At 67.2% G+C, this 56538-nt stretch carries 48 protein-coding genes; 29 read left to right on the forward strand and 19 right to left on the reverse strand.

Annotated features, from left to right (window positions below; all coding sequences use genetic code 11):
• Positions 1 to 169 precede the first annotated feature (169 nt).
• From baeS to G5A07_RS13275, 9 genes are all read left to right on the forward strand, one after another.
• A complete protein-coding gene (gene baeS / locus G5A07_RS13235) occupies positions 170 to 1573 on the forward strand; it encodes a sensor histidine kinase efflux regulator BaeS (protein ID WP_191863423.1) in 1404 nt (467 codons plus the stop codon).
• Positions 1570 to 2259 (forward strand): response regulator, encoded by a 690-nt coding sequence (locus G5A07_RS13240; RefSeq protein WP_191863424.1) that lies wholly within the window; start codon positions 1570 to 1572, stop codon positions 2257 to 2259. The genes baeS and G5A07_RS13240 overlap by 4 nt, the downstream gene beginning before the upstream one ends.
• A 116-nt stretch (positions 2260 to 2375) precedes the next feature.
• On the forward strand, positions 2376 to 2906 hold the full coding sequence (locus tag G5A07_RS13245) for a gamma carbonic anhydrase family protein (protein WP_019337016.1): 531 nt from the start codon (positions 2376 to 2378) through the stop codon (positions 2904 to 2906).
• A 123-nt stretch (positions 2907 to 3029) separates the two neighbouring features.
• Positions 3030 to 3719, forward strand: a complete 690-nt coding sequence (locus G5A07_RS13250; protein ID WP_010482196.1) for an RDD family protein — start codon at positions 3030 to 3032, stop codon at positions 3717 to 3719.
• Positions 3716 to 4708, forward strand: coding sequence for a stage II sporulation protein M (locus tag G5A07_RS13255; protein WP_191863425.1), 993 nt, complete (start codon positions 3716 to 3718; stop codon positions 4706 to 4708). The genes G5A07_RS13250 and G5A07_RS13255 overlap by 4 nt, the downstream gene beginning before the upstream one ends.
• On the forward strand, positions 4698 to 6320 hold the full coding sequence (locus G5A07_RS13260) for a DUF4129 domain-containing protein (RefSeq protein ID WP_191863426.1): 1623 nt from the start codon (positions 4698 to 4700) through the stop codon (positions 6318 to 6320). Before G5A07_RS13255 ends, G5A07_RS13260 begins: the two co-directional genes overlap by 11 nt.
• Positions 6317 to 7501: a DUF4350 domain-containing protein gene (locus G5A07_RS13265; protein ID WP_191863427.1), complete on the forward strand. Its 1185-nt coding sequence runs from the start codon at positions 6317 to 6319 to the stop codon at positions 7499 to 7501. Before G5A07_RS13260 ends, G5A07_RS13265 begins: the two co-directional genes overlap by 4 nt.
• The gene (locus G5A07_RS13270) at positions 7498 to 8484 is read left to right on the forward strand and encodes a MoxR family ATPase (RefSeq protein ID WP_126560495.1); all 987 of its coding nucleotides are present in this window, start codon (positions 7498 to 7500) and stop codon (positions 8482 to 8484) included. The genes G5A07_RS13265 and G5A07_RS13270 overlap by 4 nt, the downstream gene beginning before the upstream one ends.
• Positions 8481 to 9779: a DUF58 domain-containing protein gene (locus G5A07_RS13275; protein WP_191863428.1), complete on the forward strand. Its 1299-nt coding sequence runs from the start codon at positions 8481 to 8483 to the stop codon at positions 9777 to 9779. The genes G5A07_RS13270 and G5A07_RS13275 overlap by 4 nt, the downstream gene beginning before the upstream one ends.
• 82 nt (positions 9780 to 9861) lie before the next feature.
• Here the strand turns inward: G5A07_RS13275 and G5A07_RS22595 are convergent, their stop codons facing one another.
• The 4 genes from G5A07_RS22595 to G5A07_RS13295 form a co-directional block, all read right to left on the reverse strand.
• Entirely contained in the window at positions 9862 to 10185 is a 324-nt protein-coding gene (locus tag G5A07_RS22595) for a hypothetical protein (protein ID WP_308822326.1), read from the reverse strand.
• A gap of 299 nt (positions 10186 to 10484) precedes the next feature.
• Positions 10485 to 11663, reverse strand: a complete 1179-nt coding sequence (locus G5A07_RS13285; RefSeq protein ID WP_191863430.1) for a glutathionylspermidine synthase family protein — start codon at positions 11661 to 11663, stop codon at positions 10485 to 10487.
• A gap of 7 nt (positions 11664 to 11670) precedes the next feature.
• Positions 11671 to 12243 carry a DUF1190 domain-containing protein gene (locus G5A07_RS13290; protein WP_005420172.1) on the reverse strand — a complete coding sequence of 191 codons (573 nt, stop codon included), beginning with the start codon at positions 12241 to 12243 and terminating at the stop codon, positions 11671 to 11673.
• Between the two features lie 404 nt (positions 12244 to 12647).
• A complete protein-coding gene (locus G5A07_RS13295; protein ID WP_191850022.1) occupies positions 12648 to 13691 on the reverse strand; it encodes an oxidoreductase in 1044 nt (347 codons plus the stop codon).
• 170 nt (positions 13692 to 13861) lie between these two features.
• On the opposite strand from G5A07_RS13295, the gene G5A07_RS13300 reads away from it, so the two are divergent.
• The 4 genes from G5A07_RS13300 to G5A07_RS13315 all read left to right on the forward strand — a co-directional run bounded on the left by G5A07_RS13300 (position 13862) and on the right by G5A07_RS13315 (position 18250).
• A complete protein-coding gene (locus G5A07_RS13300; RefSeq protein WP_010480966.1) occupies positions 13862 to 14248 on the forward strand; it encodes a BON domain-containing protein in 387 nt (128 codons plus the stop codon).
• A 231-nt stretch (positions 14249 to 14479) separates the two neighbouring features.
• The gene (locus G5A07_RS13305) at positions 14480 to 16297 is read left to right on the forward strand and encodes an ATP-binding protein (protein ID WP_159360588.1); all 1818 of its coding nucleotides are present in this window, start codon (positions 14480 to 14482) and stop codon (positions 16295 to 16297) included.
• Positions 16294 to 16734, forward strand: coding sequence for a response regulator (locus G5A07_RS13310; protein WP_005411057.1), 441 nt, complete (start codon positions 16294 to 16296; stop codon positions 16732 to 16734). The genes G5A07_RS13305 and G5A07_RS13310 overlap by 4 nt, the downstream gene beginning before the upstream one ends.
• 4 nt (positions 16735 to 16738) lie before the next feature.
• Positions 16739 to 18250 carry a hybrid sensor histidine kinase/response regulator gene (locus tag G5A07_RS13315; RefSeq protein WP_099560000.1) on the forward strand — a complete coding sequence of 504 codons (1512 nt, stop codon included), beginning with the start codon at positions 16739 to 16741 and terminating at the stop codon, positions 18248 to 18250.
• A gap of 80 nt (positions 18251 to 18330) precedes the next feature.
• Here the strand turns inward: G5A07_RS13315 and G5A07_RS13320 are convergent, their stop codons facing one another.
• Entirely contained in the window at positions 18331 to 19071 is a 741-nt protein-coding gene (locus G5A07_RS13320) for a 20S proteasome subunit A/B (protein WP_191863431.1), read from the reverse strand.
• A 92-nt stretch (positions 19072 to 19163) separates the two neighbouring features.
• Between G5A07_RS13320 and folK the strand changes: the two genes are divergently transcribed.
• Positions 19164 to 19649 (forward strand): 2-amino-4-hydroxy-6-hydroxymethyldihydropteridine diphosphokinase, encoded by a 486-nt coding sequence (folK, locus tag G5A07_RS13325; protein WP_019336898.1) that lies wholly within the window; start codon positions 19164 to 19166, stop codon positions 19647 to 19649.
• A gap of 76 nt (positions 19650 to 19725) precedes the next feature.
• Here folK and G5A07_RS13330 read toward each other — a convergent pair whose 3' ends face one another.
• On the reverse strand, positions 19726 to 20463 hold the full coding sequence (locus G5A07_RS13330; RefSeq protein WP_008265570.1) for a pteridine reductase: 738 nt from the start codon (positions 20461 to 20463) through the stop codon (positions 19726 to 19728).
• A gap of 59 nt (positions 20464 to 20522) precedes the next feature.
• Here G5A07_RS13330 and G5A07_RS13335 point away from each other — a divergent pair, with 59 nt between their 5' ends.
• Together G5A07_RS13335 and G5A07_RS13340 are read left to right on the forward strand one after the other, a co-directional pair.
• Positions 20523 to 21707: an SAM-dependent methyltransferase gene (locus tag G5A07_RS13335; protein WP_010480950.1), complete on the forward strand. Its 1185-nt coding sequence runs from the start codon at positions 20523 to 20525 to the stop codon at positions 21705 to 21707.
• On the forward strand, positions 21704 to 22096 hold the full coding sequence (locus G5A07_RS13340; RefSeq protein WP_010480949.1) for a membrane protein: 393 nt from the start codon (positions 21704 to 21706) through the stop codon (positions 22094 to 22096). Before G5A07_RS13335 ends, G5A07_RS13340 begins: the two co-directional genes overlap by 4 nt.
• 124 nt (positions 22097 to 22220) lie before the next feature.
• On the opposite strand, the gene G5A07_RS13345 is transcribed toward G5A07_RS13340, so the two are convergent.
• From G5A07_RS13345 to G5A07_RS13355, 3 genes are all read right to left on the reverse strand, one after another.
• Positions 22221 to 24575 carry a family 20 glycosylhydrolase gene (locus tag G5A07_RS13345; protein WP_191863432.1) on the reverse strand — a complete coding sequence of 785 codons (2355 nt, stop codon included), beginning with the start codon at positions 24573 to 24575 and terminating at the stop codon, positions 22221 to 22223.
• A 111-nt stretch (positions 24576 to 24686) separates the two neighbouring features.
• Positions 24687 to 27395 (reverse strand): TonB-dependent receptor, encoded by a 2709-nt coding sequence (locus G5A07_RS13350; protein ID WP_010480947.1) that lies wholly within the window; start codon positions 27393 to 27395, stop codon positions 24687 to 24689.
• Positions 27396 to 27538: 143 nt separating this feature from the next.
• The gene (locus tag G5A07_RS13355) at positions 27539 to 28558 is read right to left on the reverse strand and encodes a glucokinase family protein (RefSeq protein WP_010480946.1); all 1020 of its coding nucleotides are present in this window, start codon (positions 28556 to 28558) and stop codon (positions 27539 to 27541) included.
• 376 nt (positions 28559 to 28934) lie between these two features.
• Here G5A07_RS13355 and G5A07_RS13360 point away from each other — a divergent pair, with 376 nt between their 5' ends.
• The 6 genes from G5A07_RS13360 (at position 28935) to G5A07_RS13385 (ending at position 37989) form a co-directional block, all read left to right on the forward strand.
• Positions 28935 to 30227: a sugar MFS transporter gene (locus G5A07_RS13360; RefSeq protein ID WP_005419333.1), complete on the forward strand. Its 1293-nt coding sequence runs from the start codon at positions 28935 to 28937 to the stop codon at positions 30225 to 30227.
• Positions 30228 to 30266: 39 nt separating this feature from the next.
• Positions 30267 to 31334 carry a LacI family DNA-binding transcriptional regulator gene (locus G5A07_RS13365; protein WP_006391719.1) on the forward strand — a complete coding sequence of 356 codons (1068 nt, stop codon included), beginning with the start codon at positions 30267 to 30269 and terminating at the stop codon, positions 31332 to 31334.
• Positions 31335 to 31341: 7 nt separating this feature from the next.
• A complete protein-coding gene (locus tag G5A07_RS13370; protein WP_019338836.1) occupies positions 31342 to 32370 on the forward strand; it encodes an SIS domain-containing protein in 1029 nt (342 codons plus the stop codon).
• The gene (nagA, locus tag G5A07_RS13375) at positions 32370 to 33518 is read left to right on the forward strand and encodes an N-acetylglucosamine-6-phosphate deacetylase (RefSeq protein ID WP_191863433.1); all 1149 of its coding nucleotides are present in this window, start codon (positions 32370 to 32372) and stop codon (positions 33516 to 33518) included. Before G5A07_RS13370 ends, nagA begins: the two co-directional genes overlap by 1 nt.
• Positions 33518 to 34585, forward strand: a complete 1068-nt coding sequence (locus tag G5A07_RS13380) for a heparan-alpha-glucosaminide N-acetyltransferase domain-containing protein (RefSeq protein ID WP_191863434.1) — start codon at positions 33518 to 33520, stop codon at positions 34583 to 34585. Before nagA ends, G5A07_RS13380 begins: the two co-directional genes overlap by 1 nt.
• A gap of 284 nt (positions 34586 to 34869) precedes the next feature.
• Complete coding sequence (locus G5A07_RS13385; protein ID WP_191863435.1) at positions 34870 to 37989, forward strand: autotransporter outer membrane beta-barrel domain-containing protein; 3120 nt, start codon at positions 34870 to 34872, stop codon at positions 37987 to 37989.
• A gap of 156 nt (positions 37990 to 38145) precedes the next feature.
• On the opposite strand, the gene G5A07_RS13390 is transcribed toward G5A07_RS13385, so the two are convergent.
• Positions 38146 to 38580 (reverse strand): hypothetical protein, encoded by a 435-nt coding sequence (locus tag G5A07_RS13390; protein WP_049434283.1) that lies wholly within the window; start codon positions 38578 to 38580, stop codon positions 38146 to 38148.
• Between the two features lie 411 nt (positions 38581 to 38991).
• Here G5A07_RS13390 and G5A07_RS13395 point away from each other — a divergent pair, with 411 nt between their 5' ends.
• Genes G5A07_RS13395 through G5A07_RS13405 form a run of 3 tightly spaced genes read left to right on the forward strand, consistent with a single transcriptional unit; the run spans position 38992 to position 40852 of the window.
• Positions 38992 to 40029, forward strand: a complete 1038-nt coding sequence (locus tag G5A07_RS13395) for a S41 family peptidase (protein WP_019338419.1) — start codon at positions 38992 to 38994, stop codon at positions 40027 to 40029.
• Positions 40030 to 40032: 3 nt separating this feature from the next.
• Positions 40033 to 40368 (forward strand): hypothetical protein, encoded by a 336-nt coding sequence (locus G5A07_RS13400; protein WP_049434241.1) that lies wholly within the window; start codon positions 40033 to 40035, stop codon positions 40366 to 40368.
• A 49-nt stretch (positions 40369 to 40417) separates the two neighbouring features.
• Entirely contained in the window at positions 40418 to 40852 is a 435-nt protein-coding gene (locus tag G5A07_RS13405) for an SseB family protein (protein ID WP_049452805.1), read from the forward strand.
• A gap of 342 nt (positions 40853 to 41194) precedes the next feature.
• Here G5A07_RS13405 and G5A07_RS13410 read toward each other — a convergent pair whose 3' ends face one another.
• Positions 41195 to 42415: a multifunctional CCA addition/repair protein gene (locus tag G5A07_RS13410; protein ID WP_191863436.1), complete on the reverse strand. Its 1221-nt coding sequence runs from the start codon at positions 42413 to 42415 to the stop codon at positions 41195 to 41197.
• Positions 42416 to 42508: 93 nt separating this feature from the next.
• Positions 42509 to 44494 carry a transglycosylase SLT domain-containing protein gene (locus G5A07_RS13415; RefSeq protein ID WP_191863437.1) on the reverse strand — a complete coding sequence of 662 codons (1986 nt, stop codon included), beginning with the start codon at positions 44492 to 44494 and terminating at the stop codon, positions 42509 to 42511.
• 151 nt (positions 44495 to 44645) lie between these two features.
• Between G5A07_RS13415 and G5A07_RS13420 the strand changes: the two genes are divergently transcribed.
• The 3 genes from G5A07_RS13420 to G5A07_RS13430 all read left to right on the forward strand — a co-directional run bounded on the left by G5A07_RS13420 (position 44646) and on the right by G5A07_RS13430 (position 48654).
• Positions 44646 to 45053 carry a biopolymer transporter ExbD gene (locus tag G5A07_RS13420; RefSeq protein WP_191863438.1) on the forward strand — a complete coding sequence of 136 codons (408 nt, stop codon included), beginning with the start codon at positions 44646 to 44648 and terminating at the stop codon, positions 45051 to 45053.
• A gap of 57 nt (positions 45054 to 45110) precedes the next feature.
• Positions 45111 to 45518 carry a biopolymer transporter ExbD gene (locus G5A07_RS13425; RefSeq protein WP_054172506.1) on the forward strand — a complete coding sequence of 136 codons (408 nt, stop codon included), beginning with the start codon at positions 45111 to 45113 and terminating at the stop codon, positions 45516 to 45518.
• A gap of 274 nt (positions 45519 to 45792) precedes the next feature.
• A complete protein-coding gene (locus tag G5A07_RS13430) occupies positions 45793 to 48654 on the forward strand; it encodes a TonB-dependent receptor (protein WP_010480916.1) in 2862 nt (953 codons plus the stop codon).
• Positions 48655 to 48786: 132 nt separating this feature from the next.
• On the opposite strand, the gene fhuE is transcribed toward G5A07_RS13430, so the two are convergent.
• The 3 genes from fhuE to G5A07_RS13445 all read right to left on the reverse strand — a co-directional run bounded on the left by fhuE (position 48787) and on the right by G5A07_RS13445 (position 52209).
• Positions 48787 to 50925: a ferric-rhodotorulic acid/ferric-coprogen receptor FhuE gene (gene fhuE, locus G5A07_RS13435; protein ID WP_191863439.1), complete on the reverse strand. Its 2139-nt coding sequence runs from the start codon at positions 50923 to 50925 to the stop codon at positions 48787 to 48789.
• A gap of 172 nt (positions 50926 to 51097) precedes the next feature.
• Positions 51098 to 51649, reverse strand: a complete 552-nt coding sequence (locus tag G5A07_RS13440; RefSeq protein ID WP_191849994.1) for a M23 family metallopeptidase — start codon at positions 51647 to 51649, stop codon at positions 51098 to 51100.
• 77 nt (positions 51650 to 51726) lie between these two features.
• The gene (locus G5A07_RS13445) at positions 51727 to 52209 is read right to left on the reverse strand and encodes an Lrp/AsnC family transcriptional regulator (protein WP_164193352.1); all 483 of its coding nucleotides are present in this window, start codon (positions 52207 to 52209) and stop codon (positions 51727 to 51729) included.
• 72 nt (positions 52210 to 52281) lie between these two features.
• Here G5A07_RS13445 and G5A07_RS13450 point away from each other — a divergent pair, with 72 nt between their 5' ends.
• Entirely contained in the window at positions 52282 to 53157 is an 876-nt protein-coding gene (locus tag G5A07_RS13450) for an EamA family transporter (RefSeq protein WP_191863440.1), read from the forward strand.
• A 78-nt stretch (positions 53158 to 53235) separates the two neighbouring features.
• Here G5A07_RS13450 and G5A07_RS13455 read toward each other — a convergent pair whose 3' ends face one another.
• The 4 genes from G5A07_RS13455 to G5A07_RS13470 form a co-directional block, all read right to left on the reverse strand.
• On the reverse strand, positions 53236 to 53973 hold the full coding sequence (locus tag G5A07_RS13455; RefSeq protein WP_177178893.1) for an endonuclease/exonuclease/phosphatase family protein: 738 nt from the start codon (positions 53971 to 53973) through the stop codon (positions 53236 to 53238).
• Between the two features lie 53 nt (positions 53974 to 54026).
• Positions 54027 to 54857 carry a thiol:disulfide interchange protein DsbA/DsbL gene (locus G5A07_RS13460; RefSeq protein ID WP_010480908.1) on the reverse strand — a complete coding sequence of 277 codons (831 nt, stop codon included), beginning with the start codon at positions 54855 to 54857 and terminating at the stop codon, positions 54027 to 54029.
• Between the two features lie 106 nt (positions 54858 to 54963).
• A complete protein-coding gene (locus tag G5A07_RS13465) occupies positions 54964 to 55614 on the reverse strand; it encodes a thiol:disulfide interchange protein DsbA/DsbL (RefSeq protein ID WP_010480907.1) in 651 nt (216 codons plus the stop codon).
• A 106-nt stretch (positions 55615 to 55720) separates the two neighbouring features.
• Positions 55721 to 56521, reverse strand: a complete 801-nt coding sequence (locus G5A07_RS13470; RefSeq protein ID WP_010480905.1) for a c-type cytochrome — start codon at positions 56519 to 56521, stop codon at positions 55721 to 55723.
• Positions 56522 to 56538 lie beyond the last annotated feature (17 nt).

The following is a 56538-nucleotide window of genomic DNA, read 5'->3' on the forward strand; positions in this document are numbered from 1 at the left end:
GGGGCAGCTGCAGGGGACGCGGGGAAGGGGACAGCGGGCGCTGGAGTGACATGGGGGGCGTGGGGGTCTTGCGTTGACCCGTGCACGCTGCCGTGGAACTGTGCAGAGAATATGGAGATTGTGCGACCGGCTCAGCTGGCGCTTGCTTTCGGCGCCGCATGCGCCGCTAATGGCCTCCGCGATGGCGAAGATTCGACTCAAATTCGGCCTGACCGCGAAGACCTTCCTCGCGATCTTCACCGCCTGCCTGCTGGTGCTGGCAGTGAACGGTATTGCCAGCCGCGTGGCCTTCCAGACCGGATTCCTGGACTACCTCAACGACCAGGGCGACCTGCGCATGCAGCGGCTGATGCCCCACCTGCAGCGCGAGTACCGCGAGCACGGTGGCTGGGGACATCTGCACGGTGATGGTGACCGCTGGGCGCGGTTGCTGCGCCCGGATCTGGCCCATGGGCACGAAGGACCGGTGCCGCCGCTGTCCGACCAGACCGGCGTGCCGTCGCGTCTGGGCCTGTTCGATGCGCAGCACCACTTCGTGGCCGGCAACCCCGACGCCACCAGCGATGACGAGCCGCATGCGGTGCAGGTGGACGGGCAGACCGTAGGTTGGCTGGGCATGGTGCCGTTCCAGACCGTCATCGCCACCAACGACCTGAATTTCTACAACACCCAGGTGCGCGCCTGGTGGGTGATCGGCATCGCCCTACTGCTGGTGACGGTACTGCTGGCCTGGCTGGTATCGCGGGCGCTGCGCCAGCGCCTGGCCAAGCTGGCCGCGGCCACGCACCGGCTGGCGGCCGGTGACTACGCCACCCGCATCGAGCGCACCAGCGACGATGAGCTGGACGCACTGGTCAACGACTTCAACCGGATGGCGCAGGCGCTGGACGATACCGAGCGCAACCGCCGCGCCTTCATCGCCGACATCTCGCATGAGCTGCGCACGCCATTGGCGGTGGTGCGCGCCGAGCTGGAGGCGATCGAAGATGGCATCCGTCCGCTGGACCGCGCCAACCTGGTGGGCCTGCAGGGCGAGATCCGCCAGCTGGGCAAGCTGATCGACGACCTGCACGACTTGTCGATGACCCAGTCTGGCGGCCTGGCGTACCGCTTCGCGCCACTGGACTTGGCGGCACTGCTGCGCAGCGAACTCAACGGCATGCGCATGCGCTTCGCCAATGCAGGCCTGGCGCTGGAGGAAGATCTGCCTGCCATGCCGTTGCAGGTGTGCGGTGACGAACGGCGCCTGCAGCAGGTGCTGGCCAACCTGCTGGAGAATGCACTGCGCTACACCCACGCCGGTGGCCGCGTACTCGTGCAGGCAGCGCACGTGCCTGCCGGCGTGCAGCTGATCGTGGAAGACACCGCGCCGGGCGTGCCGGCCGACAAGTGCGCGCTGTTGTTCGAACGCTTCTACCGCGTGGAGAGTTCGCGCAATCGTGCCAGTGGTGGCAGCGGGCTGGGCCTGGCCATCAGCCACAACATCATCCTCGCCCACCACGGCGTCATCCACGCCGAGCCCTCGCCACTGGGCGGGCTGCGCGTGGTCATCACCCTGCCGGAGCCTGCATGAGCACGTCGCCCGCCACGTCCGCGAAGATCCTGATCGTCGAGGACGAGCCACGCCTGGCCTCGGTACTGCGCGACTACCTGGCCGCTGCCGGCATGGCCAGCGAGTGGGTGGACGACGGTGGCCAGGTGATTGACACGTTCGCGCGCTACCAGCCCGATCTGGTGCTGCTGGACCTGATGCTGCCGCAGCGCGACGGCGTGGACCTGTGCCGCGAACTGCGCGCCAGCAGCGATGTGCCGGTCATCATGGTCACCGCACGGGTGGAAGAGATCGACCGCCTGCTGGGCCTGGAGATCGGTGCCGACGACTACATCTGCAAGCCGTTCAGTCCGCGCGAAGTGGTCGCTCGGGTAATGGCGGTGCTGCGCCGCTACCGCCCAGACCCCGGTGCGCGCGCCAACGGCGGCCTGCACATCGACGAGCCGGCCGCACGCGCCACCTGGAACGGCAAGGGCCTGGACCTGACGCCGGTGGAATACCGCCTGCTGCGCACGCTGCTGGCCACGCCAGGCCGGATCTGGGCGCGCGATGAACTGCTCGACCGGCTGTACCTGGACCATCGCGTGGTGGTCGACCGCACTGTCGACAGCCATGTGCGCAACCTGCGCCGCAAGCTGGCCGACGCCGGCATGGAAGGCGAGCCGATCCGTTCGGTGTACGGCATGGGCTACAGCTACGAACCCTGAGCTCCCTGTAGAGCCGAGCCCATGCTCAGCTGCGTAGGGAGCCGAGCATGGGCTCGGCTCTACAACGCACCACGCAGGTATCATCGTCGCGAACGCCCTGATTTCCGGAGACTTCGATGAACCCGCTGCGCCCCTTCCGCGACAAGATGCCCGTCCTCGGCGAGCGCGTGTACATCGACCCGGCCTGCACCGTCATCGGTGACGTGGAGCTGGCCGACGACGTGTCGGTGTGGCCGGGCACGGTCATCCGCGGCGATGTCAACTACGTGCGCATCGGTGCGCGCACCAACGTGCAGGACGGCACCATCATCCATGTCAGCCACCACAGCCCGTACAACAAGGCCGGCTACCCGACCCTGATCGGCCAAGGCGTGACCGTCGGCCACGGCTGCATCATCCACGCCTGCACGATCGGCGATTACAGCCTGATCGGCATGGGCGCCTGCATCCTCGACGGCGCCCGCGTGGAGCGCCATGGCTTCGTCGGCGCCGGTGCGGTGGTCGGCCCGGGCAAGGTGGTGGGCGAAGGCGAGCTGTGGGTCGGCAACCCGGCCCGGCCGGCGCGCACGCTGAGCGACAAGGAGATCGAGTCGCTGCACTATTCGGCCGACCACTACGTGCGGTTGAAGGACGAATACCGGGGCTGAGCAGCCAACGCCGCCACGCGGCTCTGCTAAAGTCTGGGCCCGACCAGGACCTGTCGAGACCCCCATGCCTGTGGCTGCCTGCCGGAGAGGACTCCGGCGCCCACAACGAAGGCCATCGCGCTGATGGCCGCACCGATGCTCGATACCTACCGCGAGGTGGTGACGCCAGAGGGTGTGCCGCTGCAGTTGCCTGCCGCCGGCCCGGTACCGCGGGCGATGGCCTGGCTGGTCGATCTCGGCGTGCGCATCGCGGCACTGGTGTTGGTGTCCATTCCGCTGGCGCTGCTGGACAAGTTCGGCTCCGGCCTCTACCTGGTGCTGATGTTCCTGGTCTACTGGGCCTACCCGATCGTCTGCGAAGCAGTGTGGGGACGCACCCTGGGCAAGCGTGCGCTGGGGCTGCGCGTGCTGTCCCGCGATGGCGCGCCGGTAGGCTGGATGGCGGCGATCACCCGCAACCTGCTGCGCACGGTGGACATGCTGCCCTTCGGCTATGCGCTGGGCCTGATCAGCAGCCTGTTCGATCCGCATGGCCGCCGCCTGGGCGACCTGGTGGCCGGCACCGTGGTGGTGCATGCACCCGCGCTGTATCTGCCACCGCCGCCGACCATCGACAGCGTGCTGGCCCCGCCGCAGCCCCTGCGACCAGAGGAACAGGCCGCGCTGATGGCCTTCGCCGAGCGCGCGCCACGCTTGTCGGCGGCGCGCCAGCAGGAGCTGGCCGGTATTGCCGAGCCACTGACCGGCACCCACGGCCAGGTCGGCGTTCTGCGCCTGTATGCGATGGCCAACTGGCTGCTGGGGCGGCGATGAAACAGGAGCAGTTCGTCGCCCGCTACCAGCAGGAATGGCAGGACCTGGAGCAGTGGCTGCTGCTGCGTGCCGGCGCCTCACGCCGCACGCGCCGCAAGGCCAGCGGCCTGGCACTGGACGACACTACCTTCCCGCAGCGCTACCGGCGGCTGTGCCAGCAGCTGGCGCTGGCCCGCGAGCGCGGCTACAGCCCGCAGCTGGTGCAGCGCCTGCAGCAGCTGATGCAGCAGGGCCACAGCGTGCTGTACCGCACGCCGCCGACACGTTGGCGGGGTGCCCTGGAGTTCCTGGTGGCCGACTTCCCGCTGCTGGTGCGCAGCCAGGCGCGCAGCATGTGGGTAGCGCTGGCGATGTTCGCGCTGCCGGCGGTGGCCTGCTTCGTGCTGGTGCAGGTCTATCCGGACCTGATCCACATGCTGATGGACAACCGCCAGATCGCAGAGATGGAGCGCATGTACGAGCCCGCCGCCGAGCGCCTGGGGCGTGACAGCGGCACCGACTGGATGATGTTCGGCCACTACATCATGAACAACATCAGCATCGCCCTGCGCACCTTCGCCAGCGGACTGCTGGCCGGGCTGGGCACGCTGCTGGTGCTGCTGTTCAACGGCGTGATCATCGGTTCAGTGGCAGGCCACCTGCAGCACATCGGCCATGGCGACCCGTTCTGGCGCTTCGTGGTCGGCCACGGCGCCTTCGAGCTGACTGCGATCGTGATCGCTGGCGGTGCCGGCCTGCAGCTGGGCATGAAGCTGCTGGCGCCGGGCCGGCGCAGCCGCCTGGATGCACTGGTCGACGGCGGCCGCATCGGCGCGCGGCTGTGCCTCGGCGTCGCCTTCATGCTGTTGGTGGCCGCCTTCATCGAAGCCTTCTGGTCATCGATCGCCGAAGTACCTGCATGGGGCAAGTTCAGCGTGGCCGGTGTGTTGTGGGCCGGCGTGCTGCTGTGGCTGTGGCGCGGCGGACGTGGAGCTGGCCATGCGCATTGACCACCTGGACGTGGCGCTGCGTGCCCGCAGTGGCTGGGAAGCGATGGAGCTGGGCACCGCGCTGTCCCGCCGTCACGCGCGCGCGCTGTGGGGCAGCTGGCTGCTGGCCAGTGCACCGCTGTTCGTGATCTTCAACGCGCTGGGCTGGTGGCTGGATGCCTTCGGCTGGGCCTGGCTGGCGATGTGGTGGTGCAAACCGCTGTTCGAACGTGCGCCGTTGTATGTGCTGTCGCGCGGCATCTTCGGTGAACCAGTCGGCACGCTGGCCGCGCTGCGTGCGCAACGTCACTGGGGCAACAGCGGCTTCTGGGGCTACCTGGGTTGGCGTCGTTTCAGCGTGCTGCGCAGCCTGTGCCTGCCGGTGAACCTGCTGGAAGGCAACACACCGGGCCAGCGCGGCCCACGTCGTCGTGCAGTGGCAGCCGGCGCAGCGGGCGCGGCACTGGTACTGACCGTGACCTGCATGGCGTTCGAAGCCGTGCTGGTGTCCGGCGCGATCGGTGCGGTGTTCATGTTCATGCCACTGGAGCTGATGTCCGAATCCTGGCGCGCCGCATGGGACATGATCGGCCAGGACACACCCGCATGGGCACGGCTGGGCTTCAACCTGGCGTGCTGGCTGGCCTCGGTGCTGATCGGCCCGTTCTTCGTCGGTGCGGGCTTTGGACTGTACTTGAACCGGCGCACGCAGATGGAAGCCTGGGATGTGGAGATCGCCCTGCGCCGCCTGCGCGAGCGGCTGCTGCCGGCGGTATCGACGCTGGCCCTGCTGCTGTGCCTGGCACTGCCGCTGGTCTCCGCACCGGTGCATGCGCAGGACACAGACGCCGAGCCCGAACGCGCCATGGGCAAGCCCAACGACCGTGGCATCGACGCCGAGGAAAGCGACGAAGCACCGACCATCGACCCGGCCAACACCCCGGCAATGATCTTCGGCGGTACGCCGGTGGATACCGCCGGCTTCCGTCAGGCAGTGAACCGCGCCTATGAAGACCCGCTGCAGCGCCCGACCCGCCAGGTCACCCGCTGGAAGCCGATCGAACAGGCCGAGGAAGAGAAGAAGGAAGACAAGCAGCTGCGGCGTGACACCAACAGCAACGGTGAACGCAAAGCGCGCAAGGACGGCATCGCCTGGCTGGCGCGGCTGGCCGAATGGGGCCTGTGGGGGCTGCTCGGCGTCCTGCTGCTGGTGCTGCTGCTGACCGCACGGCTGTGGCTGCCGTGGCTGCGGGGCAGTGGCCGACGCAAGGCCGAGGCCGCACCGCCGGTGGTGGAGGAACAGGTGGAGTTGCCGGTGGTGCTGCCGCCGGACGTGGCCACCCAGGCCGGCCTGCTCTGGGACCAGGGCCGGCCGCGGCAGGCGCTGGCCCTTCTGTACCGCGCCAGCGTGCGCACGGTGGGCGAGCGCAGCGGTATCGCGCTTCCACCCGGTGCCACCGAAGCGCAATGCCTGCGCGCGTCGCGGCGCATGCCCGAGGCCAGCGACCGTGACCTGTTCGCGCGCATCGTGCGCATGTGGCAGTACGCCGCCTACGGTGGCCGCCTGCCCAGCCGCGCCGATTTCGATGCATTGGCCGATACGCTGCGCCAGCAGTACGGATGGCAGGCATGAGCCCGCGCCTGTTCTGGTCGCTGCTGCTCGGTGCATTGGTGCTGTTCGGTGTACCGCTGACGATCCTTTACCTGCGCACGCATGAGCGGGTGACCGAAACGATCCGGCTGCCGCCACAGGGCGAGGCCGCCTACAACCCGCTGTATGTACTCAGCCAGGCCCTGCGCGCCGATGGCATCGAGGTGCACTCACGGCCGCGTCTGGAACTGCGGCAGATGACGCTGGGGCGCCATGACACGGTGGTGCTGCTGCAGGACAGCAGCGAACTGCCGGTGCCGGCGATGAAACAGCTGCTGGACTGGGTGGACCAGGGCGGCCACTTGCTGGTGCGTACGCCGCCACCGGCCGAGGACGATGCCGGCAGCACGCAGGGGCCCCTGCTGGATCAGCTGGGCGTGGACAGCCTGTTCCAGCGCAGCGACTGCCAGCCGTTCCATGTCGACGACGATCCTGGTCACGTTGAGTTCTGTGGAGGCCGCCGCTTCACCCTGGGTTTTGCCGCCAGTGCACAGGCCGAACGTCGCTGGGGCACGGATCGCGACCTGGTGTTTGCGCGCCTGCGCCATGGCCAGGGCAAGGTGAGCGTGCTGGCCGACATGGAGTTCATGCGCAGCGAGGTGGACTCACCGGCAGCGCGCCTGGCATCGGCAGGGGGCAAGGCCAGCGACGGCCTGCACGACGCGTCGCACCGCGACCTGACCCGCTATCTGCTCGATCCGAACTACGGCAAGGGTGCGGTCTGGCTGATCTACGCCAGCCGCCCGCCGTCGCTGTGGTCGCGCATGTTCTACCAGGGCTGGCCACTGTGGGCGCCACTGCTGCTGGCCCTGCTGGGCTGGTTGTGGGGCCGCTCGCAGCGCTTCGGCAGCCTGCTGCCGTCACCGGTACTGGAACGCCGTTCGCTGCTGGAACACGTGCGTGCCAGTGGTGAACTGCTGCTGCGTTTCGGCCACGGTACGCGCCTGTACGAGGCCGTACTCGCCCTGTTCCTGCACCGCCTGCGCCTGCGCGCACCGGTTGCGGCCGCACTGGATGGTGCGCCACGCGATCAGGCCATCGCCGAGCTGCTGAAGTGGCCTCAAGGCCGCGTTGCCAGCGCGCTCACGCCCCCTCCGCCGCACGATTCCTCCGCCCTGCGCGAGCGCATCCGCTTGCTGCTCCAGATGAGATCCCTGCTATGACCGAAGTCCCCGCGCTGCCGGCGGCCGCCAACGCCCGCCTGATCGAACGCGTCGATGCCATCCGCACCGCCGTCGGACACGCCTTCATCGGCCAGGCCGATGTGCTGGACCAGATTCTGGTGGCCCTGCTGGCCGGCGGCCACGTGCTGATCGAAGGCGTGCCCGGGCTGGGCAAGACGCTGCTGGTGCGCGCGCTGGCCCAGGCCCTGGAGCTGGACTACGGTCGCGTGCAGTTCACCCCCGACCTGATGCCCAGCGACGTCAGCGGCCACGCGGTGTACGACCCGAAGAGCGAGAGCTTCAAGATCCGCCGCGGCCCGGTGTTCACCAATCTGCTGCTGGCCGATGAGATCAACCGTGCACCGGCCAAGACCCAGTCGGCGCTGCTGGAAGTGATGCAGGAAGGCCAGGTGACCATCGAAGGCAAGGCCTTCACCCTGGCGCCGCCGTTCATGGCGCTGGCCACGCAGAACCCGCTGGAGCAGGAGGGCACCTACCCGCTGCCGGAAGCGCAGCTGGACCGTTTCCTGCTGAAGGTGCTGATCGACTATCCGCAGCTGGAGGACGAGAAGCGCATGGTGACCGCGATCACCAGTGGTCGTGCTGCCAGCGATTTCGACCTGAGCCAGGTGCCGCGCGTGCTCGGTGCCGGCGAGTTGCTGGAACTGCAGCGTGCCACTGCGGCGATCACCGTCGATGACGAAGTGATCGACTACGCGGTGCGCATCGTTGCCGCCACCCGGCAGTGGCCGGGTATCGCGGTCGGTGCCGGCCCCCGTGGCAGCATCGCGCTGGTGCGTGCTTCGCGCGCGCAGGCGGTGCTGGCCGGCCGTGATTTCGTCACTCCGGATGATGTGCGCGACATCGCACGCCCGGCGCTGCGCCACCGCATCGCGCTGGCCCCGGAACTGCAGATCGAAGGCCAGGACGCCGACGACGTGCTGGGCGCGCTGCTGGCCAAGGTGGAAGCGCCGCGCCGATGAGGCCGGCCCCGCTGCTGCTGGCGCTGCTGCTGGCCTGGGCCGCCTTGGGTGGCCTGGTGCTGGGCGGGTTGCTGCCGCGCTGGAGCTGGGCGCTGGCGGCACTGGCGATTGCCGTGCCGGCGTTGATGGATCTGTGGCGGCAGTCGCGGCGTCCGTCGCCGCAGGTGCAACGCGAACTGCCCGAAGCGCTGGCACTGGGCGTGCGCCGCGAGGCCGCGCTGCGGCTGCAGGCAGACACGTCGATGACGGTGCAGGTGTTCGACCTGGTGCCCGGCGGCTGGCCGCTGGAATCGCTGCCGCAGCGCGTGCGCCTGCAGGCCGGCAGCGCCTCCACCCTGCACTATCACCTGCACCCGCTGCAGCGTGGGCACTTCCGCTTTGAAGGCGTGCACCTGCGCATGCGCTCGCCGTGGCGCCTGTGGTGGCAGCAACGCACCCTGCCACCGGCGCTGGACGTGCGCGTCTACCCGAACTTCGTGCCGCTCACCCGCTTCGCGCTGTTCAGTGCGGACCAGGCCTCACGGCTGGTGGGTGCGCACGTGAAACGCCGGCGTGGCGAAGGCACCGACTTCCACCAGATGCGCGAGTACCGCATCGGCGACAGCCTGCGCCAGCTCGACTGGAAGGCCACGGCACGGGCACGCAAACTGGTCTCGCGTGAGTACCAGGACGAGAAGAACCAGCAGCTGCTGCTGATGCTCGACAGTGGCCGGCGCATGCTGGCCAGCGAAGGCGGGCTCTCGCATTTCGACCACGCCTTGAACGCTTCGCTGGTGGTGGCGTACCTGGCGCTGCGCCAGGGCGACGCCGCCGGCCTGTTTGCTGCCGGTGGTGAACGCCGCTGGGTGGCGCCGCAGCGTGGCATGGGCACGGTCGAGCACCTGTTGCGTGCCAGCTACGACCTGCAGCCGCGCGCGGTGGCCACCGACTACCTGGCCGCCGCCACCGAGGTATCGCTGCGCCAGCGTCGGCGCGCGCTGGTGATGCTGGTCAGCAACGTGCGCGACGAGGACATCGAAGACCTGCTGGCGGCAGTGCGCCTGCTGCAGCGGCGCCACCTGGTATGCGTGGCCAGCCTGCGCGAGCGCGAGCTGGACGGCGTGCTGGACAGCGAAGTGCAGACACTGGAAGACGCCACCCAGGCCGCTGCCGCCGCACTCTACCTGCAGCAGCGCGCGAAGGCGCACGACGCACTGCGCAGCGAGAAGGTGATGGTGCTGGACGTGACCGCCGATGCCCTGCCCGCAGCGCTGGTGGAGCGCTACCTGGCAGTGAAGCGCGAAGGGTTGTTGTAGCCCTGCGCTTGACCGGAGCCGAGCATGGGCTCGGCTCTACACGTGTTGTTCCGTAGAGCCGAGCCCACGCTCGGCTGCCGTATCAGCGCTCACCCAACAACCGCCGCTGCAACCGCTCCACCGCGCGCTGCAGCAGCACCCGGTTGCGGGCCAGCTTCATCCACTGCGGCAGGCGCGAGAACATGGATCGGTGATGGCCGCTGCCTTCGCGCAGTCTGGCCGCGGCGTAGTCGTGCAATGCCTGCAGGTGCTCGGCGTTATACGCCCACAGCAGGCCAGCCGAGGTTTTTTCCACCAACCTCAAAGGCAGGCCGAAGTCCGGGTCGATGGCTTCGTTGCCAAGCCACCGCGACCGGGTGACCTCGACATCGCTGCTGCGCCCACATTGGCTGCAGTCCGCAGCCATGGTCCGCAGCGGCGGGGTGGCACGGGCACGACGTACCTCGATGCGTACCCACTGGTCGCCGCAATAACCACACGGCCGGTAACCGCTGTAGCGCACCGGTCCTACCCAGTCTCCGGAGCCACAGCGGCTGCAACCGCAGCCGCCGTTCAATGCCTGGCTGCAACCCAGGCACCGGAAGCGGCGTGAATCAGGCGTACCTACCACCCAACCCGGCGTGTCACATCGATTGCAACGCACCGCCACCCGGTCTGCATAGCGCAGCAGGGAGTGACCGTCGTCCCGGTGGCGCCCAGCCACCATCAGACGTAGATCCGCGTCGGCGCCTCATCAACGATCGCGTGCGGCACGAAGCGCGCACTGTCACGGGTGATCGCGCTGTCGTCCTCGCGGATGCCGATGCCGCAGGCGTGGTCACCGATCACCCAGCTGCCGATCAGCGGGTAGCCGCCTTCGAAGCGGGTCAGCGGATGCGCGCGCTGGATGATCGCCGGGCCGTCGTAGGGACCGTCGCTGCGCTGGGTGCTGCCATCGGCCAGGTGCATCTCGATGTTCGCGCCTTCGCGCGAGAACAGCGGCTTGCGCACCCAGCCCGAGGCCAGTGCACTGCCGTCATCGAAGTGCGCTTCCAGCAGATTCGGATGGCCCACGTTGCGTTGCCACAACAGCGGCAGGATGCCCTTGTTGCTCAATACCGCCTTCCAGGCCGGTTCCAGCAGCTGCACGCCCGAGCCGGGCAGCGCGCGGCCGAACTCTTCGGCCATCAGGTCTTCCAGCGGATACAGCTTGAACAGCGTGCCGATCACCGAATCATCCAGCGCGGTGAAGCGGCCGTCTTCGGACAACCCGATATCCTCGACGGCGATGGCCTGGCCGTGCAGGCCGGCCTGCGAGGCGCAGTCGCGCAGGTAGTCAACCGTGCCACGGTCTTCTTCGGAACTGCCCACCGCGCTGAAGTACAGCGGCGGCGGCAGCTGCGTGGCCAGTTCGCCGAAACGCTCGACCAGCGCCTCGTGGATCGCGTTGAACTGGTCGGCATGCTGCGGCAGGCGACCGGCATTACGCTGGTCTTCCAGCCACTGCCACTGGAAGAAGCTGGCCTCGAACAGCGAGGTCGGCGTGTCGTAGTTCAGTTCGTACAGCTTGGCCGGGCCGGTACCGTCGTAGGCCAGGTCCAGGCGCCCGTACAGGTGTGGCTGGCGCTGGCGCCAGCTGTCGGCGATCCAGTCGCGGTAGTGCGACGGAATCGCCAGCTGGTCCATCAACCGTTCACTGGCGATGACATCGCCCACCAGGTCCAGCGCCATCTGGTGCAGCTCGGCGCTGGGGTCTTCGATGTCCTGTTCGATCTGGCGCAGGGTGAAGGCGTAGTACGCGCTTTCATCCCAGTACGGCTGGCCGTCGATGGTGTGGAAGCGGAAACCCGCCTCTTCCGCGCGTACCCGCCACTGGGCACGCTCGGCAATCCGGATGCGCTGCATGGGTCGATCAGCCGCCGTAGCTGCCGCTGGTGCTGCGGCGTGCGCTGGTGTTGCCGAAGCCACCACGGCTGGCAGTGACCGCACGGTTCGGCTCGCTGGTGACCGGCGCCAGGCCAGCCTTGCCGGCACCGATGCCGCTGGCGGTGTTCAGGCCACCGGTGCCGCCCGGTGCCGGGCGCGCCCAGCCAGCGTTCTTGTCCTGGTAAGCCGGTGCCGACGCCGGCGCCTGCGGGGCGAGGCCGCCGCGGTTGCTCAGCATCTGCGACATGAAGAAGCCCATCATCATCGGGCCGATGAACGAGGTACCCGCCGACGTGTGCTGCTGCACGCACTGTTCCGGCTTGTAGTCCTTCTCGCAGGCTTCCTTGCTGGCGTACTTCGGCGCCGCATCGGCGGCCTGCTTCTGCGCTTCAGCAAAGGCATTGCGGCACGACGACGGATCGCCGGTGGCCTCGGTGCAGGCCTCCACCGAGGTGTACAGGCCTTCCTGCACCTTCACCTCCGGCTCCTTCTGGCAGGCGGTGAACAGCAGCGGCGCGGCACTCATCAGCAGCAGCGCGGTGGTGCGGGAACGTTTCATGGCCTCATGCCCTGTCGACGGATCAATGCCCCAATGATGCCAAATCCGGACCAGCAACCGGAATCGGCAAAGTCCGAAAGATGAACGGACTTTCATTTTCGTCGTTCCCCATCGTCCACGCATGGCGTGGATCCATCGTGTCGACCAAGGTCGACACCTACCAAGAGCAGAGCGCCGGCCCTCGACAGATCGCAGGAAACTGTCGAAGGCGGGGTGGGTCCGGTTGCGGGGGCGTGAGCGCCATGGATGGCGCGACCGAGGCTACATGGACGTACTTGCGCCGTCCCCCGCAACCGGACCCACCCCGCCATCCCACGGATAGCCGGCTTTTGCTGTTGCTGTTGAGGTTGCCGGCCAGCGGCCGGCACTACCGCTTCGGCAGGTGCAGGGCGCAGCCCTGCCGATCACCCCAACGCGATTCGCCGCCCTTCGCGCGCACTGTCCATGCCGGCCTGCAGCAGCCGCATCAACTGCAATGCCTGCACCGGGCTGACCGTGGCTTCTCCGTCGCCATGCATCGCCGCCGCGAACTGTGCATACAGCCGCCGGTAGTCACCGGGCAGGTTGTCGACCGTCGTGCGCTGCACGTTGTCTTCGGCATCGCAGCGCACCAGCTCACCATGCCGCGGATCGATACCCCAGCCTGGCGCACCGGGTGCCACACCGCGGCGCAGCTGCGCCTCCTGCACGTCCAGGCCGTGCTTGATCCAGCTTGCCTTGCTGCCATGCACGCTGAAATGCGGCGTCTGCGCCGCCACCAGCGAACCGGAATGGATGATCGCGCGATGCCGCGGGTAGTGCAGCACCGCGTGGAAGTAATCGATGCCGCTGCCACCTTCGCGCTGCACGGCCAGATCGGCATCGACCGCCTCGGGCCAGCCGAACAGCACCAACATCTGGTCCAGCAGGTGCGGGCCCAGGTCGTACCACAGGCCACTGCCGGGGCCATCCTGTTCGCGCCAGCGGTCGCGTACCTGTGGACGGTAGCGATCGAAGTGCGCATGGCACTCGGCAATGTTGCCGAGCGTCCCGTCCGCAAGCAGCGCCTGCAGCGTGAGGAAGTCGGCATCGAAGCGCCGGTTCTGGAACACGGTGGCGATGCGTCCGGCATCGCGTGCCGCAGCCAATACCGTTTCCGCTTGGGCCACGTCCAGCGCGAACGGCTTGTCGACCAGCACATGCTTGCCCGCAGCCAGTGCCGCGATTGCCAGCGGCGCATGCTGTTCATTCGGCGTGGCGATCACTACGGCATCCACGGCTGGATCGTCGAACACCTCCTGCGGCGTGGAACGCACGTGCACGTCGCTGAACGCGCGCAGCAGCGTGTCGCGCTGCGAGCTCACGATGCTGTGCAGCACCAGGCCCGGCGTGTGCTGGATCAGGGGCGCATGGAAGACGCGGCCGGCAAGGCCGTAGCCGATCAGGGCCAGATGCAGGTCGGGGCGCATGGCAGAGCTCCGGCAGTGGGAAGGGCAGGGTAAACGACCCGCGACGGCAACCCCAAACTGAACCGTTGCCGTTGAATGCGGGTCGATTCACGGCAGCGTGACCGCAGCGCCACGCGTGCTCTACGCCTACTTGTCCAGACTGGCAGCACATTCCGCAGGAGTACGACACGATGAGCAATACGACCCGCACGCTGATTGCCTCGGCCCTTACGCTGGCCCTGGCGCTGTCCTCCTCGGCCGCATTCGCCAAGGATCCGGCCGCGAAGAGTCCCCCCAAGACCGATCATTCGGCAATGACCCACGCCGACCGCCATGATTCCAACGAGCCGGTGACCGACAGCTGGATCACCACCAAGGTGAAGGCTGATCTGCTGGCCAGCAGCAACGTTCCGGGCACGGAGATCAAGGTGGAAACGGTGAACGGCGTGGTCAGCCTCAGTGGCGCCGTGGCGACCCAGGCCGAGAAGGACAAGGCGGTCACCACCGCCAAGGGCATCAAGGGCGTGACCCGCGTCGATGCCGCTGCATTGAAGGTCAGTGCTGCTGCCAAGCGCTGACCCCGGTGGGCGCCCCATGCGGGGCGCCCACTGACCTGTAGAGCCGAGCCATGCTCGGCTGGAACTCCAAGGCAGCCGAGCGTGGGCTCGGCTCTACAGCATCGAATTCCGAACCCGTTCAGCCAACCGCGCTGGAAATTCCAGAGTTGTGACCGCCTGCGCTATATTGCCGGTTCCGCCGCAGTGGGGCCGGTAACGGCAGACGCTTTGCGGCTGTGCTGACGAGGAACTATGGCGCTGGTTTTCAGTGATGACATCTGGGACCGCTGGCGGTTGCCGGCCCTGGCGCTGGCCGCTGCCGCGATCATCGCGGTGCCGTGGTTGACCCTGCGCAAACTGCAGCAGGACAGCGAAGATGCGATGGCCTGGGTCAACCATACCCAGGCTGTCGGTGTGGCGCTGCAACAGCTGCAGGCCGATGTACGCGATGTCGAATCGGCCGCGCTGACCCTGTCCAAGGGCGTGGACGCACCTGGCCTGCGCGAGCGCATGGCCAAAGCCAATGACCTTCCCGGGCGCCTGGCTGAACTGGGGCGGATGACCCGCGACAATCCTGATCAGCTGATCCGCATCGGCCGCATCGAGTCGATGCTGGAAGGGCGCATGGCGCTTGCCCGCGAACTGGCAAAGTCCGAGCCCAACAGTGATCAGCGCGAGCTGGTGCAGGATCTGAGCACGCGTTATCCGATCCGTGGCCTGGTGGAGGAACTGCAGGCCAGCGAGCAGAAACTGCTGACACAGCGTGCCGAGCAGGCTGCCCGCCAGCGCAAGCAGACCGAGCTGGTGTCGTGGAGTTCGCTGGTGATCCAGCTGTCGCTGCTCGGCCTGGTGCTGTGGCTGCTGCAGCGGCAGATTGGTCGCCGCCTGTATGCCGAACGGCAGTCGCTGCGCTCGGCCGCACGTGCAGCCTCGGTGCTGCAGACCGTGCGTGAACCGATCGTGCTGCTCGACCGCGACCTGCGCGTGCAGCTGCACAACCCTGCCTTCGCCGAGTTGTACGGGCTGCAGGATGAACGCGCCGATGGCCTGTTGCTGGACACTGTCGGCGACGGCGCGTGGAAGGATCCCGTGATGCGCCAGCGACTGTCCGATGTGCTGTTGCGCGGCCGCGAACTGTGGGACTTCGAGCATGAACAGCGCGCCGCCGATGGCATGGTGCGCTACATGCTGCTCAACGCGCGGCGCATGCCGCTGCCGGACACCGACGACGAAGTGGTGTTGCTCACGATCAGTGACGTCACCGTGCAGCGTGCCGTGCAGTTGCGGGTGGAGGAACTGAACCGCCAGCTGGAAGGCAAGGTTGCGCAGGTGTCCGAGGTCAACAGGGAACTGGAAGCCTTCAGCTATTCGGTCTCGCACGATCTGCGCGCGCCGCTGCGCCACGTGGCCGGATTCTCCGACAAGCTGTCGCGCCATCTGGGCGACGCCGCCGATGACAAGAGCCGCCATTACCTGGAGGTGATCTCCAGTTCGGCGCGGCGCATGGCGGCACTGATCGACGACCTGCTGGTGTATTCGCGGCTGGGCCGCGCGGCAATGCGCCAGCAGGCGGTGGACATGCAGTCGCTGGTGGCCGATACCCGCGCCATGCTCGATTCCAACCTGCAGGCCGAGGCCGAGAACAGCGGCCACGCGCACCACGTGGAGTGGAGCATCGCACCGCTGCCGATCGTGGTGGGCGATGAGAACATGATCCGCCAGGTCTGGCTGAACCTGCTCGGCAACGCGGTGAAGTATTCGGGCAACCGCGAACCGGCGAAGATCCGCGTGGACTACCAGCCGCAGCCTGACGGCGGTCATCAGTTCACGGTCAGCGACAATGGTGCAGGCTTTGACATGGCCTACGCCGGCAAGCTGTTTGGTGTCTTCCAGCGCCTGCACAAGGCCAGCGACTACCCGGGTACCGGCATCGGCCTGGCCAGCGTGCGCCGCGTGCTCACCCGTCATGGTGGCCGTATCTGGGCCGAGGCTGAACCGGACGTCGGCGCCACCTTCCACTTCTACCTGCCTCCCGCGATCGATGCGGACAAACAAGGGCCTTCTGCATGACCACTCTGCGCACCATTCTTCTCGCCGAAGACAGCCCGGCCGATGCCGAAATGGCGATCGACGCCCTGGAAGAGGCGCGTCTGGCCAACCCCATCGTGCACGTCGAGGATGGCGTGGAAGTGATGGACTACCTGTTGCGCCGTGGTGCCTTTGCCAACCGTGAGGAAGGCCTGCCGGCGGTGCTGCTGCTGGACATCAAGATGCCGCGCATGGATGGCCTGGAAGTGCTGCGGCAGATCCGCGAGCACGAAGAGCTCAAGCGCCTGCCGGTGGTGATCCTGTCGTCCTCGCGCGAGGAAAGTGACCTGGCCCGCAGCTGGGACATGGGCGTGAACGCCTATGTGGTCAAGCCGGTGGACGTGGACCAGTTCTTCGGCGCGGTGCAGACCCTGGGAAAGTTCTGGGCGTTGATCAACCAGGCACCGGAACTCGAGTGAGCCCATGCCCCTGACCGGTCCCGCCCTGGGGGCGCTGCGCATCCTGCTGGTGGAGGACTCACCGGAAGATGCCGAGCTGATGTCCGAACAGATGCTTGATGCGGGCCTGGAGGCCCGTTTCGAGCGTGTCGAGAGCGAGGCTGAACTGCGCCAGGCACTGGTCGCGTTCCAGCCGGACATCGTGCTGTCCGACCTGAGCATGCCGGGATTTTCCGGTGACGACGCGCTGCGCATCGTGCGCGAAACCTCACCGGAAGTGCCCTTCATCTTCGTCTCCGGCACCATGGGTGAGGAGAACGCGGTGGCGGCGCTGCAGAAGGGCGCCAATGACTACATCATCAAGCACCTGCCGGCGCGCCTGCCGTCGGCAGTGGCGCGTGCGATCCGCGATGCACGCAGCGCGATCGAGCGTGCACGGGTGGAAACCGAACTGATGCGCGCACAGCGCCTGGAAAGCCTGTCGCTGCTCGCCGCCGGCCTCAGTCACGACCTGCGCAACATCCTGCAGCCGCTGCTGATCATGCCGGACCTGCTGAAGGCGCGAACCGACGATCCGCAGCTGCACCATCTGGCCGATGTCATCGCCGAGTGCGGCCGCCGTGGCCATGAGATGGCCGAATCGATGCTGTCGTTCGTGCGCGGTTCGCGCAAGCCGAGCGAACGCATCGAGATCGATGGCCTGTTCGATGCGGTGGCGCTGCTGTTGCGCAGCAACGTGCCCGATGCGGTGCGCCTGGAACTGCAGGTGCAGGACGAAGGCCTGGTGGTCGACGCCAACTACACCGAACTGCAGCAGGTGATGTTGAACCTGGCGCTCAACGCGATCCAGGCGATGCCCAACGGCGGTCGCCTGAGCCTGACCGCCAGCCATGCCGGCCAGCGCGATGGCGTGGACTGGATGCACATCCGGGTGGCTGACGAAGGGATCGGCATGGATGCGGACACACTGTCGCATCTGTTCAATCCATTCTTCACCACCAAGGCCGATGGCACCGGCCTGGGCCTGATCTCCTGCAAACGCATTGTTGAAGGCGCCGGCGGCAGCATCCACGTCAGCAGCCAGCCGGGGCAGGGCACCTGCTTCGAGCTGCGCCTGCCGATGCACGACGCCATTGATGGCAGTGAGCCGATCGAACAGCTGGTGGCACTGGGCAGTGGCCAGTCGATTCTGGTGGTCGATGGCGAAGCCACGCGCCTGTCGCTGCTGGGCAATGCGCTGTCCAGCCAGGGCTACCAGCTGCAGCTGGCGTCCGACGGCCCGGCTGCGCTGCGCTGGATGCAGCAGGAGGCGTTGCCGGCACTGGTGATCGCCGACGCCGGCTCCAAGCTGCTGCCGGCCAGCCAGCTGCTGGGCGAGATGGCGGCACTGGGCTATCGCGGCCCGGCGCTGGTGCTGGAGGACCCTGCGGTGCCGGTCTCGGTCGATGCATTCCCGGCCGGTGTGGAGGTGCATGTGCTGCGCAAGCCGCTGCAGATGCAGCAGGTCTTCCGCGCGGTGGCCGAAGCGCTGGGTTGATGCCGCTGGAGTTCTGTAGAGCCGAGCCTATGCTCGGCTGCTGTTCGTATTGACCTCGACAGCCGAGCATGGGCCCGGCTCTACAGGATGGTTTCCCAGGGGAACCGCGGCAGGGCGTCCACCGCCTGTTCCAGCCGCCGCGACCAGTTCTGATGGATGTCGGCATACAACGCCGAATCCGCGCCCAGCCGCAGTTTCTGGCCGATGCGCAGCTCGCCGTCGCGCAGCAGCGCAAGATCGATCGGCAGGCCCACCGACAGGTTGGAACGGATGGTGGAGTCCAGCGAGACGATCGCCGTGCGCGCCGCGTCTTCCAGGCGGGTGGCCGGGCTGAGAATGCGGTCGAGGATCGGCTTGCCGTACTTGGACTCACCGATCTGCAGGTAGGGCGTCTCCGGCGAGGCGGCGATGGCGTTGCCAAGCGGGTAGATCATGTACAGCCCGGGCCGCTCGCCGGCGATCTGGCCGCCGAAGATCAGCGTGGCCTGGGTGTTGACTCCATCGTGGCCATGTTCGCTGTGGCTGCTGTGCACCTGGCTGTCCACCAGCAGCTGGCCGACGTACTCGGCAGCCTCGAACAGGTGGGTCATGTCGTGCAGGTTGGGCGTGCGTCGTTCACTGGCGTCGCGCCCCAGGCGCGACACCAGCAGCTGGGTGGTGGCCAGGTTGCCAGCCGCCATCAGCACGTAGGCTGCCTGGCCGGGGTACTCGAACACGTGCAGCTTGCGGTGCACGCGCACATCGTCCAGCGAGGCATTGGTCCGGGTGTCGGCAGCGAAGACCAGGCCCTCGTCCACCTCGATTCCAACGCAATAGGTCATGTCGGTGCCCTATCATGTGCGTCCCGGATTGTAGGCAGGCCGCCGTGACGACGGCATGTCCACGCCCCCCCAAGTGCCGTCACCTGAACCGCATGACCACCGTGCTCCTGAGCCTGGGCAGCAACGTCCAGCCCCGCCGCTACCTCCACGCCGCGGTGACGGCCCTGCGCGAGCGCTTCGGCGCGCTGCGGGTGTCGCCGGCCTACCGTACTGCCGCGGTCGGCTTCGACGGCCCGGCCTTCCTCAACAACGCCGTGGCGATCGACACCGACCTGCCGCTCCAGGAACTGGACGACTGGCTGCACGCGCTGGAAGACGCGCACGGCCGCGACCGCAGCGGGCCGCGCTTCTCCGACCGGACCCTGGACATCGACGTGGTGTTCTACGGTGACCTGGTGGTGGAAGGCCCCGGCCACCTGCGCATTCCGCGCCCGGAGCTGAAGCATGCCTTCGTGCTGAAGCCGCTGGCCGACATCGCCCCGGACTTCATCGACCCGGTCAGCGGATTGGACCTGGCCACGCTGTGGCGTGCGCACACGCAGTTTGGCGAAGCGTTCGAGGTGGTGGAGCTGGAATGATGGGTTGTTGTTGCCGCTGCGCTCGCCGGGCATGGCCCGGCGCTACCGGTGGTGCCGGCCGCTGGCCGGCAACATTTCAGCTGACGGTGCGCCCACCATCCACGCGCAGGGTGTGGCCGGTGACGAAGCTGGCTTCGGCCACCAGCCAGTACACCGCTTCGGCAATCTCCTCGACCGTGCCGATCCGCGCCAGCGGCGTGCGCGCCAGCAGCGCCTCGCGGGCGAAATCGTCCTTGCCCTGTTCCGGCCACAGGATCGCGCCGGGCGCCACCGCATTGACCCGCACCTTCGGCGCCAGCTCCAGCGCCAGCGAGCGGGTGGCCATCTCCAGCGCGGCCTTGGCCATCGTGTAGGCGATGTGGTCCCGCATCGGGTCGGTGCCGTGCAGGTCGGTCAGGTTGACGATGCAGCCCTGCTGGCGGCGCAGGTAGGGCGCCGCCGCCTGTGACAGCAGCAGCGGCGCGCGCGCGTTGACCGCATACAGCTCGTCCATTGCCTCGGCGGTGACCTGACCGAGCGGGGTGGGGAAGAAGTTGGAGGCATTGTTGACCAGCGCGTCCAGGCGGCCAAAGTGGGTGACGGCCTGTTCCACCAGGTCGGGCAGGGCGTCGGCGTCACGCAGGTCGGCCTGCAGGGCCAGCACGCTGCCGGGGCGCACGTTGTCGAAATCGAACGCGGCCTGCTGCAGCTCGGCGCTGGAGGTGTTGGCATGCAGCACCACCGACCAGCCACAGGCGTGGAACTGGCGGGCGATGGCCGCACCGATCCGGCGCGCGCTGCCGGTGATCAGGACCACGGGGTGGGTATCGCTCATCGAGGGTCCTCCAAGGCTCGGCTATCCTGTGCACCATTGTCACCGCATTCGAAGACGCCATGCAGCCCACCTTCCCCCTGCCCGAAGCCGATGCCCTGGCCCACAGCGACCAGCTGGCGGCCGCCCTGCGTGCTGAAATCCTCGCGCAGGGCGGGGCGATGCCCTTCTCGCGCTTCATGGAACTGTGCCTGTATACCCCTGGCTGGGGTTACTACAGTGCCGGCGCCAGCAAGTTCGGTGGCAGTGGTGACTTCACCACCGCGCCCGAGCTTGGCAGCCTGTTCGCCGGCAGCGTGGCCAATGCGCTGGCGCCGGTGTTCGCGCAGCTGGGTGCACAGGCGCGGATGCTGGAACTGGGCGGCGGTACCGGCGCCTTTGCCGAGGCCGTGCTGCTGCGCCTGGCCGAACTGGACGCGCTGCCGTCGCGCTATGCCATCCTCGAACCCAGCGCCGACCTGCGCGAGCGACAGCAGCAGCGCCTGCAGCAGAACCTGCCGGCCGAGCTGGCCGCGCGCGTGGACTGGGTCGACCGCCCGTTCGAAGAGGACTGGGAAGGCGTGGTGTTCGCCAACGAGGTGATCGACGCGCTGCCGACTCCGCGCTTCCTGATCCGCGATGGCGAGGTCTATGAGGAAACCGTCGAGCTGGATGCCGAAGGCAACTTCATCCGTGGTGCGCAGCCGGCCGATATCCTGCTCAACGGTGCGGTGCGCCACATCGAGCGCTACCTGGAAAAGCCCTTCGCCGAAGGCTACCGCTCCGAGGTGCTGCCGCAGCTGCCGTACTGGCTGCAGGCGGTGGCCGGCGGCCTGCAGCGTGGCGCGATGCTGTTCGTCGACTACGGTTACAACCGCGGCGAGTTCTACCAGCACGACCGCGACGATGGCACCGTGCGCGCGTTCTACCGCCACCACGTGCACAACGACGTGCACCGCTGGCCGGGCCTGCAGGACATTACGGCGTCGGTGGATTTCACCGCGATGGCCGAGGCCGGCATGCACGGCGGTTTCGAGCTGGCTGGCTACTGCAGCCAGGCCAGCTTCCTGCTCGGTAATGGCCTGGACCAGGTGCTGCTGCTGGCCGAGGAACGCACCGACGAGGTCGGCCGCATCCAGTTGCGCGACCAGGTGAAGAAGCTGACCCTGCCGACCGAGATGGGCGAGCGCTTCCAGGCCATCGGCCTGCAGCGTGGCGTCGATTTCGAACCGGCCTTCGAACTGGGTGACCTGAGCTGGCGCCTGTGAGCGAGGTGTTGCCGGTGATCAAGCCGTTGCGGCGGCCGCGGTTGTGGGCCGTGCTGTGGGGTTTGGCCGTGCTGCTGGTGATTGTGGTCTGCCTGATCCCGCCACCGCCGATTCCGTTGCCGGAAAACAGCGACAAGGGCGAACACTTCCTCGCCTATTTCATCCTGGCAGGCAGCGCGGTGCAGCTGTTCCGTCGGGGCCGCCCGCTGCTGTGGGTGGGCGTGGGCCTGGTGCTGATGGGCATCGGCATCGAGTTCGCGCAGGGCGCGCTGACCAGCAACCGCATGGCCGACCCGATGGATGCCATCGCCAACACGATCGGTGTGCTCGCCGGCATGGCCACCGCACTGACCCCGCTGCGCGACCTGCTGCTGCGCTGGCGCGGGTGAGGTTCCTGTAGAGCCGAGCCCATGCTCGGCTTTCCGGTTGAAAAGCAGCCGAGCATGGGCCCGGCTCTACAGTAGATCCACGCGATGCGTGGATCCGGCCGCAAAGCGCAACCAAGGTTGGCACCTACCTGAGCGTGACCTCATCCAGCACCCACATCGCCGGGCGCGTGTCGCCGGTGAAGTTGATGCACAGATCGCCGTTGCCAGCGGTGCCCTTCGGCAGCGCCGCGCGCAGGGTCACGAAGCCGTCGGCATCGGTCTGCGCCGGCAGCGGCACCTGAGCCAGCACCTTGCCCGTGCAATCACCGCGGCGGATCAGCATTTCACCGTGTGCGCTCCGGGCCTTTTCGAAGCGGCGCTTCGGCTCGTCGTGGGCCAGCTGGAAGTAGTACGGAATACGCCCCGCACGCACTTCCACGTTGCCGATGCCGTCCAGCTGCGCCTGCGGCCAGCGCCAGCACGGCTGGAAGATGTCCACGTTGAACACCGCACGCGTTCCCTCACGCGGGCCATCGTCTTCCAGGCGCAATACCAGGCCGTTCGTGCCCACGCAGCTGAGTAGCTCATCACTGCGGCGGCTGAGCAGCGACTGCGCGGTGAATGCGGCGATGGTCGGCTTCGCGGCCAGCATCTGCCCCTGGTAGAACGCCGCCGCCTGCACGGTGGTCGGTAGTTTCCCGGTCAGCGGCTGCTGGTACAGCGGCGACTGCGCGGTCACCGGTTGGCCATCGGTGCTGTAGCGCACTTCATAACCCAGCGGATTGGCCAGTGACACGGTCACTGTGCCGGCCGCGCGGTTGTCGGTGTAGTCCACGCCCACTTCGAACGGGGTCTGCGCATAGGCCAGGCCCCAGGCACGGTAGCGCTGCAGCTGGGAGGGCAGGCGCGCGAGGAAATCGCGGAAGTCGCGATGCTCCGGCGTGCTCCAGCCGGTCTCGGCCACCGCGGCCACGCGCGGGAACAGGTTGTGCTGCAGGCGTGCATAGCTGCGCGTGTGCTCGGTGAACATGTTGGCCTGCAGGCCCAGGATGTGCCCACGCTTGTCGGCGGCCAGCTCGGCCGGCACCGGCTCGAAGTTGTAGAGCTTGCCGAGGTTGACCTGGGTCGGACGGCCCGGCGGTTCATTTGGCGAGGCGGTCTGCAGGTAATCCAGGTACAGGTAGCCGACCGGCGACATGATCACGTCATGGCCGGCGCTGGCCGCAGCCAGTCCGCCTTCGGTGCCCTGCCACGACATCACTGTGGCCTGCGGCGGCAATCCGCCTTCGAGGATTTCGTCCCAGCCGATCAGGCGCCGGTCGTGTTCCTCCAGGAAGGTTTCCAGGCGCTTGATGATGTGGCTCTGCATGGCCATTTCATTCTTGATGCCCAGCGCACGCATGCGCTGCTGCACCCGCTTGGATGCTTCCCACTGGTCCTTCACCGCCTCGTCGCCACCGACGTGCACGTACCTGGCCGGGAACAGCGCGATCACTTCTTCCAGCACGTTCTCGAGGAAGGTGACGGTGCTGTCTTCCACGTTGAACAGGTTTGGGAACACGCCCCACTCGCTGATCGGCTTCAGCGGCGTATCGATGGTGCCCAGCTCCGGATACGCGGCAATCGCAGCAGTCGCGTGGCCCGGTACATCGATTTCCGGAATCACCTGGATATGCAGCTTCGCGGCATAGGCGATCACTTCGCGGATCTGCTCCTGGGTGTAGAAGCCGCAGTACGGATGCTCCTGGCCGCTGACCGGATCGATGCCGCCGTCACCGGCCGGCAGGCGGCAGCTGCCCACGTCGGTCAGCTTCGGGTAGCGCTTGATCTCCATGCGCCAGCCCTGGTCGTCGGTCAGGTGCCAGTGGAAGGTGTTGAGCTTGTGCGCGGCCATCGCGTCGAGCACGTGCTTGATCTCGTCCAGGCTCTGGAAGTGACGGGCGGAGTCGAGCATGAAGCCGCGCCAGCTGAAGCGCGGCGCGTCCTGGATCTGCACTGCGGGCAGCACGCCGTTGCTGCCGCCGGTGGCGAGCTGGGCGAGGGTGGTCGCGCCGTAGAACAGGCCGGTTTCGTTGCCAGCCTGCACCAGCACGCCCTGTGCGGTGCTTTCCAGCGTGTAGCCCTCACCGCTGTCGCGGAAGGTGGGCACGATCTGGAAGCGGATGCTGCCGGCCTTGGCGCTGGCTTTGCCCTTGGCCAGTGCCAGGCGCGGGCCACCGCTGCGGGCCAGCAGGTCGGCGAACTGGTTGGCGACGCGCTGCGCGGCTTCGCCTTCGGCCTGCAGCACGGTATCGGCGCGCACGGTGATGCCGCTGCCCTGGCCGCGCTGCACGGTGGCCGGGGCGGGAATCAGCATCAGGCTGCCGGCGCGCAGCTGCGGGCCGGGTGCTTCAGCGGCAGGCGTGGGGTCGGCGGCAAGTGCCGGCAGCGCCGGCAACAGGGCGAGCAGGCTGCCCAGCAGCACTGCGCTGCGCATCCGGGCGCGGGAAGGCTTGACCATCGGTACGACTCCTTGGAACGGTGCGATGAACGCTATACATGAAAAACGCCGGGCCCGGAATGACCCAGGCCCGGCGTGCGTGCACGACTCGGCGATGTTGCTGCCGCTGGATCAGTACTTGAAGCGGAAGTTGAGGTAGTACTGGCGACCGTTGCTGTAGAACGAGGTCGGGATCGCCGCGGTCTGGTAGTACTTGTAGGTCGGGTTGTTGAGGTTGAGCGCATCGAAGCTGATGCTCAGCCAGTCGGTGGCCTTGTAGCTCAGCGACGCCGACAGGGTGCCGAAGTCATCCTGGTAGTACGGGTTGGCGCCGGACAGGCCGATCAGGAACGACGAACGGCGGGTGTAGCTGACGCGTGCACCGAAGGTATCGTTCTCGAAGTAGGCACCGACGTTGTAGGTGTTCTTCGAAGTGCCCAGCAGGTTGTCGCTGCCGTCGGCCCAGGTGTGGTCGGTGCTGCCATCGGCGTAGGTGTAGTTGGCATTGACACCGAAGTACTCGCCGATCGGCTGCTCATAGGCCACTTCGATACCGCGGACCTTGCCGTCGGCATTGCGCGGGCGGGAGATGTTGTATTCCTCGAGACGGTTGGTCAGCTCGCTGAACAGCATCTCCTTTTCGGTGCTGAAGGCCACGTAGTCCTTCAGGCGCATCGAGTAGGCACCGATCGACAACATGCCGCGCGGCATGAAGTACCACTCCAGGTTGGCATCGAAGTTGGTCGACACCACCGGCTTCAGCTTCGGATTGCCGCCACCGCCAGTCCGGTTCAGGTCCGAACCGTAGGACGAGGCACCCAGTGCCGAGAAGTCCGGCAGGGTCTGGGTCTGCGAGGCGGCCACGCGCAGCACCAGGTCGTCGCGCAGGTCGTACTTGAAGTTGGCGCTCGGCAGCACGCGGTTGTGCTTGTTCTCGAAAGCTTCGCGGGTCCACGCGCCGAACAGGCTGCTCACGTCCGGCACGGTCGAGCCGGTGGCGGCGGCGTAGGTATCGATATCCTGCTTGATGTTGACGTAGCGCAGGCCGACGTTGCCGCTCCAGCGGTCGCCGCTGAAGTTGCCCTGTACGTACGCGGCGAAGTTCTTCTCGGACACCTTCCACTCGGCGCCGTAGTTGTGGCGGCCGGTCGGGCCGTCATTGCCGGACAGCCAAGTGGAGTTGTTGGTCACCGCTTCCTTCAGCGCACCCGGGGTGAAGTACCACAGGTCACGCGGGAAGCTGCCACCGATGCCGTTGGCAAAGCCGCCGGGGAAGTTGGCGGTAGCGCCGTTCTTCAGCGCATTCCAGATCGCGCCCGGGGTTGCGCCTTCCGGCGACTTGGCCTCGCGCTTGTGGTCGCCGAAGCGGGCGCCGAAATCGATCGAGTTCAATACGCCAGCGTCGGCGAAGTACTGGTTGAAATCGAGCGTGGCCCACTTTTCCTTGTCGATCGCGGTGACCTGCTGGTTGCCCCAGGTGCCGAAGTCGGTCACGCCGCTCGGGCCGATGTTGCCACCGACGTTCCAGTCGATCGGCGAGCCGTTGCCGTGGGTTGCCCAGGTGGCGCCGCCACCACGGGCCAGGTTGACTTCGGCGATGTACTGGCGCGGCGTTTCGCCGGTGCCCTTGGTGCTGCCAGCCTGGAACTTCATGCCCAGGTTGTCGCTGATCTGCCAGTCGGCATCGAAGGTGATGTAGTTGGTCTTGGCCTTCGACTCGCGGTAGATCATGTCGTACACCGCGTAGTCGCGGTCGGCCTGGCCGGCGAAGGTGGCGTTGGACAGCACGCCATCCTTGACGACGTAACCCGGATTCGGGGCCTGGCCCGGAATCAGGATCTTGTTGCCATTGGCATCTTCAACGGTACGGTCGTTGAGGATGCGGCCGCCCCACAGCATGAAGTTGCGGTTGTAGTTGTTCGCCTTCAGTTCCGAGCTGAAGCCTTCCAGGCCGAGGGTCAGGTTGTCCATCGGCTTGAACTGCAGCGACACCAGACCGCCCTTGCGCTCGCGGGTCTGTTCAAACAGGGTCGAGCCGAGCAGGCCCGGCGCGTACACGCCGGCCAGGTCCGGGTTGGACTTGGCCACGGTGCCATTCGGATCGATCTGGAAGAAGCCGCCCGGGATTTCCTGCGCTTCGCGGCGCAGCTCGCGCTTCTGGCTGAAGGCCTGCACCATCACGCCGAAGTTGCCTTCGTCGTTCTTGTAGTTGAACAGTGCCGACAGCTGCGGGTCGTTGGACTTGGCCTGGTCCGAACGCACCATGCCGATGGAGCCTTCCGCAGTGAGCTGCTTGGAGAATTCCAGCGGCTTGCGGGTGAGGATGTTGACGGTACCGGTGGTGCCGCCGTCCTGCAGCTTGGCCTGCGAGGACTTGTTCACTTCCACCGAGCGCACCAGTTCCGACGGCAGCAACGAGTAGCTGACGCTGCGGCCGACGTTGTTGCCCTGGCTGAGCACGAACCAGTCGGCGGTGCCGACGGTGTGGCCGTTGATCAGGGTCTGGGTCAGGCTCGGGCTGGTACCGCGCAGGCTGACACGGTCGGCTTCGTCGAAGCCGCCTTCGTCGGCGCTGGACGAGCTGATGTTCACGCCCGGCAGGCGCTGCAGCGTATCGGCGACGTTGTGCGCGGGCAGCTTGCCCACGTCTTCGGCGGTGACCACTTCCACGCGGGCATTGGCTTCGCGCTTGGTATCCAGCGACTTTTCCATCGAACCACGGATGCCGGTGACCTGCACGGTATCCAGGTCGGTGGCGGTCTGGGCGGCCTGCTGCGCGTGCGCACTGAAGGCGATGCAGCTGACGATGGCGGCCGAAAGCAGGGTCTTGCGGGTGTTCATGATGTCTCTCCTCATCACTCGATTGGATGCCGGCGGCGGTGTTCGATTACGGTTGCGATGACATGCGCGGGGCGGCGGCGAAGTCCCGTGCGTTGGCGTGCCACGTACTGCGTGCTGCGATTGCGTTGAAGCCTGTTGCGGTGTCAGGCGGCCGACTGCTGCTGCAGGTACCAGCTTGCAGCGCCGACCACGCCCAGCTGGCCGTGTTCGACGACCTTCACCGGGATGCGTGCCAGTGCTTCGCCCATCGGCCCCTTCTGCAGGTAGCGTTCGACGAAGGTGCTGGCGTGCAGGTATTCGCGGATCTGCGGCAGGATGCCGCCGGCCAGGTAGACGCCACCGTGGGCGCCGTAGAACAGGGCCATGTCGCCGATGGTGCTGCCGAGCAGGCCGCAGAACACATCCAGCGCCTGGCGCGCGCGTGCATCGGTATCGGCCATGGCGGCGGCGGTGACCGCATCGGGGCTGGCCAGCGTCGGTGCCTGCCCCTGCAGCGCACACACCGCGCGGTACAGGTTCATCAGGCCCGGGCCGGAGATCGCATGTTCGATCGATACATGGGCGCGGTCGCGCTGCATGTGGCGGACGATGGCCATTTCCAGTTCGGTGCTGGCGGCCAGGGTCGGCTGGCCGGCTTCGGTGGGAAGCACCACCGGGCCGTGCGCGGTGGGAATCCACAGTGCTGCACCGAGGCCGGTACCGGGGCCGACCACCAGGGTCGGACCGCGCGTGGCGGTGTCCGGCCCGCACAGGTGCAGCACGCCGCTGGCGTCCACCTGCGCGGCGGCATAGGCCACCGCTTCGAAGTCGTTGACGATGTAGACCCGCTGCAGGCCGACATCGGCCTCCACCTGGCGTGCCGACAGCGGCCACGGCAGGTTGGCGGTGATCACCGTGCCGTCCTCGCGGGCGTAGCCGGCGCTGGCGACCACGCAATGCGTGGGCCGCGGGCCTTCGCCGAGGAAGTCGGACAGGATCGCGCTGAGGCCGGCATGGTCGGCATTGCGGTACTTGCGGTACTCCAGCACCTGCACCGGGTGGGCGGCATCACCGCTGGCCTGGACCCTGGCCACGCGCACATGGGTGCCACCGACGTCGGCGGCCAGGAACGAGGGCGCGACTCGGGACAGGACATGGGCCGGGGCGGGGTGGCTGGCGGTCACTCGGGCTCCTGCTGCAGGTGGGGCCGGCCCCGGGATCGGGGGCGGCGATTGGGGCGGAGTCTGTAACCCCGCTGACAACGATGTCAACGAGTTCGTGACACTTTCGTTGCTGCATCGCAACGAATGCGACATGCAGTAAACGTTTACATGGCGTGAGTGCGGGTTTCACGTTGGAACCGTTGCCGCACATGGGCCAAGGTCTCCGGCGCATTCAGCACGATGCGTTGCGATCAGGTTGCGCAGTGCAGCACGAGGTTCACAGGGCTGCGTGTGGAAGTTGACAAACCGCAGCTGTCCATCGAAAGAATGTGACAACGTTGTTCCCAGCCACTCTCCGACGCCGCGTTCTGCGGCCGTCGCCGCAGGAGCCCTCCTGATGTCCGCCGTCCCCGCTGCAAGCGCGCGCCCGAACGTGGCCACCTCCATCGCCATCGTTGGCGTGTTGTTCTTCCTGATCGGCTTCTTCACCTGGCTCAACGGCCCGCTGATCACCTTCGTCAAGTTGGCCTTCGAACTCAGCGAGGTCGGCGCCTTCCTGGTGCTGATGGTGTTCTACCTGTCCTATTTCTTCCTGGCCCTGCCAGCGTCCTGGATCCTGCGCCGCACCGGCATGAAGAAGGGCCTCAGCCTGAGCCTGCTGGTGATGGCCGGTGGTGCCGCGCTGTTCGGTGAATTCGCCACCCAGCGCTGGTACCCGGGCGCGCTCGGCGGCCTGTTCGTGATCGGCAGCGGCCTGGCGCTGCTGCAGACCGCGATCAACCCCTACATCTCCATCCTCGGCCCGATTGAAACTGCGGCACGCCGCATCGCGCTGATGGGCATCTGCAACAAGATCGCCGGCATGCTCGCACCGGTGCTGATCGGCACCCTGGTGCTGCATGGCATCGGCGACCTGGACAAGCAGGTGCAGGCCGCCGACGCGGTCACCAAGGTCGCGCTGCTCAACGAATTCGCCGCCAAGATCCATGCGCCGTACCTGGCGATGGCCGCGCTGCTGGTGGTGCTGGCGGTGGCCGTGCTGTTCTCGCCGCTGCCGGAGATCAAGTCCTCCGAAGCCAATGCAACGCCGTCAGGGGCACCGGGAACGGCCGAGCGCCGCAGCATCTTCCAGTTCCCGCATCTGTGGCTGGGCGTGCTGTGCCTGTTCGTGTACGTAGGCGTGGAAGTCATGGCCGGTGATGCGATCGGCACCTACGGCCACGGTTTCGGCTTGCCGCTGGACCAGACCAAGATGTTCACCTCGCTGACGCTGGGTGCGATGTTGGCCGGCTACGTGGTCGGCCTGCTGGCGATCCCTGGCCTGGTCTCGCAGTCGCGCTACCTGACCATTTCGGCAGTGATGGGCGTGGTGTTCTGCCTGGGCGCCTGGGCTACGCACGGCTACGTCTCGGTGGCCTTCGTGGCGCTGCTGGGCTTTGCCAACGCCATGATGTGGCCGGCCATCTTCCCGCTGGCGATCCGCGGCCTGGGCCGCTTCACCGAGACCGGCTCGGCCCTGCTGGTGATGGGCATCGCCGGCGGCGCGATCATTCCGCAGCTGTTCGCCGTGCTCAAGCAGCACATCGACTTCCAGCTGGTGTTCGTGCTGCTGATGGTGCCGTGCTACCTGTACATCCTGTTCTACTCGGTGATCGGCCATCGTGCCGGCCTGCCGCAGGACAAGGCCTGATCGGCGATGATGGACGGCAGCCAACCCCAGGGAAAACCCATGCGCAGAGCGACCATCAAGGACGTTGCGGAGAAGGCCAAGGTCTCGCTGAAAACGGTCTCGCGGGTGATCAACAACGAGCCTTCGGTGATGCAGGCCACCCGTGCGCGGGTGCTGCGTGCCATTGCTGAACTCGATTACGAGCCCGATCCGTCGGCGCGCAACCTGCGCAGCGGCACCACCTTCGTGATCGGGCTGGTCTACGACAACCCGAACCCGTACCACATCATCGGCGTGCAGAACGGCGTGCTGGCCGCCTGCCGCGAGACCGGTTTCGGCCTCCAGATCCACCCCTGCGATTCCAGCTCGCCGCTATTGGCCGATGAGCTGGCCGACTGGGTGCAGCGTTCGCGGCTGGCCGGGCTGGTGCTGACCGCGCCGATGTCCGAGCGCCGCGACCTGATCCAGGCGCTGACTGCGCGCGGCATCAAGCTGGTGCGGATCATCGCCGCCACCGAAGACCCCGCCGACGGTGCCTGCGTGTTCGTCGACGACCGCGAGGCGGCCTACGAAATCACCGAGCACCTGATCCAGCTGGGCCACCAGCGCATCGGCTTCCTCTGGGGCGGCATCTCGCACCGCTCCTCGGGCGAACGCTATGCCGGTTACGAAGCCGCGCTGAAGGACTACGGCATGACCGTGGACAAGCATCTGGTGGTGCAGGGCGACTACACCTTCGACGATGGTTTCCGCGGCGCGCGCCGCCTGCTGGCGCTGCGCGAGCCGCCCACCGCCATCTTCGGTTCCAACGACGAAATCGCTGCCGGCGTGCTGGCCGCCGCCAAGTCGGCCGGCATGAACGTGCCCTACGACCTGTCCATTGCCGGCTTCGAGGACAGCCCGTTCTCGCGCCAGTCGTGGCCGCCGCTGACCACCGCCAAGCAGGCCACCGAGGACATCGCCCGCCATGCCGCGCGCCTGCTGATCGCGCAGCTGCGCAGCGACGCCTACGACGATGCGCCGGCACCACTGCACAACCAGGGCTTCGTGCCGCAGCTGGTGGTGCGCGGTTCGACCGCGCCGATGCGCCCGGCTGGCGCACGCCCCCTTCCTTCCGATCCTGCCTGAGCCTGCCATGTCGCTGTCAGACCCCACTTCCACCCTGATGTTCGCCGAGGCCGCTGAAGCGGCTGACGTGGTTGCCCGCCAGTTCTCGCGCAACCACGCCACCCTGGAATCCCTGGCCGCCAGCCTGCGTGCTGCGCCGCCCCCGTTCGTGGTCACCTGCGCACGCGGCAGTTCCGATCATGCCGCCACCTATGGCAAGTACCTGCTGGAAACCCAGCTGGGCCTGGTGGTCGCATCGGCCTCGCCGTCGGTGGGGTCGGTCTATGCCGCACCACTACAGCTGCGCGGCGCACTGTTCATCGTCATCTCGCAGTCGGGCAAGAGCCCGGACCTGCTGCGCAACGCCGAGGCCGCCAAGGCCGCCGGTGCGCGCGTGATCGCGCTGGTCAACGTCGAGGATTCGCCGCTGGCGCTGCTGGCCGATACGGTCATTCCGCTGCATGCCGGTGCCGAAAAGAGCGTGGCGGCGACCAAGAGCTACCTGGCGTCGCTGGCCGCACTGCTGCAGCTGGCTGCGTACTGGAAGCAGGACAGCAGCCTTCGCGCCGCACTGGACCTGCTGCCGGACGCGATGCGCGAGGCCTGGCAGTGCGACTGGAGTGCGGTGACCGAAGGCCTGGTCGAGGCGACCAACCTGTTCGTGCTCGGCCGTGGCCTGGGCCTGGGCGCGGCCCAGGAGGCTGCACTGAAGTTCAAGGAAACCTGCAGCCTGCATGCCGAAGCCTACAGCTCGGCTGAAGTGAAGCATGGCCCGATGGCGCTGGTTGACCGTGGTTTCCCGGTGCTGGCCTTTGCCCAACCCGACGAGACCGGCGCCGGTACCCGTGCTGTCGTCGAAGAATTCACCGCGCGCGGTGCACAGGTGTGGATGGCCGGTGCCGGTGGCAACCTGCCGGTGGCGGCCGCACCGCATCCGCTGTGTGCCCCGCTGCTGACCGTGCAGAGCTTCTATCGCGCGATCAACGCGCTGGCGCTGCGCCGTGGTTTCAACCCGGATCTGCCGCCGCATCTGAACAAGGTTACGGAGACGGTGTGATGGCCACGGTCCTGCGCAACGCCCGCATCCTGGCAGGCGAGGAGTTCCGCGACGATCTGGCGGTGGTGATCGAGGACGGTCGCATCAGCGCGCTGCTGCCTGACGCTGCACCGCAGCTGGGCCAGGCGGCCGAGCAGATCGATCTGGACGGCGGCTGGCTGCTGCCCGGCTTCATCGATGTGCAGGTCAATGGCGGCGGCGGCGCGCTGTTCAACAACACGCCCGATGTCGCCTCGCTGCGCACCATCGCGCGTGCGCACCGGCGCTTCGGCACCACCGCGATGCTGCCGACGCTGATCAGCGACGATGTGGACGTGATGCGCGAAGCAATCGCTGCGATGCGCGAAGCAATCGCTCAGGGCGTGCCCGGCGTGATCGGCATCCACCTGGAAGGCCCGTACATCGCGCCGGCGCGCAAGGGCACCCACGATGCCAGCAAGTTCCGCGTGCCGGACGAAGAAGAGATCGCGCTGGCCGCCTCGCTGGACAACGGCGTGACCCTGCTGACACTGGCGCCGGAACGCGTGCCGCTGGAGACCATCCGTGCGCTGGTCGAACGTGGCGTGATCGTTGCTGCTGGCCACACTGCTGGCACGTACGAAGAGATTCGTGCCGGACTTGATGCTGGGGTGCGTGGCTTCACCCATCTGTACAACGCGATGTCGCCGCTGCAGGGCCGTGAGCCCGGTGCGGTGGGCGCTGCGCTGGAAGACCGCGACAGCTGGATCGGCATCATTGTCGATGGCGTGCATGTGCATCCGGCCAGCCTGCGCGTGGCGCTGGCGGCCAAGCCGCGCGGCCGCCTGCTGCTGGTGACCGATGCGATGCCGCCGGTCGGTGCCGATGATCCCAGCTACGTGCTCTACGGCGAAACCATCACCGCCATCGACGGCGTGGTGCGCAATGCCGCCGGTTCGCTGGCCGGCTCGGCGCTGGACATGGCCACCGCCGTGCGCAAGACCGTGCAGCTGCTCGGCCAGCCGCTGGCCGAAGCCGCACGCATGGCCTCGACTTACCCGGCGCAGTTCCTCAACGTCGACGACCGCCTGGGGCACATCGCCGAGGGCTACCAGGCCGACCTGGTGCTGCTGGATGATGCCCTGCAGGTGCGTGGCACCTGGATTGCCGGACAGTACGAGGCCGCCTGATGAACGCGACGCCGCCACGCCGGCTGGGCTCGATCGATGCCCTGCGCGGCATCACCGTGGCGGCGATGCTGCTGGTCAACAATCCGGGTGACTGGAGTGCGGTGTTCGCACCGCTGCGCCATTCGGACTGGCATGGCTGCACGCCCACCGATCTGGTGTTCCCGTTCTTCCTGTTCCTGGTGGGCGTGTCGATGGCGTTCAGCGTAGCGCCGCGCGCGCTGGACGCGTCAGCGCGACCTGCACTCGCGCGCGGCGTGCTGGAGCGCGCGCTGCGCATCCTGCTGGCCGGTGCGCTGCTGCACCTGCTGATCTGGTGGGCGTTGGATACCCATCACTTCCGCATCTGGGGCGTGCTGCAACGCATCGCGGTGTGTGCGGCGTTGGTGGGCGTGCTGGCGGTCTACGCGCGGCCGCGCGTGCAGGTGGGCGCTCTGATCGCGCTGCTGGTGGGGTACACCGTGTTGCTGCTGGGCATCGGTGACCTTGCGCCATGGACCAACCCGGCCAGCCGTCTCGACACCACCTTGTTCGCGCCATGGATCTACCAATGGCAGGCCGATACCGGTCTGGGCCATGACCCGGAAGGATTGCTGAGCACGCTGGGCGCGCTGGCCAGTACCGTGCTCGGGCTGTTGGCCGGAGGCCTGCTGCGCAGCGGACGTGCCGCGGCGCTGGCCGGGCTGGGTGTGGCGACTGCGGTATTGGGCCTGCTGCTGGCGGTGGTGCTGCCGTTGAACAAGCAGCTGTGGACGCCCAGCTACGTGCTGTGGACCGGGGGCCTGGCCGCGCTGGCATTGTGGCTGGGCCACGCGCTGATCGACCGCAAGGGATGGCCCGCACTGGGCCGTCGCTTCGGTGTCAATGCGATCACCGCCTATCTGGGGGCCTCGGTGATGTCGGTGATCCTGCTGGCGACCGGTGCCTGGGAGTGGGTGTGGCAGCAGCTGGCTGCAGCGATGCCGCAGGTGCTGGAGCTGGCCTCGATGTTGCAGGCGTTGGTGTTCGTTGCGCTGTGGTGGGGCGTGGCGTGGTGGCTGGACCGACGTCGCATTTATCTGAAGATCTGAGCGCGGGCAAAGATAGTAGCGAACGGCTCATCCACGCATGGCGTGGATCTACTGGGCCAGGATTGCAGTAGATCCACGCCATGCGTGGATGCTCTTGGCGGGCCAATGATGGTGAACGCATTCATCGATATGCGGGGCGCGTGAGCACTTCCCGATTTCACATCGAAAGCGTGACCGGTTGCCTGCAATTTCACCTATCGAAACCATTCATGGCAGTGGCAGACTGCGTGAGTAGCGCCGTACATAGCATCCGCAGTTCCTGATCCCCGACCCAGGAGTGCCGTATGTCCCATGTCGTCCCGCCCGGGTTCCGCCGGCGTCGTTTGACCGTTTCCCTGGTCCAGATCCTGGCGGCGCCGTCGTTGCTCGCCTTGTCCGCCCCGGCAGCCTGGGCGGGATGCGATGCGTCCGCCCCCGCCGCCGGGCAGACCGTCACCTGTAGTGCGGCCGCGCCCAACCCCGATGCAACGCCAGTCACCCTTGGCGCCGGAGCCACCGGCGTTACCATCAACGTGCAGAGCGGCGCACAGCTGAGTAGCAGCGACGCCAATGCGATCTACGTCGCCCCGACGGCCAGCGGCACCATCAACAACCAGGGCAGCATCGCGGCCAGCGGCACCGTCGGTAGCGGCACCGCCGGTGGCATCAATGCCGACGCCGTGGTGACGGTCAACAATGCTGCCAGTGGCAGCATTTCCTCGGCACAGGGCTACGCGCTGTATCTGCAGGGGGGCAGCGGCGTCGTCAACGACGGCCAGATCAGCGCAGCCGCTGGCTGGGGCATCGCCTTCAAAGGTGCAGGCGACAGCAGCGTGGTCAACCGCGGCACCATCAGCGGCGGTACCGGTGGCGTGCAGTTCGGCGCCGGCAACGATCGCCTGCAGATGCTGGCCGGCAGCATCAGCGGTGGCGTCCAGCAGGGCGATGGCAATGATGTGCTGCTGTTGAGCGATGGCACGATCGACAGCGTCGACCAAGGCAGTGGCGATGACCAGATGACCGTCACCGGCGGCACCGTCACCGGCCTGGTAGCGCAGGGCAGTGGCCGCGATGATTTCGTCATGAGCGGCGGCACGGTCGGCGCGCTGCAGCAGGGCGACAACATCGATACCTTCCGCATGAGCGGTGGCCGCATCATCGGCGCGTTCGAGGATGGCGACCAGGCCTGGATGACCGGTGGCCGCATCGGCCGCGTCAACATGAAGCTGGACAAGAACCTGTGGGACCAGTCCGGCGGCACCGTGGATGGCAATGTGGTTACCGGTTTCGACACCGATACCATCATCATTTCGGGTACCGCCTACATCGGCGGCAACATCAGCGTCAGCGGCGGCAACGACAGCGTGACCATCACCGACGGCACCGTGCGCGGGCAGGTGCTGCTCAGTACCGGCAATGACACCTTCAACTGGAATGGCGGTGGCATCGTCTACGGCGCGATCGACATGGGCCCGGACAACGACGTGGCCAACCTCAGCAACCTCAATCAGGGCAACCTCGGTGCGGTTCCGCTGTTCGACGGTGGCGGTGGCATCGACCAGCTCAACCTGAGCAACGTCAAGACCACGGGCGTGGGCCGCTTCCAGAACTGGGAGGCGATCAGCCTGGCCAACAGCACCGAGCTGAGCTTCGATGGCGATCTGGTGCTGGGCGACAGCGGTAGCGGCACCGGCACGCTTACGGTGGATGACACCAGTACCGTCTACGCGGGCAGTGGGGGGCATGCCATCCGCCCATTCAACAGTGGTGCACTGGTGGAGATGGTCAATGCCGGGCGCATCGACCTGACAGGTACCGGCGCTGGCGACGTGTTCACCGTGCGTGGCAACTACCGCGGAGACGGTGGTGGCCTGTACCTGCGTACCGTGCTGGGCGCGGACAACTCCACCAGCGACCGTCTGGTGATCGACGGCGGTACTGCCACCGGGACCACCGGCATCGGCGTGCTCAATGCCGGCGGCAGCGGCGCCGCCACGCTGGCCGATGGCATCCTGGTGGTGCAGGCCTTGAATGGCGGCCGCACCGCGCCGGGTGCGTTTTCGCTGTTCGCACCGGTTGCGGCCGGTGCCTACGAGTACTTCCTGTTCAAGGGCGGTGTCAGTGCCGGTACCGCCGAGAACTGGTACCTGCGTTCGACGCTGGTGACCGGGCCGACGCCAGCACCCAACGGTGGCGGCAGCGCGACACCGCCACCGCTGACGCCTCCAGTGGCCCCACCGCCGCCGATCACCCCGGCACCGCCGCCGCCGCCCGAAGGCGCCACCGATCCGGATCTGACCGCGGGCGAGACCGCGCCGCCACCACCGCCACCGGAACCCGCGCCGGTGGCGCCACCCAGCGATCCGGCCGTGCCGGACGTGCCAGTGGCCGGCGGTGCGCTGCCCGGAACCGGTGCCCCGCCGACGCCGGGTGCACGCCCCGCCGAGGGCGCAGTGGTGCCGCTGTACCGCGTGGAGACTGCCACCTATGCCGTGGTGCCGCCGCTCCTGCGCGAGACCTCGCTGGCCAGCCTCGGCACCTTCCACGAGCGGCAGGGCGAGCAGCGCCTGCTGTACAACCAGGGCGCATTCCGCACCGCCTGGGGCCGCTTGGTGGGTCAGAGCAGCGAGATCCATTGGAAGGGTGATGCGCAGCCGGGCTTCGATGGCGATGTGATGGGCCTGCAGGCCGGTCTCGACGTATGGGCCGCTGCCTCCGACAACCACCGCAACCAGATCGGCGTGTTCGTCGGCCGCACCCGCGCGCAGGGCAAGGCCACCGGCCTGGCACTGGGCTGGGAGAACGTACAGGTGGGACAGAACCGCCTGGACGACAAGCACGTGGGCCTGTACTGGACGCTCACCGACAGCAGTGGTGGCTACATCGACGCCGTGGCGATGCAGAGCCGTTACGACGGCCGCGTGCGTTCCTCGCGCGGGCTTGGCTTCGGCTTGAGCGGTGATGGCACCAGCGTGTCTGTGGAGGCCGGCAAGCCGCTGCTGCGGTTTGGGCAGTCCGCATGGTGGCTGGAACCGCAGCTACAGGTGATCTGGCAACGCACGTCGCTGGACGACCGCCGCGATGAGGTGTCGAGCGTGCGTTTCGACAACGACAACGCCTGGACCGGCCGCATCGGCCTGCGCCTGGCCGGCGATTACCAGCTGGCCGACAACGGCTGGCAGCCGTATTTCAAGCTCAATTACTGGCATGGCCGCTCCGGTGAAGACCGCATCCGCTTCGACGACGACGTGATCGTCAATTCGCAGCGCTCGCGCGCGCTGGAGGCCGGTGTCGGCGTGGTAGGGCGCTTCAATCGCACCATCAGCGCGTACGCCGTGGCCGACTACACGCGCGAGCTGGGCGGTGACCGCAACGAGAAGCGCCGCATCATCGAAGGCAACATCGGCCTGCGCGCGGACTGGTAGCGCGCGGTGCAGATGTCATGACCCGCTCTGGTGGGTGTCGACCTTGGTCGGCACGGTGCTTTCCGCCGCCATGACCTGCTCTGGTAGGTGCCGACCTTGGTCGGCACGAATCCCACCGACGCCATGACCTCCGCGCAGTCGAGCATAGGCTCGGCTCTACAACAGTGGTGCGCACGCATCCGGTTCCACCAGCGCCCCGGCATGATCGGCCAACACCACCACCGCATGCAGCAACCCTTCCTCCACCTGCGGCGGACACTGCGCCTGCGCATCGTCCGTCTCGCGCGCCGACTGTGCAGCCAGCAACACGCCGCCGCAGGCGGACAATGCGGCAAGGCAGCGCGTTGCCTCGGCCAGTTCCCGACCGCGCGCCTCGCTGAGTTGCCGCTCGCGCCACGGCTGACCATCGGCAGCGTGGCTGTGCGTGATGCCGCGCAACCGCGCGAAGAATGCGGACGGCGGCGCCTGTTCGTTGGCTTCGGTGAGCGCATCTTCCAATGCCTCGGCTACGGCATTGGAGAGCTGCAGGCCGGGCAACGCGGCGCCGAGCAGTGCCTGCAGGCGTGGATAGGTGGGGAAGGGTTTGTTCATGGCGGCAACCTCACGGAGCAAGGCCACCTGCGGCATGCAAGGTGGCGGGCGGTGCGGGTTGGCGTGCCGGTCAAAATCAAAGAGAAAAAAAGCCGACGGATCACGAGGATCCCCACGCACCGCCCGCCATAGGCGAGCCGGTGCATTGTCGTGATTGCCGCAACGACGGCAACCCGTTCTCTTTGATGTTTGATTCAGGACGCCAATCCCGGCCAGCGCAGGAGGCGCCGACGGAGGCAACCTTCTCGCGTTCTACATGGCAATGACATGGGCAAAGTTGCAATTTACTGATCGCGTGCACGCTGTCTTGCTGCAACCCGCGGCGGGGCCAGATACGACAGTTCGCGCATGGCGAAAGCCATCACCTGCGGGCTATGCTGTGCGCCTGCCTCAACGACAAGGAAACGTCACATGCAGGTTCGCAAGGGAGTGCGTCGCATTGGTGCGCTGGTGATCGCGCTGGTGGCTGCCAACGCCATGGCCGATACGCCCAAGGCAATCGAAGTGCCCTCACCGGAGGCGGAGGCCGAGATCCTCAACCTGCTTGAACGGCAGGCGCTGTATCGCGACCGGGTGGACTGGCCTGGAACCCGCACACGACTGCAATCGGTGCAGGGCGACCCCGTGAAGCGGCTGGCGTTACTGCGCGAAGCCATTGCGGTCAGCACGGGCAATCATGGCGTATGGACGACGACCCAGCGCCAGAGCGAATCCCTTGCGCGCGCGCAGCAGGTCGGCGCCGCCGCCGTGGAAAGGGCCAAGGCCGCCGATGCGGTGGATGCGCGCATCGGCTGGCTGGTCATCGAGGGATATGCCTCCACGCCCGGCGCGACGCCACAGGAAGCGTTCCGCCAGAACATCCAGCGCGCCGCGCGGTGGCAGCAGGTCATCCGTAGCAAGGACGACGGCATGCGCTGTGGCTGGATCGTCGACCTGCGTGACAACAGCGGTGGCAACATGTGGCCGATGCTGCTGGGCATGGCACCGCTGCTGCGCACCTCGGTGGTGAACAACGAAGATGTGGGGTCGTTCGAAACCGCACAGGGGCCGGAGCGCTGGACGTTGACCGCGACCGCCGTGCAGCATGCAGGCAAGCCGGTGCTGGACTTCGGCCAGACCGGCTATGTGCTGCGGCAGCCTGGCGCGCCGGTGGCGGTGCTGTTCGGACCGCGTACCGGCAGTTCGGGCGAGGCCTCGGCACTGGCGTGGCGTGGCCGCGCGCATACGCGCAGCTTCGGCCAGCCGACGGCAGGGGTCTCGACTGGCAACAACGTGCGCACACTGGCCGATGGCAGTCGCCTGCTGCTGACCACCAGCGTGATGCGGGACCGCAATGATCGTGGCGATGGCTTGAAGATCGAACCCGACCAGCGCATCGAGGGTGATCCGGCCACTTTGGCCGCCGCCCAAGCCTGGCTGCTGGCCCAACCCGCCTGCCAGGGCCGCTGATACATGTTGCTGATCGGCCAGCAGGAGCGGGTGGTGGTGGTCGGCCCAAGCGAAGCCCACCACTGCCTGCGCTGCCAGACGGAAACCAAGTTCGCGCCCCAGCTGCGCTACAAGATGGCGCGCATCGACCTGCTGTTCGGCCTCACCTACCATCGCCGTTATGAGCTGGCCTGCACCCGGTGCGGGCACGGCTGGGTGCTGGACACCGACACCATGGACCAGCAGCTGGGTGGGGTGCCGATTCCGTGGCGGCACCGCTTCGGCCTGCCACTGATGCTGGTGGTGGTGGCCGGTCTGGCGGCGTTGGGCTGGCTGTGGCGGCACGGATTCCTCGGTTGAGGACAGGGCCTGTTAAAGTCTGCCCTGCAATCACGTACCGGAACCGACCATGGACCACGACACTTCGTTCGAACCCCTCAACGACCTCGAGGTGCGCCTGCTGCAGGCCCAGGACGGCACGCTGACTGCGTCGCAGTTCCTCGACGGCCTGCTGACCTCGACGGCGTTCGTGCTGCTGGACAAGGCCATTGGCGAAGATGGCGCCTGGGACGAGAGCATCTCGCCGCTGGTGCTGACCAGCGAAAGCGGCGAACCGATGTTCGCGGTGTTCACTGCGCCCGAGCGCGCCGGCCTGTGGCACGAGCAGCTGCCGCAGTTTGCGCATGCCATGCCGATCGCGGTGCACGCGCTGCTGGCCGGTATCGGCGACGGCGTCGGCCTGGTGCTGAACCCGGGCCTGGACGTGGGCATGGAGATGATTCCCGATGCGGTGGCGCAGCTGAAGCAGCGAGCTGCGGCGATCACCCGTGGGATGGCGCACTGATCCCGCGAGTGTCTAGTTGCCGGCCAGCGTCCGGCACTACCCGTGGTGCCGGACGGCGGCGATGGCTTGCAAGTGCGTCCTGTTCAATGGAGAGGAGCATCGTGGGCAGGCGTTCTAACCGATCGCTGTGGGTCTATGAGGTCGGCCTTGTTGCGGGTTTGGCACTGGTAGCTGCGTTCATCACCCGGTTCAATCCGGTGGAGACACTCCGGCTGGGTGGATGGCTGTTCCTCTTGATGCAACCCATCTTGTTGGGTGCTCATGCTGTCGACCACTTCTCGCGTAAGCGTCGTCGATAGACGGGCGATCGGTGCCGGCCAGCAGCCGGCATCACCAGGTGCTTCAGCGGGCGGCGGCGATGGCTTTCACCCGCGCCTTGGCCAGCGCTTCGCCGATGGCCGGCCCCTTCAGGTGTGTGGTATCCAGATCCCGTGCCTGCACTGACAGCGCCGCCTGGTGCAGGCGCTTGAGTGTTTCGCCCTGCGGGTAGTCGGCGTCCTCGAAGCCGAGCCGGCCGCGCTTGTCGGCCTCGCAGCACAGTGCGATGCGGGCCACGCGCTCCGGCCGACGCAACGCATCACAGCGGCCCAGTAGTTCCAGCACGGTGGCATCGCGCAGTTCGTCGATGCGGTGCACGTTCAAGTGCTCGCGGCACACCGCTTCGGCCAGCTGCTGGTGTTCGGTGGGAATCTTCAACCGCGCACACAGTGCCTTCAACGGCTTGATGCCGCGCTGCTCGTGCATGATGTGGCGCGGCCATTCCTCCGGCGGGGTCAGGCCCTTGCCGAGATCGTGGGTGAGGGCAGCGAAGCCGACCAGGTCATCGCCGGGGGCGAGCTTCGCGGCCATGTCGCTGACCATTTCCTGGTGGATGCCGGTGTCGACTTCCGGGTGGAATTCAGCACGCTGCGGTACGCCGTACAGTGCTTCCAGTTCGGGCAGGATCGGGCCCAGTGCCTGCGCATCGTGCAGCGTACGCAGGAAGGCGGAGGGCCGTTCACTGACCAGCGCCTTGCGCAGCTCCTGCCAGACGCGCTCGGGCACCAGCGCGTCCAGCTCGCCACTGGCGGCGACCTCGCGCATCAGTGCCATGGTCTCATCGGCGACGGTAAAGCCCAGCGATGCAAACCGCGCCATGAAACGGGCCGCGCGCAGTACGCGCAGCGGATCTTCCACGAACGCAGGGCCGACATGGCGCAGCACGCGTTGCTCGATATCGCGCACACCGCCGTAGGGATCGACCAGCGTGCCGGTGTCTTCGTCGCAGGCAATCGCGTTGATGGTGAAGTCACGGCGCTGCAGGTCCTCTTCCAGCGTCACCGCCGGATCGGCATCGACCACGAAGCCGCGGTAGCCACGGCCGGATTTGCGCTCGGTGCGCGCCAGCGCGTATTCCTCACCCGTCTTCGGATGCAGGAACACCGGGAAATCGCGGCCGACGGCGGTGTAGCCCTGCGCTTCCATCTGCGCGGGCGTGGCGCCAACCACCACCCAGTCGCGGTCGCCGGCAGGGCGCTGCAGCAGGCGGTCGCGCACGGCGCCGCCGACAAGATAGATCTTCATGGGGGGATGATCGCACGGTAGTGCCGGCCGCTGGCCGGCGGGACACATCATGGCGTCCGCCGGGCATGGCCCGGCGCTACCGTCATCGGGTGATCAATCGCCGCCCTGCTCGGCGTCGGCCGCGCAGCTGAAGCGCTTGCGCTTGTCCACCAGGCGGCCCATCAGGCGGTCGCTCAGCGGCAGCGCATCACCATTGAGGCGCCAGTCGTAGATCACGCTGAAGGCCAGCACGCGGGCCACGTACTCGCGGGTTTCCTTGTAGCTGATGGTCTCGATCCACAGGTCCGGATCAAAGCCCGGGCGCTGGCCCTGCCATCGTGCGGTCGGGGTCGGGCCGGCGTTGTAGGCGGCGATGGTCACGTACGGCAGGCCGTCGTACTTGTTCATCAGCTGGCGCAGGTAGGCGGTGCCGATGGCAATGTTGGTGTCCGGGTCGTACAGGCTGTCGGCGCCGCCGTAGCCGGTCAGGCCGATCGACTTGGCCACGCCGGCACCGGTGGCCGGCAGCACCTGCATCAGGCCCATGGCGTTGGCAGGCGAGCGCGCACGCGGAGTGAAGGTGCTTTCGGCTCGGATCTCCGCAGCCACCCAGGCCGGGTCGATGGCATTGCGTGCCGACTCGCGGCGGATGGTGGCGTCGTGGTGCAGCGGGAAACGCAGGTCGTACAGGCGCTGTTCCTGCGGCTGCTTGCCGAGCGCGAACACGGCGCGGTCAAACCAGCCGTTGTCCTGCGCCACGCGTACCGCCAGGCGGCGCTGGGTGTCATCGAAGCGCGACAGCGCGCTGTTCCATTCGGCCACGGCCCAGCCGGCACGGTCGATCTGGTACAGCGCCATCGCGCGCTGGATGGCCGGATCGCGCGCGACTACTGCCTGTGCCTGCGCACTGTCATTCGGCTTCCACGGGCACAGCGTGTAGCCCTGCTGCAGCTTGTCGGCGGCCAGGAAACCGTGGAAGGTCGGTGCGCGTGCGGCCTCGCGGAACAACGGCTGCGCCTGCTGGGCCTGGCCGGTCTTCTCCAGCATGCGGCCTTCGAAGTAGCGCCAGCGCGGGTCGCTGCGCTGCTTGCTGGCCATCTTGCGGATCGCTGTCAGTGCCGCTGGCCAATCGCCGCGCGACATCGCTTCGCGCACGCGCCATTCGTGCAGGCGTTCGTCATAGGCTGATTCGGGTACCGCATTGAGGCGGCGCGCCGAATCCGGAAGATAGGACGCCACCGTCCACAATGCGATCTGGTACAGCACCTGGCCCTGCTGCTCGGCACTCAGGCCCAGCGCCTGGGCATACTGCGGCAGCTGCTGTTCGGTGGCGGCCGGGTCGGCCTTGGCCAGCTTGGCCAGGCCATCGGTGGCGATGCGCCGGCTGCGCTCGTTGCGTGGCCAGTTCAGTGCGCTCGCATTGGGCTTGTCGACAAAGGCAGCGTAATTGTTCGCCAGCGCCAGGTCGGTGGCAGGCAGGCCACGTGCAGCGCTGCGCATCACGGCCGGCTGCTGGGCGTCGGCGGCGGCATCGATGCGTTCCCAGCGCAGGGCGTCGCTCAGGCCACCCTGCGCCTGCAGCACGGCGAAAACGGCATCACAGCCGTCCGGCAGCGACTTGCCGTTCTTGCGCCACAGGTCCTGCGCCTCGCTGATCCACTGCGGATCGACCTTGCCCGTCACCTGGCGCGCGGTCAGCTGCGCACAGCGCAGGCCGGCGTTGTCGGTGGGCACCCAGTTGGCGAGCAGGGTGGGCCAGTCCTGGCGGCGTGCGACCGAGGGCAGCCACACGCTGCGGAACGTGTTGGCCACGGCCTGGCCGTCATAGCGCTTGAGGAAGGCCTGTGCCTGCGCGGTATCGACGGTGTCGATGTTGCGGCGCAGGTTGGCGTACTCCAGCCATCCGTAAGCCGGATGGCGGCTGAGTGCAGCGGCCTGGCCGGGATCGAACTGGCCGCGTTCGGCGGCCGCGATCGCAGCCTTCAGCTGCGCGTTCTGGGCGTCGAGGGACTGGGCGTTGGCGCAGCCGATCAGCAGCGTGGTGGCCAAGGGCAGCAGGGACAGGGCAGTTGAAGTGCGTCGGGTCATGGCGACCAGCATAGCGGGCGATGGCTGAATTCAGTTTCGCATTGCGTGCACGCCGAGCGTCGGCAACGACAGCTGAATGACCCCGCGCAGGCCACTGCCGCAGCGGATGGGAGGCGTCGTAACGTCGGCCTTGGGCGAACGGCCCGGCTGCAGGGAGCGGCACATGGCGTTCAGTAGCGCAGGAAGAAACGGTCCGCTGGCGGACATCAATGTCACGCCACTGGTGGATGTAATGCTGGTGCTGTTGATCATCTTCATCGTGACCGCGCCGATCGTGGCCCGGCCGATTGCCGTGCAGTTACCACAGGCCACCGATCGCACGATCGATCGCCCCGAACCGCCGCCGCCGATCGAGCTGCGCCTGGATGCTGCCAACCAGCTCAGCTGGAATGGCCAGCCCATGACGATCAGCGAGCTTCAGGCGCGCCTGCAGGCACAGGTGGGCGAACATGCCGGCAACCTGCCGGAGCTGCGCATCGCCACCGATCCGGCGGCCGAGTACGAAGGCATGGCGCGGATATTGGCTGCGGCCGAAGCCACTGGCATGGAGCGCATTGCGTTCGTGCGGTGAGTCCGGCAACGGGCGGCCTGCCATCGGCAGGCCGCTCCTACTGCGAGGGAACGTGGCATGCGATACGGGACACAACGCGCGACCTCGCTGATGGCCACCCCCAATCTGGCACCGCTGGTGGATGTGATGCTGGTGCTGCTGGCATTGGTGATTGCCACGCTGCCGATGGCGCAGGCAACTGGCCTGCTGGCGTTCCAGCAGCGCACCTCGTGCCCACCCTGGCCGGCGTCTTCGCCCCAGCCGATCAATTTGCGCATCGACGCAGCGGGGGCGGTGTTCTGGAATGGCCAGCCGCTGGACGCTGCCGCGTTACAGCGGCACCTGATGCAGGCGCAGCAGATGCCGCAGCAGCATCGCCCGTGGGTGCACCTGGCGACCGCCGACGACACCGACTACGGAGACATGGCACGCGTGCTGCTGGCCGTAAGCCAGCATGGGCTGCGCGTCGCCGCGCCAGGCAACTAGGGACGGGGCACCGACTTGTCTACTTGATGAGCTGCGGCAGCTACCGGCGCGCGCTGTCGCAGCCTGCATCAAGGCTGCCTGCGGTGAACAGTATCGTCCGGTCATAACCTGCAGCTATCTGACGCAATCGGCCTGCAATTGCGTCAATTCCGCGTGAAAGAGTGTCGATCATCACGCCGCGATTTTTACCACTTGTTTACAAAGGAGACGGCGCCGCCATGCAGGGAGGGAGTGCGGCGGCCCATGTCCCGACATTCCTTTGGAGAGAGAGCGAATGAATCACCTGCACCACCGCCCTTTGGCGGTTGCCGTCGCGCTGTGCGTGATGACCCTGGCACCGTTGGGTGCCGCTGCACAATCCACCACCAACCTGGATGCGGTGGAAGTCACCGGTACCCGCATCAAGCGCGCTGAGGTGGAAGGCCAGGTGCCGATCCAGACGCTGACGCGCGGCGATATCGAACGCACCGGCCTGACCTCGATCGGCGAAGTGCTGCAGCAGCTCACCGGTTCCGGTTCGGCGCTCAACGCCAAGTTCAACTCGTCCGGCAACTTCGGCTTCCCGCCCGATGGCAGTGGTGTAGGTGCCGGTTCGGCGCAGGTGGACCTGCGCCACCTGGGCGCCAAGCGCGTGCTGGTGCTGGTCGACGGCATCCGCTGGGTCAATGAGTCATCCGCATCCGGCGTCGGCTCGGCCACCGATCTCAATACCATTCCGCTGGCCATCGTCGAGCGCATCGAAGTGCTGGAAGATGGCGCGTCGTCGCTGTACGGTTCCGACGCCATTGCCGGCGTGGTCAACATCATCACCCGCCGTGACTTCGATGGCGGCCAGGTGACCCTGAACTATGGCGAGTACAGCAAGGGCGATGGCACGCAGAAGGGCGTGGACCTGGCCTGGGGCAAGAGCGGCGACCGCTTCAGCCTGTTCCTGGGCGCCAGCTGGACCAAGCAGGATCCGGTGTTTGCCAAGGACCGCGAGCAGTCGCGCTTCCCGATTCCCGGCACCGGGCTGGCGTTCGGCAGCGGTGGCATTCCGCAGGGTCGCTTCATGTTCACCGACCCGAACACCGGCGCGGTGCAGAACATCGTGCCCAATACCGGCGTGAGCAACCCGCGCTACGACGGCAGCGCCGGCTGCGCGCGCACCGATGACTATCACTGCTTCACCAGCGCCGACCGGTTCAATTTCGCCGAGTACAACATGGTGCTGACGCCCTCGGAGCGTAAAGGCCTGTTCGGCCAGTTCCGCTTCGACATCACCGACAACGTGCAGTGGTACGTCAAGGCACTGGGCAACCGTCGTGAGTCGACCAACCAGGCCGGCCCGGAGCCGCTGTTCTTCGGCCCCGATGGCGCCACCGGCAATCCGCTGGCCGACAACATCACCGTGTCCGCGCTCAATCCGTACAACCCGTTCGGCTTCGACCTGGTCTCGGGTGACAACCTGAGCCTGATCGGCCGCCGCCCGGTGGAAGGCGGCGCGCGCGTGTTCAAGCAGGAAGTGGACACCACGTATTTCGCCACCGGCTTCGTCGGCAACTTCCAGGCGGCTGACCGCAGCTGGTACTGGGACGTCAACGGCATGTACAGCAAGAACAAGGCCGAACAGACCAACTACGGCAGCTACAACATCTACAACGTCAACATGGCGCTGGGCGATCCGTCGGTCTGTGCGGCGACGCCGGGCTGCGTGCCGCTGAACATCTTCGGCGGTGTCGGTTCGATCACCCCGGACATGCTGAAGTGGATCCAGCCGGTGGTGCGTGACCGCAGCCAGAACGAACTGAGCCTGTTCACCGCCAACCTGTCCAGCGACCTGTTCACGCTGCCGGCCGGGCCGGTGTCGTTCGCTACCGGCTTCGAGTATCGCAAGTACGAGGGTTCGTACCAGCCCGATCCGCTGACGGTGGCCGGCCACTACAACGGCGTGCCGTCGCAGCCGACCTCGGGCTCCTATGACGTCAACGAGGCGTATCTGGAGTTGAGCGTGCCGATCTTCGCCGACTCGACCTTCGGCAAGAAGCTGGACCTGAGCCTGGCCGGGCGCTACTCGGACTACTCCACCTTCGGTGGTGAATTCACGCCCAAGTACGGCCTGCGCTGGCAGGTGACCGATGACTTCGTGCTGCGCACGACCTATGCCGAAGGCTTCCGTGCACCATCGATCGGTGAGCTGTACGGCTCGGCCGCGCGTGCCGACCTGCAGCTGTTCGATCCGTGCTCGGTGGGCCTGGGCGGTACGCCGCCGCGTGGCAGCGCGGCCAACTGTGCTGCGCTGGGCGTACCGGCCGGGTTCCAGCAGGCCAACTCGCAGATCTCGGTGACCACTGGCGGCAACCGCGAGCTGGATCCGGAACGCTCGCGCAGCTTCAGCGCAGGCTTCGTGTGGAGCCCATGGTTTGGCAGCAACAGTTCGTGGTCGGAACGCTTCGATGTGGAAGTGACCTTCTACCGCCATGCCATCGACGGCGCGATCCAGGCAATCAACGCGCAGACCCAGCTGGACCTGTGCGTGGACACGCTGGACCCGATCTACTGCAACGGCATCACCCGTGCCAGCACCGGCGCGGTCAGCAGCTTCAACAACCGCCTGACCAATCTGGGTTCGATCAAGACCGATGGCTGGGATGTGGATCTGTTCTGGACGTTGCCGCAGAGCTCGATCGGTCAGTTCAAGCTGGGCTGGAAGAACACCTTCGTGGGTCGCTACGAAGCCACCGGTGCGGCGGGCCAGAAGCAGCCGCAGAAGCCGGGCGTGGAAGTGGCCGACAGCTCGATTCCGGAATGGACCAGCAATGCCAGCATCGGCTGGACGCTGGATCGCTGGAGCGCCAACTGGACCGTGCGGCATATCTCCGAACTGACCGAAAACTGCGGTGACGCTTCCGTGTTTCCGGTCTGCAGCAACCAGGCTGCGGGCACCAATACGCTGTCGGCCACCACCTTCCATGACATGCAGGTGGGCTACAAGATCGACTGGATGAAGGGGCTGCAGCTGACGGCCGGCCTGAACAACGTGTTCGACAAGGATCCGCCGATCTGCCTGTCGTGCTCGTTGAACGGTTACGACGCTTCGACCTATGACATCCCGCGTGGCCGCTACTGGTACCTGCGCGCGGACCTGCGCTTCTGATGTAACGGTGGCAGTGCCGGTCAGTTCCGGCGCTGCCTTGCTGGTGTAGAGCCGAGCCCACGCTCGGCTCAGAGAATCAGCCGAGCGTGGGCTCGGCTCTACAGGTGCGGGGCGATCGTGCCCCGCGCCTGATCAGAACGCCCAGGTGAACGTCAGCGAGCCATTCCGGCCATCGCCGTACGCACCGTAGCCGGTGATCTGCGAGTAGTACTTCTTGTCCAGCAGGTTGTTGAGGTTGGCCTGCACGCTGAACTCCGGCGAGATGCGGTAGCGCACGAAGGCACTGACCAGCGCATACCCTTCCTGTTCGAAGCGGCCCACCACCGGTGCGGCGTAGTAGATGCGGTTCTGCCAGTTGGCACCGCCGCCGACGGTCAATTCCTGCAGCGATTGCGGGGTGTAGCTGGTGAACAGCTTCAATGCGGTCTGCGGCAGGTTGGTGTTGATGTCGGCGCCGTTGATGTCCTTTGCCACATAGCGCGAAGCACCGAAGGTCGCGTTCCAGCCGGGTGCCAGTTCGCCGTTCACTTCGAACTCGAAGCCACGGCTGACGGTACCGCGTGCAGCGATCGAGGCGAATTCACCCGGGCGGCCGATGATCGGTTCGCTGGTGACCTGGGCGACGTTGTCCTGCTCGATGCGGAACACCGCCAACGAGGCGTTCAGACGGTTGTCGAACCAGGCGCCCTTGACGCCCACCTCGTAGCTCTTGCCGTCTACCGGATCGAGATAACGGTCGTTGCGGTCGCGCGCGGTCTGCGGCTGGAAGATCTCGGTGTAGCTGGCGTACGCGGAGTAGGTGTCGTTGATGTCATACACCAGGCCGGCGTACGGGGTGGTCACCTTGTGTTCGCGGTCGTCGTTCTCGCCTTCGCTCTTCCAGTGGGTGTAGCGCGCACCGAGGATCAGCTTCAGCGGATCAGCCAGCGACAGGCGCGCGGCGGCATAGCCGGCCTTCTGGGTGATGGTGCCCTGGCTGGCCAGCGCCAGCGGGTTCCAGTTCGGCTGGGCGATGTTGCCGGTCCAGTCGAGATAGGAGCTGAAGGGATTCCAGCCGGTGCCGGGACCGCCCATCTGGAAGTCACCGTAGTTGGCGAATTCGCGCTTGTTGTAGCTCAGGCCGGCCATGAACTGGTGTTCGCGGCCGAACAGCTGGAACGGACCGTCGATGTAGCCATCAATGCCGTCGACCTTGCGCTCGGTGTTGTAGAAGCCGGCCATCGGCGTGATGCCGGCGCCCGTGGTCTTGTTGAATGCGGTATAGGCCGGATAGAACAGCTTGTCGTCGGCCTTGGTGCGGTCGTGGGTGGCGCCGATCTTGAACTTCCAGCCGTTGCTGAAGGCGTGCTGCAGGGTGGCGAACGCACGCTTGCTGGTGGTGTCCCAGTAGGTCCAGTCCGGCGACGGATTGAACGAGGTCGGATAGTTCGTCGGGCTGCCATCGGCGTACCACATCGGGAAGCCGCCCCAGGTCGCGCCATTGGCGCGCTTCTGCTGGTAGTCGTAGCCCACGCTCAGCTGCGTGTCCGGGGTCAGGTCGGCGTCGATGACGGCGTAGCCCAGCGTCTTGCGCTGGTTGTAGCGGTCCATCTGGCCATCGGTGTCCAGGTAGCTGCCGATTACGCGGCCGCGTACCGTGCCACTGGCGTTGAGCGCGCTGCCCACGTCCACGGTGGTGCGGGTGCGGCCCCAGCTGCCGACGTTCACTGAGACGCTGCCGGTCAGTTCGGCGCTGTCGGCATGCTTGCGGATCAGGTTCACCGACGCCGACGGATTGCCGGCGCCGCTGAGCAGGCCGGTGGCACCGCGCACCACTTCCACACGGTCATACAGCGCCAGGTCCAGGCCGGAATCGCCGTAGCTCCAGTTCTGCACCATCTGCGTCGGCAGGCCATCGAACTGGTAGGCATCGATGTAGAAGCCGCGCGCGTAGAACTCGGTGCGCTCGCTGTCGGACTGGGTGCTGGTGACGCCGGTGGTGTTGGCCAGTACGTCGATGATGTCGTCCAGCTTCTGATCTTCGATGCGCTGGTGGCTGATGATGCTGACCGACTGCGGGATCTCGCGCGGCGCCAGGTCGAAGCGGGTACCGGCCGAGGTGCGGCGCGCCGAGTAGCCTTCGGCGCGTTCGCCCTTGACGACGACCTTGTCCAGCGTGGTCGGGTCGGCGGCGGTGTCGGCGAAGGCGGCCGGGGCCACGGCGCAGAGAACGGCAAACACGGCAACGGACAGCCGCTGCGGCGGCGGGGTACGGAAGGCGGAACGGTTCATGGGGGTCCTGGGCGAGCACGCGCGATCGGCCGGCATCCAGGAGGCGAGGCGCTACGGGTAGGGAGAGGACGGGCAGGCCGTCCTGGCACCACCGGAAACGAAAGAAATGGTAATACGAACTATTCCTATTTACAAATCATGAACAGATCGATGCGCGGGTGCGCAATGGCGGTCAGCGCAGCAGTGGCAGCGGGTCGCGGGCGCCGTCTGCGCCGTAGATGCCCCAGTGCAGGTGCGGGGGCGTGCCCTTGGCGTTGCCGCTGTCGCCCACATGGCCGAGCAGGTCGCCGGGCTGGACCACCTGGCCACGCGCCAGGTCCTCGGCCCAGCTTTCCAGGTGCGCGTAGTAGTAGCGCTCGCGTCCGGGCCCGATCACCCACACCTGGCGCCCGCCGAGCCCACGTTCGCTGACATCCGCGATGACACCGACCGTGGCGCTGCGCACTGGCGTTCCACGGCTGGCGAAGATGTCGATGCCGGCGTGCGAGCGGTCACGGCCTCGCGGCGCACCGAAGGTATCGGCAATCTGGCGTGGCCGCACGCCGTCCACTGGCACCGGCAGTTGCGTGGCCGGCGGCATCCGCGCGAGTGTCCACAGCATCTTCGGTGCGGCGGCCCAGGGACTGTTCCACAACGCCATCATCGCAACGACGGCAATGGCCAGCCACAGGCCGCGCAGCAACCAGCGGCGCAGGCGGTGGGCGTGGGAGGGCGATGTGCTCATGGTTTCGGAGTGTAGAGTCGAGCCATGCTCGACTGCTTCAGTTTTGCGGTCAAAAGGCAGTCGAGCATGGCTCGACGCTACAGGACCGGCAGCAGCGGAACCTCGAAACTCCGCTTCAGCGTGCCCAGTGCTACCGAGGTGCGGAAGCGCTCGATGTTGTCATCGCCACCGAACAGGCGCTCGGTGATCGCTTCGTACTCCTCCATCGACGCCGCCGAAAGCAGCAGCAGGAAATCGCCATCGCCGGTGATCGAGTAGCACTGCTGCACGGCCGGGTCGTCCTGCACGCGGCGCTTGAACGGCGCCACGCGTTCGCGCTGCTCGCTGACCACGCGCACCTCGACGATGATGGTCAGCGGTCGCCCAACCTTGGCTGCGGCGACCACCGCCACGTTGGCGGCGATCACGCCACTGTCCTGCAGGCGCTTGATGCGGCGTTGCACGGCCGGGGTGGACAGGTGCACGGCCTCGGCGATTTCGCGCTGCGGCAGGGTGTTATTCCGCTGCAGGAGGTCGAGGATGGCGCGGTCGAAGCTGTCGAGCACGGGAGCGATGGCCATGGCGAGCAGAAGTTGCACGAACAGGCTGTCAATTGAGCCAAGTGCTCGGCGCCGGCGCAATAGACTTTGCGCATGCAGACCTCACGACTCGCGCCGATGTTGCCGGCGCTGGCGGTGCTCGGCTCGGTCACCTCGCTGGCCATCGGCACCTCCTACGCAAAACACCTGTTCCCGCTGATCGGCGCCCAGGGCACCAGCGCGCTGCGTGTGGGCTTCTCGGCACTGTTGCTGCTGGTGTTCTGGCGGCCATGGCGCTGGAAGACCAGCCGCGTGGACGCGATCACCATCCTGCGCTACGGGCTCACCCTGGGCCTGATGAACCTGCTGTTCTACATGGCCCTGCGCACGATTCCCTTCGGCATCGCGGTGGCCATCGAGTTCACCGGGCCGCTGACGGTGGCGATGCTGTCGTCACGACGCCCCATCGACTTCGTCTGGGTGGGCTGCGCGGTGGTGGGTTTGTTGCTGCTGCTGCCGCTGGGCGGTGGCCCGGCGCTGGATCCGGCTGGCGTGCTGTATGCGATGGGCGCAGCGGCGTGCTGGGGCCTGTACATCGTGTTCGGCAAGCGTGCCGGTCATCTGCACGCTGGGCACTCGGTCTCGCTGGGGCTGCTGGCCGCGTCGCTGGTGGTGGTGCCAGTGGGCGTGGTGCATGCCGGCGCCGCGCTGCTCGAGCCGAAGATCCTGGCGGCCGGCCTGCTGGTGGCGCTGGTCTCCAGCGCGATTCCGATGTCGCTTGAGATGATGGCGCTCAAGCGCCTGCCGAAGGAAACGTTCGGCATCCTGATCAGCATGGAACCGGCGGTGGCCGCGTTGTGGGCGATGCTGCTGCTGCACGAGCACCTGCATGGATTGCAGTGGCTGGCGATCGGCTGCACGGTGCTGGCCTCGGTGGGCAGCACGATGACCGCGCGGCGGTTGAAGGTGCCGGTGGTGCAGGCCGGGTAGCGGCAGAGAGCGTGCGGACCAACGGTCCGCACCCACCAGAGCGGCGTGCCAACCAAGATTGGCACCCACCAGGAGCGTTCAGCGCAGGGCGTCAGCCGGGACGTCGATCTGCATCGCCAGGGCGAGGTGATCGGAGAAGGCGGCCGGAACGGCCTCCACGGCGCGGGTCTGCAGGCCGCTGCTGACCAGGATGTGGTCGATGGCGCGGTCGGGGCGCCAGCTGGGGAAGGTCGGCACGATGCAGCCCGGGGGCTGCAGCCGGGTCTTCTGGTACAGCACCTGCATTTCCGGGCGCTCGGCCAGGCAGTTGAAGTCACCCATCAACACGGCGTTCGGGTGGTCGGACAACAGCTCGGCGATGAAGCCCAGCTGTGACATCCGCGAGCCTGCACCCAGCGACAGATGGGCCACCGCCACCGCCAGGCCGTCGGCGCCATCGCCGAACTTGGCCAGCAGCACGCCGCGCCCGCCGATGCGGCCGGGCAGGGCGTGGTCCTGCACTTCCACCGGTTCCAGCTTGCTCAGCAGGCCGTTTGCGCTGGAGGCGACCCCACCCATGCGCCGGTTCGGCTGGTGGCTCCAGTAGTTGAAGCCGGCACGCTGGGCCAGGTAATGGGTCTGGTTGGTGAAGCCCGAGCGCAGGCTGCCCGGGTCGGCCTCCTGCAGGCCGACGATGTCATGTTCGCGCGCCAGGGTGGCGATCGCGTCCAGGCTGCTGCGCTTGCGACCCGCCGGCAGCGCATGTGACCAGCTGCGGGTCACATAGTCGCTGTAGCGGCGGGTACTTGAGCCGGCCTGGATGTTGGCCGTCAGCAAGCGCAGGGTCCGTGTACGGGGGGAATTCACGGCCGGGAAACGCTTCTCTTGGATCAGTGAGCCTGGGCCGCACCGCGTTCGCGGGCGATCAGGTGGTCGGCAATGCGCAGCATGTCCGGGAAGCTCTTGCCCTTCACCAGGTACTTGCCGTTGACGATGATCGACGGGGTGCCGCTGATCTGGCTGCGCTGGGCGAACTGCTTGGCCGAGTTGGTCTTGGCATTCACTGCGAAGCTGCCCATGGTGGCGGCGAACTGCTTCGGATCCACGCCGTAGGCACCGTAGAACTTGGCGATGTCGTCAACTGAATCGGTGCCGCGCTCACCCTTCAGGGTCTTCTGCGAATGGATGGCAGCGTACAGGGCTTCGTGAGTCTTCTCCTGCACACCCAGGGTCTGCGCGGCGTAGAAGGCACGGGCGTAGTTGTCCCAGGTGCCGCCGAACATGGCCGGTACGTAGACGAAGTTCACATCGCTCGGCAGGCCGGCCTTCCACGGGCCGACCAGCGGCTGGAACGCGGCGCAGGCCGGGCAGACGTAGCCGAAGATCTCGGTCACTTCGATCTTGCCGGCGGCCGGCTGGAACGGCTGGCCGTTCGGGATCACCTGGTAGTCGGCGCCTTCCACCGGGGCCGGGCCGGTCAGCGCGGCGGTGGTCGGGGCTGGTGCAGCGGCCGGGGCGGCTTCAGCCGCGGCCTTCTCGCCTTCGGCAGCGGCCGGTGCGGCGCCTTCGGTACCCGCGGCCGGCGCAGCCGGTTCGGTGGTCGCCGGAGCTGCAGCCGGTTCGGCCGGGGCCGCGGTGGTGTTGGTGCTGCCGTCGTCGGCCTTGCAGGCAGCCAGGATTGGCAGCAGCGCTGCGAGGGCGAGGGCGTAACGGATCTTCATGGAAACGTCTCCAGCATCTGGAAAGGTGGGGCCGGCGTCATGCGCCGGCCAGGGGGAAATGATGACACGCGGCGGCGACAGCGCCGTGTCGGTGGTGGGTGTTGGTTCAGCGGCCGCGGGCGGCGCGGGCCTGAGCGATCAGCGCCGAGGCGATGCGCAGCTGGTCGTCGAAGCTGTCGCCACGCACCAGGTACTGGCCGTTGATGATCAGCGCCGGGGTCCCCGGGATCCTGGTGCGCTGGGCGAACGCGCGGGCGGCATCGACCTTCTTCTGTACGGCATCGCCGCGCAGGGCCTGCAGGTAACGGTCCGGGGTCACGCCGTAGGCCTTGTAGAAGGTGGCGAGCTCATCGGCCGAAACGTTCTGCATCGGCAGCGAGCCGTCCTGGTGCAGGGCCTTGAACACGGCGCCGTGGCTGCGCTTGGCCACGCCGACTTCGTCGGCGGCGTAGTAGGCCAGGGCCCAGGCGTCCCAGGCGCCGCCGAAGGCCGCCGGAACCGGGGTGAAGCGTACGTCGGCCGGCAGCTTGGCTGCCCAGGCTTCCAGCTGCGGCTCGAAACGGGCGCAGTGCGGGCAGGTGTAGCCGAAGACTTCGACCACCTCGATCTTGCCGGCCAGCGGCTGGAACGGGCCCGGCTGGGCGATGCGCTCGTAGTCTTTGCCCTCGACCAGCGGGGCATTGGCAGGGGTTGCGGCGCAGGCTACCAGCGGCAGCAGCACCAGCACAGACAACAGCAGGCGGGAAATCAACCTCATCGACACGCATCTCCGTTGAAAAAAGCAACGCCGGCGCGGTCGCCGGCGTGAAGGAAACATACCGCAGGCGAGGGCCGCGGTGGCGGCCCCGGCCGACCAATGGTGGTCAGGGGGCGGCAGCCGGTTGTGCCGGCGTGGTGGCAACGGCCACGTCGTCGGCCTTGTTGTGCAGACCCTGCAGGTAGCTCGACAGTGCCTGCACCTCCTGCTCGCTCAGCTTCTGCGCGACCGTGGCCATGATCTGGAAGTGCGCCTTGTCGGTTTCGTTGGTCTGGCCGGCCTGGTATTCCTGCAGGCGGCGCGCGACATAGCTGGCGTGCTGGCCACCAATGTGCGGATAGGCCGGGCCGGGATTACCGGCGCCGCTGGGGCCGTGGCAGGCCATGCAGGCCGGCAGGCCGCGCTTGGCGTCGCCGCCGCGGTACAGCTGCTGGCCGATCTCGTAGAACTTCATGCCCTTGTAGGGGCCGTCGGTGACCGCCGTGTCATCGGCGATGCCGGCGGTGGCCTTCTGGGTGGCGAAGAACGCGCCGATGTCGCGCATGTCCTGCGGGGTGAGGTTCTGCACGAACGGCACCATCGCCACCGCCGCACCGGAGCTGCGCTGGCCGTTGGCGATCAGGGCCATCTGCTGGGCGACGTAGCGTTCGCTCTGGCCGGCGATGGACGGGTACATCTCCACTGTGGAATTGCCGTCGGCGCCGTGGCAGGCCGCGCAGGCCGAGGCCTTGGTCTGGCCGGCCTTGGCGTCGCCCCAGGTGGTCTTGCTGAAATCCACTTCCAGCGAGGCGGTGCGGATCGGCCCGTTGTCGGGCAGCGGGGTCAACGTGGTCTGCGCGAACGCAGCAGCGGCAACGACTACAGCAGTGGCAAGGGCGGATACGGCAAGAACGCGAGCGTGGCGCATGCTGAAGCTCCGTATGG

Source organism: Stenotrophomonas sp. AS012628, from assembly GCF_010608305.1.
In the GTDB taxonomy this organism is placed as follows: Bacteria; Pseudomonadota; Gammaproteobacteria; order Xanthomonadales; family Xanthomonadaceae; genus Stenotrophomonas; species Stenotrophomonas geniculata.

Excerpts from the sequence above, each read along its gene's own strand:
- baeS (WP_191863423.1), top strand. The coding sequence starts at position 170 with ATGGCCTCCGCGATGGCGAAGATTCGACTCAAATTCGGCCTGACCGCG.
- G5A07_RS13240 (WP_191863424.1), top strand. The coding sequence starts at position 1,570 with ATGAGCACGTCGCCCGCCACGTCCGCGAAGATCCTGATCGTCGAGGAC.
- G5A07_RS13245 (WP_019337016.1), top strand. The coding sequence starts at position 2,376 with ATGAACCCGCTGCGCCCCTTCCGCGACAAGATGCCCGTCCTCGGCGAG.
- G5A07_RS13250 (WP_010482196.1), top strand. The coding sequence starts at position 3,030 with ATGGCCGCACCGATGCTCGATACCTACCGCGAGGTGGTGACGCCAGAG.
- G5A07_RS13255 (WP_191863425.1), top strand. The coding sequence starts at position 3,716 with ATGAAACAGGAGCAGTTCGTCGCCCGCTACCAGCAGGAATGGCAGGAC.
- G5A07_RS13260 (WP_191863426.1), top strand. The coding sequence starts at position 4,698 with ATGCGCATTGACCACCTGGACGTGGCGCTGCGTGCCCGCAGTGGCTGG.
- G5A07_RS13265 (WP_191863427.1), top strand. The coding sequence starts at position 6,317 with ATGAGCCCGCGCCTGTTCTGGTCGCTGCTGCTCGGTGCATTGGTGCTG.
- G5A07_RS13270 (WP_126560495.1), top strand. The coding sequence starts at position 7,498 with ATGACCGAAGTCCCCGCGCTGCCGGCGGCCGCCAACGCCCGCCTGATC.
- G5A07_RS13275 (WP_191863428.1), top strand. The coding sequence starts at position 8,481 with ATGAGGCCGGCCCCGCTGCTGCTGGCGCTGCTGCTGGCCTGGGCCGCC.
- G5A07_RS22595 (WP_308822326.1), bottom strand. The coding sequence starts at position 10,185 with ATGGCTGCGGACTGCAGCCAATGTGGGCGCAGCAGCGATGTCGAGGTC.
- G5A07_RS13285 (WP_191863430.1), bottom strand. The coding sequence starts at position 11,663 with ATGCAGCGCATCCGGATTGCCGAGCGTGCCCAGTGGCGGGTACGCGCG.
- G5A07_RS13290 (WP_005420172.1), bottom strand. The coding sequence starts at position 12,243 with ATGAAACGTTCCCGCACCACCGCGCTGCTGCTGATGAGTGCCGCGCCG.
- G5A07_RS13295 (WP_191850022.1), bottom strand. The coding sequence starts at position 13,691 with ATGCGCCCCGACCTGCATCTGGCCCTGATCGGCTACGGCCTTGCCGGC.
- G5A07_RS13300 (WP_010480966.1), top strand. The coding sequence starts at position 13,862 with ATGAGCAATACGACCCGCACGCTGATTGCCTCGGCCCTTACGCTGGCC.
- G5A07_RS13305 (WP_159360588.1), top strand. The coding sequence starts at position 14,480 with ATGGCGCTGGTTTTCAGTGATGACATCTGGGACCGCTGGCGGTTGCCG.
- G5A07_RS13310 (WP_005411057.1), top strand. The coding sequence starts at position 16,294 with ATGACCACTCTGCGCACCATTCTTCTCGCCGAAGACAGCCCGGCCGAT.
- G5A07_RS13315 (WP_099560000.1), top strand. The coding sequence starts at position 16,739 with ATGCCCCTGACCGGTCCCGCCCTGGGGGCGCTGCGCATCCTGCTGGTG.
- G5A07_RS13320 (WP_191863431.1), bottom strand. The coding sequence starts at position 19,071 with ATGACCTATTGCGTTGGAATCGAGGTGGACGAGGGCCTGGTCTTCGCT.
- folK (WP_019336898.1), top strand. The coding sequence starts at position 19,164 with ATGACCACCGTGCTCCTGAGCCTGGGCAGCAACGTCCAGCCCCGCCGC.
- G5A07_RS13330 (WP_008265570.1), bottom strand. The coding sequence starts at position 20,463 with ATGAGCGATACCCACCCCGTGGTCCTGATCACCGGCAGCGCGCGCCGG.
- G5A07_RS13335 (WP_010480950.1), top strand. The coding sequence starts at position 20,523 with ATGCAGCCCACCTTCCCCCTGCCCGAAGCCGATGCCCTGGCCCACAGC.
- G5A07_RS13345 (WP_191863432.1), bottom strand. The coding sequence starts at position 24,575 with ATGGTCAAGCCTTCCCGCGCCCGGATGCGCAGCGCAGTGCTGCTGGGC.
- G5A07_RS13350 (WP_010480947.1), bottom strand. The coding sequence starts at position 27,395 with ATGAACACCCGCAAGACCCTGCTTTCGGCCGCCATCGTCAGCTGCATC.
- G5A07_RS13360 (WP_005419333.1), top strand. The coding sequence starts at position 28,935 with ATGTCCGCCGTCCCCGCTGCAAGCGCGCGCCCGAACGTGGCCACCTCC.
- G5A07_RS13365 (WP_006391719.1), top strand. The coding sequence starts at position 30,267 with ATGCGCAGAGCGACCATCAAGGACGTTGCGGAGAAGGCCAAGGTCTCG.
- G5A07_RS13370 (WP_019338836.1), top strand. The coding sequence starts at position 31,342 with ATGTCGCTGTCAGACCCCACTTCCACCCTGATGTTCGCCGAGGCCGCT.
- nagA (WP_191863433.1), top strand. The coding sequence starts at position 32,370 with ATGGCCACGGTCCTGCGCAACGCCCGCATCCTGGCAGGCGAGGAGTTC.
- G5A07_RS13380 (WP_191863434.1), top strand. The coding sequence starts at position 33,518 with ATGAACGCGACGCCGCCACGCCGGCTGGGCTCGATCGATGCCCTGCGC.
- G5A07_RS13385 (WP_191863435.1), top strand. The coding sequence starts at position 34,870 with ATGTCCCATGTCGTCCCGCCCGGGTTCCGCCGGCGTCGTTTGACCGTT.
- G5A07_RS13390 (WP_049434283.1), bottom strand. The coding sequence starts at position 38,580 with ATGAACAAACCCTTCCCCACCTATCCACGCCTGCAGGCACTGCTCGGC.
- G5A07_RS13395 (WP_019338419.1), top strand. The coding sequence starts at position 38,992 with ATGCAGGTTCGCAAGGGAGTGCGTCGCATTGGTGCGCTGGTGATCGCG.
- G5A07_RS13400 (WP_049434241.1), top strand. The coding sequence starts at position 40,033 with ATGTTGCTGATCGGCCAGCAGGAGCGGGTGGTGGTGGTCGGCCCAAGC.
- G5A07_RS13405 (WP_049452805.1), top strand. The coding sequence starts at position 40,418 with ATGGACCACGACACTTCGTTCGAACCCCTCAACGACCTCGAGGTGCGC.
- G5A07_RS13410 (WP_191863436.1), bottom strand. The coding sequence starts at position 42,415 with ATGAAGATCTATCTTGTCGGCGGCGCCGTGCGCGACCGCCTGCTGCAG.
- G5A07_RS13415 (WP_191863437.1), bottom strand. The coding sequence starts at position 44,494 with ATGCTGGTCGCCATGACCCGACGCACTTCAACTGCCCTGTCCCTGCTG.
- G5A07_RS13420 (WP_191863438.1), top strand. The coding sequence starts at position 44,646 with ATGGCGTTCAGTAGCGCAGGAAGAAACGGTCCGCTGGCGGACATCAAT.
- G5A07_RS13425 (WP_054172506.1), top strand. The coding sequence starts at position 45,111 with ATGCGATACGGGACACAACGCGCGACCTCGCTGATGGCCACCCCCAAT.
- G5A07_RS13430 (WP_010480916.1), top strand. The coding sequence starts at position 45,793 with ATGAATCACCTGCACCACCGCCCTTTGGCGGTTGCCGTCGCGCTGTGC.
- fhuE (WP_191863439.1), bottom strand. The coding sequence starts at position 50,925 with ATGAACCGTTCCGCCTTCCGTACCCCGCCGCCGCAGCGGCTGTCCGTT.
- G5A07_RS13440 (WP_191849994.1), bottom strand. The coding sequence starts at position 51,649 with ATGAGCACATCGCCCTCCCACGCCCACCGCCTGCGCCGCTGGTTGCTG.
- G5A07_RS13445 (WP_164193352.1), bottom strand. The coding sequence starts at position 52,209 with ATGGCCATCGCTCCCGTGCTCGACAGCTTCGACCGCGCCATCCTCGAC.
- G5A07_RS13450 (WP_191863440.1), top strand. The coding sequence starts at position 52,282 with ATGCAGACCTCACGACTCGCGCCGATGTTGCCGGCGCTGGCGGTGCTC.
- G5A07_RS13460 (WP_010480908.1), bottom strand. The coding sequence starts at position 54,857 with ATGAAGATCCGTTACGCCCTCGCCCTCGCAGCGCTGCTGCCAATCCTG.
- G5A07_RS13465 (WP_010480907.1), bottom strand. The coding sequence starts at position 55,614 with ATGAGGTTGATTTCCCGCCTGCTGTTGTCTGTGCTGGTGCTGCTGCCG.
- G5A07_RS13470 (WP_010480905.1), bottom strand. The coding sequence starts at position 56,521 with ATGCGCCACGCTCGCGTTCTTGCCGTATCCGCCCTTGCCACTGCTGTA.